This is a genomic window from Type-D symbiont of Plautia stali (assembly GCF_001485335.1).
GTDB classification, from domain to species: domain Bacteria; phylum Pseudomonadota; class Gammaproteobacteria; order Enterobacterales; family Enterobacteriaceae; genus Pantoea; species Pantoea vagans_C.
Map to the genome: position 1 here is coordinate 1 of NZ_BBOC01000033.1, position 53,398 is coordinate 53,398.

Annotated in this window: 57 protein-coding genes and 1 pseudogene; 21 read left to right on the forward strand and 37 right to left on the reverse strand. The window is 54.3% G+C overall.

Features of this window, described 5'->3' with window-relative positions; all coding sequences use genetic code 11:
• The 7 genes from PSSD_RS12195 to PSSD_RS12220 all read left to right on the forward strand — a co-directional run.
• On the forward strand, positions 1-568 hold a 568-nt coding region (locus PSSD_RS12195), incomplete at its 5' end, for a PLP-dependent transferase (protein WP_201023813.1).
• A 21-nt stretch (positions 569-589) separates the two neighbouring features.
• Complete coding sequence (locus tag PSSD_RS12200; protein WP_039337423.1) at positions 590-1,861, forward strand: ABC transporter substrate-binding protein; 1,272 nt, start codon at positions 590-592, stop codon at positions 1,859-1,861.
• 21 nt (positions 1,862-1,882) lie between these two features.
• Positions 1,883-2,293, forward strand: a complete 411-nt coding sequence (locus PSSD_RS28120) for an ABC transporter permease family protein (protein ID WP_235589223.1) — start codon at positions 1,883-1,885, stop codon at positions 2,291-2,293.
• A gap of 11 nt (positions 2,294-2,304) precedes the next feature.
• Positions 2,305-2,808, forward strand: coding sequence for a carbohydrate ABC transporter permease (locus tag PSSD_RS28125; protein ID WP_235589228.1), 504 nt, complete (start codon positions 2,305-2,307; stop codon positions 2,806-2,808).
• A gap of 9 nt (positions 2,809-2,817) precedes the next feature.
• Positions 2,818-3,642: a carbohydrate ABC transporter permease gene (locus PSSD_RS12210; RefSeq protein ID WP_058972412.1), complete on the forward strand. Its 825-nt coding sequence runs from the start codon at positions 2,818-2,820 to the stop codon at positions 3,640-3,642.
• Between the two features lie 3 nt (positions 3,643-3,645).
• Positions 3,646-4,713 (forward strand): ABC transporter ATP-binding protein, encoded by a 1,068-nt coding sequence (locus PSSD_RS12215; protein WP_058972413.1) that lies wholly within the window; start codon positions 3,646-3,648, stop codon positions 4,711-4,713.
• 119 nt (positions 4,714-4,832) lie between these two features.
• Entirely contained in the window at positions 4,833-5,216 is a 384-nt protein-coding gene (locus PSSD_RS12220) for a RidA family protein (RefSeq protein WP_039337496.1), read from the forward strand.
• 128 nt (positions 5,217-5,344) lie between these two features.
• On the opposite strand, the gene PSSD_RS12225 is transcribed toward PSSD_RS12220, so the two are convergent.
• From PSSD_RS12225 to PSSD_RS12275, 11 genes are all read right to left on the reverse strand, one after another.
• The gene (locus PSSD_RS12225; RefSeq protein WP_064511456.1) at positions 5,345-5,854 is read right to left on the reverse strand and encodes a flavin reductase family protein; all 510 of its coding nucleotides are present in this window, start codon (positions 5,852-5,854) and stop codon (positions 5,345-5,347) included.
• The gene (locus PSSD_RS12230) at positions 5,851-6,873 is read right to left on the reverse strand and encodes an aldo/keto reductase (RefSeq protein ID WP_058972415.1); all 1,023 of its coding nucleotides are present in this window, start codon (positions 6,871-6,873) and stop codon (positions 5,851-5,853) included. The genes PSSD_RS12225 and PSSD_RS12230 overlap by 4 nt, the downstream gene beginning before the upstream one ends.
• Positions 6,874-6,906: 33 nt before the next feature.
• Positions 6,907-7,308, reverse strand: coding sequence for a RidA family protein (locus PSSD_RS12235; RefSeq protein ID WP_058972416.1), 402 nt, complete (start codon positions 7,306-7,308; stop codon positions 6,907-6,909).
• Positions 7,309-7,333: 25 nt separating this feature from the next.
• The gene (locus PSSD_RS12240; protein ID WP_039335557.1) at positions 7,334-8,275 is read right to left on the reverse strand and encodes an ABC transporter permease; all 942 of its coding nucleotides are present in this window, start codon (positions 8,273-8,275) and stop codon (positions 7,334-7,336) included.
• The gene (locus PSSD_RS12245; RefSeq protein WP_058972417.1) at positions 8,257-9,354 is read right to left on the reverse strand and encodes an ABC transporter permease; all 1,098 of its coding nucleotides are present in this window, start codon (positions 9,352-9,354) and stop codon (positions 8,257-8,259) included. The genes PSSD_RS12240 and PSSD_RS12245 overlap by 19 nt, the downstream gene beginning before the upstream one ends.
• On the reverse strand, positions 9,347-10,855 hold the full coding sequence (locus tag PSSD_RS12250) for an ABC transporter ATP-binding protein (RefSeq protein ID WP_058972418.1): 1,509 nt from the start codon (positions 10,853-10,855) through the stop codon (positions 9,347-9,349). Before PSSD_RS12250 ends, PSSD_RS12245 begins: the two co-directional genes overlap by 8 nt.
• A 3-nt stretch (positions 10,856-10,858) precedes the next feature.
• Complete coding sequence (locus PSSD_RS12255) at positions 10,859-11,821, reverse strand: BMP family protein (RefSeq protein ID WP_058972419.1); 963 nt, start codon at positions 11,819-11,821, stop codon at positions 10,859-10,861.
• 58 nt (positions 11,822-11,879) lie between these two features.
• Positions 11,880-13,004, reverse strand: a complete 1,125-nt coding sequence (locus PSSD_RS12260) for an LLM class flavin-dependent oxidoreductase (protein WP_039335561.1) — start codon at positions 13,002-13,004, stop codon at positions 11,880-11,882.
• Between the two features lie 16 nt (positions 13,005-13,020).
• Positions 13,021-13,827 carry an alpha/beta fold hydrolase gene (locus PSSD_RS12265; protein ID WP_058972420.1) on the reverse strand — a complete coding sequence of 269 codons (807 nt, stop codon included), beginning with the start codon at positions 13,825-13,827 and terminating at the stop codon, positions 13,021-13,023.
• Positions 13,828-14,054: 227 nt separating this feature from the next.
• Positions 14,055-14,942 carry a LysR family transcriptional regulator gene (locus PSSD_RS12270; protein ID WP_058972421.1) on the reverse strand — a complete coding sequence of 296 codons (888 nt, stop codon included), beginning with the start codon at positions 14,940-14,942 and terminating at the stop codon, positions 14,055-14,057.
• 73 nt (positions 14,943-15,015) lie between these two features.
• Complete coding sequence (locus tag PSSD_RS12275) at positions 15,016-15,417, reverse strand: Lrp/AsnC family transcriptional regulator (protein ID WP_235589229.1); 402 nt, start codon at positions 15,415-15,417, stop codon at positions 15,016-15,018.
• A 224-nt stretch (positions 15,418-15,641) separates the two neighbouring features.
• On the opposite strand from PSSD_RS12275, the gene PSSD_RS12280 reads away from it, so the two are divergent.
• Positions 15,642-16,064, forward strand: a complete 423-nt coding sequence (locus PSSD_RS12280; RefSeq protein WP_058972422.1) for a DUF2000 domain-containing protein — start codon at positions 15,642-15,644, stop codon at positions 16,062-16,064.
• Here the strand turns inward: PSSD_RS12280 and PSSD_RS12285 are convergent.
• Entirely contained in the window at positions 16,061-16,963 is a 903-nt protein-coding gene (locus PSSD_RS12285) for an AraC family transcriptional regulator (RefSeq protein ID WP_058972423.1), read from the reverse strand. The genes PSSD_RS12280 and PSSD_RS12285 overlap by 4 nt on opposite strands.
• 99 nt (positions 16,964-17,062) lie before the next feature.
• Here PSSD_RS12285 and PSSD_RS12290 point away from each other — a divergent pair, with 99 nt between their 5' ends.
• Both PSSD_RS12290 and PSSD_RS12295 read left to right on the forward strand, forming a co-directional pair.
• Positions 17,063-17,809 carry an SDR family oxidoreductase gene (locus tag PSSD_RS12290; RefSeq protein ID WP_058972424.1) on the forward strand — a complete coding sequence of 249 codons (747 nt, stop codon included), beginning with the start codon at positions 17,063-17,065 and terminating at the stop codon, positions 17,807-17,809.
• Positions 17,810-17,938: 129 nt separating this feature from the next.
• Positions 17,939-18,400 carry a GNAT family N-acetyltransferase gene (locus PSSD_RS12295; protein ID WP_058972425.1) on the forward strand — a complete coding sequence of 154 codons (462 nt, stop codon included), beginning with the start codon at positions 17,939-17,941 and terminating at the stop codon, positions 18,398-18,400.
• Here PSSD_RS12295 and PSSD_RS12300 read toward each other — a convergent pair.
• The 3 genes from PSSD_RS12300 to PSSD_RS12310 all read right to left on the reverse strand — a co-directional run bounded on the left by PSSD_RS12300 (position 18,397) and on the right by PSSD_RS12310 (position 21,014).
• Positions 18,397-18,819, reverse strand: a complete 423-nt coding sequence (locus PSSD_RS12300) for a nucleotide triphosphate diphosphatase NUDT15 (RefSeq protein WP_058972426.1) — start codon at positions 18,817-18,819, stop codon at positions 18,397-18,399. The two genes, PSSD_RS12295 and PSSD_RS12300, sit on opposite strands and share 4 nt — an antisense overlap.
• 444 nt (positions 18,820-19,263) lie before the next feature.
• Positions 19,264-19,770 (reverse strand): DUF1543 domain-containing protein, encoded by a 507-nt coding sequence (locus PSSD_RS12305; protein WP_058972427.1) that lies wholly within the window; start codon positions 19,768-19,770, stop codon positions 19,264-19,266.
• 92 nt (positions 19,771-19,862) lie between these two features.
• Positions 19,863-21,014, reverse strand: coding sequence for an MFS transporter (locus tag PSSD_RS12310; RefSeq protein WP_235589224.1), 1,152 nt, complete (start codon positions 21,012-21,014; stop codon positions 19,863-19,865).
• 122 nt (positions 21,015-21,136) lie between these two features.
• Between PSSD_RS12310 and PSSD_RS12315 the strand changes: the two genes are divergently transcribed.
• Positions 21,137-21,631 carry a MarR family transcriptional regulator gene (locus PSSD_RS12315; RefSeq protein WP_058972428.1) on the forward strand — a complete coding sequence of 165 codons (495 nt, stop codon included), beginning with the start codon at positions 21,137-21,139 and terminating at the stop codon, positions 21,629-21,631.
• A gap of 91 nt (positions 21,632-21,722) precedes the next feature.
• Positions 21,723-22,262 carry a cytochrome b561 gene (gene cybB, locus PSSD_RS12320; RefSeq protein ID WP_058972429.1) on the forward strand — a complete coding sequence of 180 codons (540 nt, stop codon included), beginning with the start codon at positions 21,723-21,725 and terminating at the stop codon, positions 22,260-22,262.
• Here the strand turns inward: cybB and PSSD_RS12325 are convergent.
• Positions 22,259-23,104 carry a helix-turn-helix domain-containing protein gene (locus PSSD_RS12325; protein ID WP_058972430.1) on the reverse strand — a complete coding sequence of 282 codons (846 nt, stop codon included), beginning with the start codon at positions 23,102-23,104 and terminating at the stop codon, positions 22,259-22,261. The genes cybB and PSSD_RS12325 overlap by 4 nt on opposite strands.
• Before the next feature lie 106 nt (positions 23,105-23,210).
• Between PSSD_RS12325 and PSSD_RS12330 the strand changes: the two genes are divergently transcribed.
• The gene (locus PSSD_RS12330) at positions 23,211-24,209 is read left to right on the forward strand and encodes a class I SAM-dependent methyltransferase (RefSeq protein WP_058972431.1); all 999 of its coding nucleotides are present in this window, start codon (positions 23,211-23,213) and stop codon (positions 24,207-24,209) included.
• Here the strand turns inward: PSSD_RS12330 and PSSD_RS12335 are convergent.
• From PSSD_RS12335 to PSSD_RS12370, 8 genes are all read right to left on the reverse strand, one after another.
• Positions 24,193-24,546, reverse strand: coding sequence for an MmcQ/YjbR family DNA-binding protein (locus tag PSSD_RS12335; RefSeq protein ID WP_058972432.1), 354 nt, complete (start codon positions 24,544-24,546; stop codon positions 24,193-24,195). The genes PSSD_RS12330 and PSSD_RS12335 overlap by 17 nt on opposite strands.
• 75 nt (positions 24,547-24,621) lie before the next feature.
• Complete coding sequence (locus PSSD_RS12340) at positions 24,622-26,559, reverse strand: methyl-accepting chemotaxis protein (protein WP_058972433.1); 1,938 nt, start codon at positions 26,557-26,559, stop codon at positions 24,622-24,624.
• A gap of 214 nt (positions 26,560-26,773) precedes the next feature.
• Entirely contained in the window at positions 26,774-27,241 is a 468-nt protein-coding gene (locus tag PSSD_RS12345; protein WP_058972434.1) for a GlcG/HbpS family heme-binding protein, read from the reverse strand.
• A 210-nt stretch (positions 27,242-27,451) separates the two neighbouring features.
• Complete coding sequence (locus PSSD_RS12350; RefSeq protein WP_235589225.1) at positions 27,452-28,849, reverse strand: cytochrome c; 1,398 nt, start codon at positions 28,847-28,849, stop codon at positions 27,452-27,454.
• On the reverse strand, positions 28,849-30,441 hold the full coding sequence (locus tag PSSD_RS12355) for a GMC family oxidoreductase (RefSeq protein WP_058972435.1): 1,593 nt from the start codon (positions 30,439-30,441) through the stop codon (positions 28,849-28,851). Before PSSD_RS12355 ends, PSSD_RS12350 begins: the two co-directional genes overlap by 1 nt.
• 21 nt (positions 30,442-30,462) lie before the next feature.
• Positions 30,463-31,119 (reverse strand): sugar dehydrogenase complex small subunit, encoded by a 657-nt coding sequence (locus PSSD_RS12360; protein WP_039333883.1) that lies wholly within the window; start codon positions 31,117-31,119, stop codon positions 30,463-30,465.
• 2 nt (positions 31,120-31,121) lie between these two features.
• A complete protein-coding gene (locus tag PSSD_RS12365; protein ID WP_058972436.1) occupies positions 31,122-31,598 on the reverse strand; it encodes a GlcG/HbpS family heme-binding protein in 477 nt (158 codons plus the stop codon).
• A 41-nt stretch (positions 31,599-31,639) separates the two neighbouring features.
• Entirely contained in the window at positions 31,640-32,038 is a 399-nt protein-coding gene (locus PSSD_RS12370; protein ID WP_039333887.1) for a DoxX family protein, read from the reverse strand.
• 489 nt (positions 32,039-32,527) lie between these two features.
• Here PSSD_RS12370 and PSSD_RS12375 point away from each other — a divergent pair, with 489 nt between their 5' ends.
• The 5 genes from PSSD_RS12375 (at position 32,528) to PSSD_RS12395 (ending at position 38,069) form a co-directional block, all read left to right on the forward strand.
• The gene (locus PSSD_RS12375; protein ID WP_058972437.1) at positions 32,528-33,505 is read left to right on the forward strand and encodes a hydroxyacid dehydrogenase; all 978 of its coding nucleotides are present in this window, start codon (positions 32,528-32,530) and stop codon (positions 33,503-33,505) included.
• Positions 33,506-33,508: 3 nt separating this feature from the next.
• Positions 33,509-34,201 carry an RraA family protein gene (locus PSSD_RS12380; protein ID WP_058972438.1) on the forward strand — a complete coding sequence of 231 codons (693 nt, stop codon included), beginning with the start codon at positions 33,509-33,511 and terminating at the stop codon, positions 34,199-34,201.
• Positions 34,202-34,314: 113 nt separating this feature from the next.
• On the forward strand, positions 34,315-35,775 hold the full coding sequence (locus tag PSSD_RS12385) for an MFS transporter (protein ID WP_058972439.1): 1,461 nt from the start codon (positions 34,315-34,317) through the stop codon (positions 35,773-35,775).
• Between the two features lie 257 nt (positions 35,776-36,032).
• Positions 36,033-37,010, forward strand: a complete 978-nt coding sequence (locus tag PSSD_RS12390) for a DUF1852 domain-containing protein (protein WP_058972451.1) — start codon at positions 36,033-36,035, stop codon at positions 37,008-37,010.
• Between the two features lie 27 nt (positions 37,011-37,037).
• Positions 37,038-38,069, forward strand: a complete 1,032-nt coding sequence (locus tag PSSD_RS12395) for a methionine synthase (protein WP_039333895.1) — start codon at positions 37,038-37,040, stop codon at positions 38,067-38,069.
• Positions 38,070-38,143: 74 nt separating this feature from the next.
• Here PSSD_RS12395 and PSSD_RS12400 read toward each other — a convergent pair whose 3' ends face one another.
• The gene (locus tag PSSD_RS12400; protein ID WP_082672309.1) at positions 38,144-40,603 is read right to left on the reverse strand and encodes a membrane-bound PQQ-dependent dehydrogenase, glucose/quinate/shikimate family; all 2,460 of its coding nucleotides are present in this window, start codon (positions 40,601-40,603) and stop codon (positions 38,144-38,146) included.
• Positions 40,604-41,290: 687 nt separating this feature from the next.
• Between PSSD_RS12400 and PSSD_RS12405 the strand changes: the two genes are divergently transcribed.
• On the forward strand, positions 41,291-42,397 hold the full coding sequence (locus PSSD_RS12405; RefSeq protein WP_058972440.1) for a Fic family protein: 1,107 nt from the start codon (positions 41,291-41,293) through the stop codon (positions 42,395-42,397).
• 35 nt (positions 42,398-42,432) lie between these two features.
• Here PSSD_RS12405 and PSSD_RS12410 read toward each other — a convergent pair whose 3' ends face one another.
• The 3 genes from PSSD_RS12410 to PSSD_RS12420 form a co-directional block, all read right to left on the reverse strand.
• Positions 42,433-42,777, reverse strand: coding sequence for a YebG family protein (locus PSSD_RS12410; RefSeq protein ID WP_039333898.1), 345 nt, complete (start codon positions 42,775-42,777; stop codon positions 42,433-42,435).
• A gap of 74 nt (positions 42,778-42,851) precedes the next feature.
• Positions 42,852-43,646: an SIR2 family protein gene (locus PSSD_RS12415; RefSeq protein WP_034829783.1), complete on the reverse strand. Its 795-nt coding sequence runs from the start codon at positions 43,644-43,646 to the stop codon at positions 42,852-42,854.
• Positions 43,643-44,203, reverse strand: coding sequence for a non-canonical purine NTP pyrophosphatase (locus tag PSSD_RS12420; protein ID WP_039333903.1), 561 nt, complete (start codon positions 44,201-44,203; stop codon positions 43,643-43,645). Before PSSD_RS12420 ends, PSSD_RS12415 begins: the two co-directional genes overlap by 4 nt.
• Positions 44,204-44,557: 354 nt before the next feature.
• Between PSSD_RS12420 and PSSD_RS28130 the strand changes: the two genes are divergently transcribed.
• Positions 44,558-45,238, forward strand: coding sequence for a hypothetical protein (locus tag PSSD_RS28130; RefSeq protein WP_235589226.1), 681 nt, complete (start codon positions 44,558-44,560; stop codon positions 45,236-45,238).
• 9 nt (positions 45,239-45,247) lie between these two features.
• Entirely contained in the window at positions 45,248-45,889 is a 642-nt protein-coding gene (locus PSSD_RS28135) for an EAL domain-containing protein (RefSeq protein WP_235589227.1), read from the forward strand.
• A 43-nt stretch (positions 45,890-45,932) separates the two neighbouring features.
• Here the strand turns inward: PSSD_RS28135 and PSSD_RS12430 are convergent, their stop codons facing one another.
• The 9 genes and pseudogenes from PSSD_RS12430 to PSSD_RS12470 all read right to left on the reverse strand — a co-directional run.
• On the reverse strand, positions 45,933-46,223 hold the full coding sequence (locus tag PSSD_RS12430) for a hypothetical protein (protein ID WP_058972441.1): 291 nt from the start codon (positions 46,221-46,223) through the stop codon (positions 45,933-45,935).
• A 224-nt stretch (positions 46,224-46,447) separates the two neighbouring features.
• Positions 46,448-47,353: an ABC transporter substrate-binding protein gene (locus tag PSSD_RS12435; RefSeq protein ID WP_058972442.1), complete on the reverse strand. Its 906-nt coding sequence runs from the start codon at positions 47,351-47,353 to the stop codon at positions 46,448-46,450.
• Positions 47,353-48,147 carry an amino acid ABC transporter ATP-binding protein gene (locus tag PSSD_RS12440; RefSeq protein WP_058972443.1) on the reverse strand — a complete coding sequence of 265 codons (795 nt, stop codon included), beginning with the start codon at positions 48,145-48,147 and terminating at the stop codon, positions 47,353-47,355. Before PSSD_RS12440 ends, PSSD_RS12435 begins: the two co-directional genes overlap by 1 nt.
• The gene (locus tag PSSD_RS12445) at positions 48,131-49,057 is read right to left on the reverse strand and encodes an amino acid ABC transporter permease (RefSeq protein WP_058972444.1); all 927 of its coding nucleotides are present in this window, start codon (positions 49,055-49,057) and stop codon (positions 48,131-48,133) included. Before PSSD_RS12445 ends, PSSD_RS12440 begins: the two co-directional genes overlap by 17 nt.
• Before the next feature lie 9 nt (positions 49,058-49,066).
• Positions 49,067-49,579: a GNAT family N-acetyltransferase gene (locus PSSD_RS12450; protein WP_058972445.1), complete on the reverse strand. Its 513-nt coding sequence runs from the start codon at positions 49,577-49,579 to the stop codon at positions 49,067-49,069.
• A gap of 9 nt (positions 49,580-49,588) precedes the next feature.
• Positions 49,589-50,494 (reverse strand): ABC transporter substrate-binding protein, encoded by a 906-nt coding sequence (locus PSSD_RS12455; RefSeq protein ID WP_058972446.1) that lies wholly within the window; start codon positions 50,492-50,494, stop codon positions 49,589-49,591.
• A 45-nt stretch (positions 50,495-50,539) separates the two neighbouring features.
• On the reverse strand, positions 50,540-51,853 hold the full coding sequence (locus tag PSSD_RS12460) for an LLM class flavin-dependent oxidoreductase (protein WP_058972447.1): 1,314 nt from the start codon (positions 51,851-51,853) through the stop codon (positions 50,540-50,542).
• Between the two features lie 78 nt (positions 51,854-51,931).
• Positions 51,932-53,080 carry an amidohydrolase gene (locus PSSD_RS12465; protein ID WP_058972448.1) on the reverse strand — a complete coding sequence of 383 codons (1,149 nt, stop codon included), beginning with the start codon at positions 53,078-53,080 and terminating at the stop codon, positions 51,932-51,934.
• 13 nt (positions 53,081-53,093) lie between these two features.
• Positions 53,094-53,398 (reverse strand): annotated as a pseudogene (locus PSSD_RS12470) (alkane 1-monooxygenase); the annotation flags it as partial.

Below are 53,398 nucleotides of genomic sequence, written 5' to 3' on the forward strand. Positions count from 1 at the left end.
GGTGCACTCCGCATCGAAATACATCAGCGGCCACAGCGATGTGGTAGCGGGTTTGGTGATCGCCAGCCAGCAGCACATCAACAACATCGCCCGTCACATCAGCCCATTCCTGGGAGGAAAACTCTCTGCCCATGAAGCCTCGCTGCTGATGCGCGGTCTGCGCACGCTGCCCATACGCATGAAACACCACCATCAAAGCGGTATGGCGCTGGCCGAGCAGTTACACGCCCATCCGCAAGTCACGGCGGTGTGTCATCCGGGACTCCAGCCACAGCCCTGGTCCACGCTGCGCGGGTACAGCGGCTTGTTTGCTTTCGAAGTCACTGAGCAGATCGATATCCCGGCCTTTTGCAACGCCCTCCAGCTGTTCCATATGGGCGTCAGCTGGGGTGGATTTGAAAGTCTGGTGATGCCAGCCATCTCAGTCATCAACCAGGCCAGTGAATTCAACTCTGCTGTCGATTTTGGCGTCTCTCCACGTTTGATCCGCATCTCGATTGGATTAGAAGAGACCGACGACCTGTGGGCCGACCTGCAACAGGCCCTTGCTACCGCCACGCGTGCGTAAACACCTCCAGGAGAATCTGCAATGACAACCCGTTTCGCTTTAAAAGCACTGGTTTTAGCCGTTGGATTGGGTTCAGCGTTCAGCAGTATGGCTGCAAAACTCACCGTGGTTGAGGTGATCACCAGCCCGCCGCGCACTGAACTGCTGCAGAAAATGCTGGATGAATACAAAACAGAACATCCTGGAACCGAGATTGAGTTGATATCGCTGCCGTGGGGTCAGGCATTCGAAAAACTGGGCACCATGCTGCAAAGCGGGCAAGTGCCCGATGTAGTGGAAATGCCTGACACCTGGCAAGGGCTCTACGCCAGCAACAATATGCTGGTGGATCTCGAACCTCGGCTTAAAAGCTGGGATGGCACGGCGCAGTTAACCGACAAAACCCTGGCGATGGCGCGTGCCGCCAACGGTAAAGCCACCATGGTGCCTTACGGCTTCTATCTGCGTGCCCTGTTCTGGAATAAAAAACTGTTCCAGCAGGCCGGTTTAAGCGAGCCGCCGAAAACCATGGACGAGTTCGCCAGCGATGCCAAGCGCATCAGCCAACTTGGTAACGGTATCAGCGGCTACTGTATGCGCGGCGGTGTCGGTGGCACTAATGCCTGGATGATGTTTATGGCGGCCATGAATGGCTCACCGGACTTCTTCGACAAAGCAGGCAACAGCACCCTGACCCAACCCGGCGCACTCAAGGGCGCGCAGTTGCTGGTGGACATGTATAAGCAAGGTGGCGCACCGAAAGACAGCGTGAACTGGGGCTTTAACGAGATCGTTTCCGGCTTCTATTCCGGTAAATGCGCGATGCTGGATCAGGACCCTGACGCATTAATTGCGATCAAAAACAGCATGGCCGCTGATGATTTTGCTGTCGCGCCGATGCCGGTCGGGCCTTCGGGTAAAGCCTTCCCCACCATTGGCTACACCGGCTGGGCGATGTTTAAACAGGGCAAACAACAAGATCTCGCCTGGCCGCTGATCACCTTCCTGAGTAACAAAACCAATAACCTGGCGTGGGCGAAATTCGTCGGCACATTACCAATCTACAAAGGCGCCGAACAGGACCCGTTCTACCAGACACCGCAGTTTGCTGGCTGGTTCAAGGAACTAAACGATCCCAACTATGTGCCACTGACCATGCCGACCCACCTGAAGGGCTGGGGTTATTTCAACTCCGTGATCGTCAAGGAGAGCAGCCAGGAAACCTTGTTAGGTGAAAACGACACGGAAGACATGGTGAAAGACTGGGCAAAATACCTCACTAAAGAGCAGAAAAGCTGGCTCGCCACGCAATAATTTAACGCAGCGCGGAGAACAATGATGATGCTTGAAACTTCACTGCCCGCCAGCTCTCCGCGCCCGCGCTATGCGCGCTGGCTGCGGCTGGCTGAACCCTGGTTTTATCTCTCACCAGGCTTACTGCTGATCGCCCTGTTTATCTTTGTTCCGATGGCGATCGGTATCTCATATGCGTTCCAGAGCATGAACCTGCTCAATCCGATGGATTCCGGTTGGGTCGGCTGGGACAACTTTGCTGAGATGTTTGATGACCGGCACTTCTTTAAGGCGCTTGGGCACACGCTTAACTGGACGCTCAGTTCCCTACTGCTGCAATTCCTTTTCGGCCTCGCCCTGGCCTTGCTGCTCAATCGCGAATTTCGTTTTCGTCGCTGGGTACAGGCGCTGGTGTTTTACCCTGGGCAGTACCCGCCTTCCTCTCGGGTCTGACGTGGTCATGGCTGCTCAACCCGGTGGTGGGTCCGCTGCCACAATGGCTGAGTGACCTGGGATTGCTCAGTGAGCCTTATAACATTCTCTCCGATCCCCAACTGGCCATGTGGGGGCCGATCATCGCTAACGTGTGGTTTGGCATCCCGTTCTTTGCCATCACGCTGCTGGCGGCGTTGCAATCCATCCCGAAAGACCTGTATGAAGCCGCCTCGATAGACGGTGCCAGCGGCTGGCAGCAGTTCTGCCGCGTCACACTGCCGTTCCTGGCGCCAATGATCGCCATCACCGTGATGTTGCGTACCATCTGGATTGCGAATTTCGCCGATCTGATTGTAGTGATGACCGACGGCGGCCCCGCAGGATCGACCTCGATTCTCTCCAGCTACATCTTTACCACCGCCTACCGCAAACTTGACTTTGGTTATGCCTCGGCGATGGCGGTATTCCTGTTGCTGCTGATGACCTGTTACGCGCTGGTATTGCTGCGTATCCGCCATCAACTGCTGAAATAAGGAGAGCCTATGAAATTGTTACCGCTGATCGGACATCGCTTCAGTATCGCGTTGTACTTACTGTTCGCGCTGTTTCCATTGTACTGGATCATCAAAATCTCGGTGACCCCGGATCAGCTGCTGTTTAGCCAGGGCGTCACGTTGTGGCCGAAAGGCTTTACGCTCGGTCATTTCCAGAAAGTGCTGACTGACAGTGATTTCCCGACGTTTTTCAGTAACAGCCTGATCGTCTCTTTTAGCACCGCATTGCTTACCACCTTGATTGCCACCGGCGCAGGCTACGCGTTCTCACGTTTTCAATTTCGCGGCAAAGTGGTAATGGCGGCACTGTTGCTGTTTACCCAAATGTTCCCGCTGGTCATGATCATCGCCCCCATTTATCGCGTGATGGCCCCGCTGGGGCTCACCAACAGTCTGTTGGGCCTGATCCTGATCTACACCGCGTTCAACGTGCCGTTTGCCACCTTTTTGATGCAGTCATTTTTTGATGCTATCCCCAAAGACCTCGAAGAGTCGGCGATGCTGGAGGGCTGTACTCGTTTTCAGGCGCTGTATCGCGTTTTAGTGCCGCTCACACTGCCGGGCATGGCCGCTACGCTGGGGTTTGTCTTTACCGCGGCATGGAGCGAGTTGCTGTTCTCGCTAATGCTAATCAACAAAAACGAAGTGATGACCTTCCCGGTGGGACTGCTCAGCTTCGTCTCTAAGTTTGCCGTTTCCTGGGGCGAGATGATGGCAGCAGCGGTGATGGCACTGATTCCCGCCTGTCTGTTCTTTGCCTTTATTCAACGTTATCTGGTTCAGGGTCTCACCGCTGGCGCGGTTAAGGGGTAATACATGGCAGAAATTACACTGGCGCAGATCGACAAACGCTACGGCAATGTTGAAGTGCTGCGCGATATCAACCTGACCATCAACGACGGCGAGTTCGTGGTGCTGGTAGGGCCGTCCGGCTGTGGCAAATCGACGCTGCTGCGTACCATCGCCGGATTAGAATTGGCGAGTGGCGGCGATATCCGCATCGGCAAACAGCTGATGAACGATGTTGCGCCCAAGGATCGTGATATCTCGATGGTGTTTCAGAGCTATGCGCTCTATCCGCACCTCACCGTGGCGCGCAATATGGGCTTCAGCCTGGAGATTCAAAAGCGTCCACGCGCAGAGATAGAAGAGAAAGTGAAACGCGCAGCGGATATTCTGAATTTGACGCATCTACTGGATCGTCGACCAAAAGAGCTGTCTGGCGGGCAGCGTCAGCGTGTGGCGATGGGCCGTGCCATTGTGCGTCAGCCGCAGGTGTTTCTGTTTGATGAGCCCCTTTCCAACCTGGATGCTCAGTTGCGCGGCAAGATGCGCGTGGAGATTAAACGTCTGCACCAGCAAATGAACAACACCATCGTGTATGTCACACACGACCAGGTCGAAGCAATGACATTGGCCGACCGCATCGTGGTGCTTAATCATGGTGTGATTCAGCAGGTGGGTACACCGTTAGAACTCTACGACACGCCGACCAATAAGTTTGTCGCCAGCTTTATCGGATCGCCCTCTATGAACTTTATCAACGGCGTGGTCAGTCGCGATGGGGTGCGCATCAGTGACAACACCTGTCTGCCTGCTAATCCCGCATGGGCCGTTCAGCAGGATGGCCGTGAAGTGATTTACGGTATCCGCCCTGAAAACATCGCTCTGGCTGCAGCGGACGCGGCTCACGCCTTATCGCTTGAAGTGTCGCTGGTCGAACCCACCGGCTTATCTGAGTTGATTCATGGCACGATCCACGGCCATGACGTGATGCTGTTTACCACCCAGCGTTCCGGTGCTGCACCCGGCGATATTATCCCGGTGGAAATGGATTATTCACGCGCCATGCTGTTTGACGCCGCGTCGCAAAAGCGTTTGTAGTTCTTGCGCGTTGCGATGTGCGCAACACGGTGTTGCCGGGTTACGTTTACCTGTTGTGCCCGGCAGATGGTAGTTTTGATGCTATGGCATTTCGCCACAGTGACAGATAAAGGAACCCTATGAGCATCATCAACCCCGCCGGTTTAAAAGCGCGTAGCTATTACAATCACGTGAAAATTCGGCCTGGCACGCCGGTGTTTCCTACCGGCCAGGTCGCCTGGGATGCCGAAGGTAATGTGGTGGGCATCGGTGATATGCAGCAGCAGGTTGAGCAGGTTTACGCCAATATTGATCTGCTCCTGGAGGGGTTAGGCGCGCAACGTGACTGGATTGTGCGCACCACGACTTACGTCACTGATTTAGCGCTGGTGCCACACATCCATCCAGTGCGGCAACGTTTTTTTGCCGGACTGGAATTGCCCGCCAGTACGCTGTTTCAGATTTCAGCACTGGCCGAACCGGAACTGTTGCTGGAGATTGATGTGGTGATTATGGTTCCGTAACACTGATGGGGGCTTTAATCCTGGTGCGCATCAATGCGCACCCTAAAAAACCGCGCCGATCGTCGCAGGGTTGCCATTTATGGCGACCAACAGCGTTGAAGGGGCGGCCATCACGCCGCCCGCTGCCGCTACAATTCACTCAGCTGATGAAACCCGCGATCGAGATACACCAACGGACGTGCATCGGCATTAGGATGCATTACGCCCGTCACTTCACCGAGGAAAATCGCGTGGGTATGCCAGTCAACGATGTTGGCCACGCGGCACGAAAACGCCACCAGCGCGTCGGCTGCCATCGGTGAACCTTGCGCATCATCCTGCCATTGCCCGGAGGCAAAACGTTCATCACGACGTGCCGAGTTGCTGAAAACATCGACCAGTTCTAGCGCTTCTGCCGCCAATACGTTGACGCAAAAATGGCCACTCTTCGCAATCATCTCAAACATCGAAGCGCTGCGATTGACGCATACCAACAGTGTTGGCGGTTCCGCACTGACAGAGGTCACTGCCGTGGCAATCATTCCGCCAGGCAGCTGATTGAAGCGTGTAGTAATCAGGCAAACGCCAGCGGCGAGCTGGCGCATTCCGCCACGATAAGCATCGGCAACAGAGGGTAAAACCAGAGCGTCTGTCATCATGCCCCCTCGCTAAAGGAACGAGCAATCCGCCCTTCAATCGGATGATGAGGATCAACCGGTCCGAGGGTAGAGCTTTTGCCGGGTGAGACTAAGCGATCGCAAAACACCTCATCATCCTCTGTCCAGGGACACTCCAGCGCAGCAAGGCCATCTTGCCACTGCTCGAAAGTGCGCGGCCCTACTAACGTGCTGGTCACGAGATGATTGCGCATCACCCATTGCTGCGCGAAATGCGCTGGTTTACGTCCGGTACGTTCGGCATAGGCTGCCAGCTCACTCGCCACCTGCAAGGATTCCGGTCGCCATTCGGCTTCCATCATGCGGGGGTCGGCGCGTCCCGCGCGGCTGTTGCTATCCGGAGCGGCGCCAACCGCGTACTTCCCGGTCAGAATGCCGCGTGCTAACGGGCTGTAGCAGACGGCGCCTGCGCCGAAATACGCGGCGGACGGCAACACTTCCACCTCGGCTTCGCGGTTCACCAGGTTATACAGTGGCTGGGTGGCAACCGGCCCGCAGATGCCCGCTTCCCGTGCCAAATGCACGGTCTCCGCTAAGCGCCAGGCTTTGAAATTGGACACCGCAAAGTATCCGATCTTACCCTCTCGAATCAGGTCAGCGAAGGCTAAGACCATCTCTTCCAGCGGTGCGGCGAAATCGGCTTTGTGCATATAGAGCACGTCGATGTAATCGGTGCCGAGCCGTGCTAATGAGCCATGTACCGCTTCACGGATCCATTTGCGCGACATGCCGCGTTGATTCGGCCCATCACCCATTGGGTTGCCGACTTTGGTCGCCAGCACCCAACTGTCACGATCGGTGGCGATCGCCCGGCCGACCACGCGCTCAGATTCACCCTTGTTGTACATATCGGCGGTATCGATAAAGTTGACGCCACTGGCGCGGGCGTCCGCAATGATGCGCTGTGAAGTGGCTTCATCCGTGGCCCCACCAAACATCATGGTGCCAAGGCAGATTTCAGAGACCTTCAGCCCACTGCGCCCGAGATAACGGTATTGCATGCAAACATCCTCAGTGCGATTAAAGTCAGCTATTTATTGCGGGATCACGGCGGTAGTGGCGATCTCCACCAGGAACTCTGGGCGTACCATCTCCAGCTTCACGCAGAAACGCGCTGGCAAAATGGTCGGGAAATAGCTCACGTAGATTTCGTTGAATTTGTGGTAATCGTCGAGGTCGCGCAGGAAAATTTGATTCATCACCACGTGATCCATACTGCTGCCAGCTGACTCCAGCACCACTTTGATGCTGTCGAGCACGCGACGGGTTTGCACTTCAATGTCGCCAATACCCACAAGGCTGCCATCCACCGGATCGGTAGAAAGCATCCCGGCGACGTAAACATGGTTGCCGGCTTTTACGCCCCAGTTGAGGTGGTTAAGCCCTGTGGCGGTTTTCCCGATAATCCAGCCTTCCGGATTGATTGCCTGATTCATCTTCTTCTCCTGATTATTGAAATGATTAACTTCTGGAACCGCGTAAGAAAGGCCGCCCGAGATCAGCAGGCGCTGCGCCTGCTTTACCCATCATCACCCAGGCAATCAGCGCCACGGCAAACGGCATCGCCATTAACAGTGATGGCGCGATATTCACGCCGATGTACTGCCCCTGGAACTGCAAGGCTTCGAGCAGGCCAAGTACAATCGCCACCAGCAGCACGCGCAGCGGCATCCAGCGCGCAAAGATCGTGATTGCAATCGCCAGATAGCCACGCCCGGCCGTCATGTTGTCAACGAAGGTGCCACCCGAAGCCACGATGCACAGATAGGCTCCGCCTAATCCGGCCATCACGCCGGTGAACAAGGTGGCGCTAAAGCGGATACTTAGCACGGAGTGACCGGCTGCATCGGCGGCCATGGCGTTCTCACCCACAGCACGGATCAATAAACCCGCGCGGGTGAAGCGCAACAGCGCCCAGAGCGCCACCGCGACCAGTACCGCGATGTAGAACACCGGGCTTTGAGAAAACAGTGCACGACCCACCACCGGTAAATCTGACAGCCCCGGCAACTTCATCATGGAAACAGCCCGCATCGATCCCGCTGGTGGCGCGCCACTCAGCCACAGCTGACGCATCAACGAAGTCACGCCAATGGCAAACAGGTTAAAACCAATGCCCATGACTATTTGATTGGCGCGCGCCAGTACCGTGCCCAGTGCCAGCAGCAGTGCAGCCAGGCAGCCCCCTGCCATGCCGGTCAGCAGCGCGATAATCGGTGAACCGCTGAACATTAATCCCAGTGCGGAAGACGCAGCCCCGAACAACATCAAGCCTTCCAGTCCGATGGTAAAAACCCCTGCGCGCTCAGAAATAGTTTCGCCCAACGCCGCCAGTAACACCGGGACGCAGAGACGTAATCCCCCCGCCAGAAACAGCGCCAGGGTTACAGTGTTGAATTCCATACCGGCCTCCCTTTCACCAGCATCACGCCGCTCAATACCGCCAGAATCAAAATCGGCATGCCGCCCAGCACATCAGCCAGTGCTGCCGGAATCGAGAAGGTGCTCTGCAATGCCAGCGCTGCGCTATTGATTGCGCCAAAATAGAACGAGACGATCACTGCGCCGAACGGCTGTAGCCCAGCCAAAAACGACACCGCCAGTCCTTCGAATCCCAGCCCGGATGAGAAGCCGTCAATCAGTCGATACTGCACGCCAAGCACTTCAAAGGTCCCAGCCAACCCACTGACCGCGCCGGAAATCGCCATGCTGGTCAGCACGGTTTTCGTCGCCGATTGGCCCTGCAACCGGACAAAACGGGGGCTTTGTCCGCTGGCACGTAACCGAAGACCAAACGCGGTGTGGTTCAGCATCACCCATACGGCCAAGGCAATCAGCAGTGCCAGAAACACCCCAGCGTGCAGACGCGTGCCCTCAATCACCTGCTGGAACACGCCATCCGTGGGGATCTGCGCAGACATATTGAAATTGGAGCCCACTGGACGCATCGGCCCTTGCACCAGATATTTCAGCGTGTAGATGGCGATAAAGTTCATCATTAGCGTCACGATGATTTCATCTACGCCGCGCCACACTTTCAGTAAGGCTGGGATGGCGCCCCATATTGCCCCGCATAGCGCACCACTCAGAATGGCCAGCGGCAACAGCAAAGGACCGGCATCGCCAAAAGCCAAAAACGGCAACATGGCACCGATAGCTCCCATTTGCAGCTGCCCCTCACCGCCGAGATTGAACATCCCGCCACGGATGGCAATTAAAGCCCCGAGCGCCACTAACAGACGCGGCGTCATAAATACCAGCGTATCGGAGAGCGCACGCACCGAACCTAATGCGCCCTCAAAGGCGGTGCTGATCGCGGCTTGCAGCGGCACGCCAAGCGCGGCGATCAGCGCCAGGCCGAGGATCAGCGATCCTATAAAGGCGGTGAGCGTGACCCACAGCGAACGTGATGCGCTGAGCTGGATTAGCCAGCGACGCAAGCCCGCGCGGGTTTCCGTCAGTGCGGCCATAGATTCAGACATGTACTCCTCCTGCAGCCTTTACTGGCTCGCTGCGACCAGAAGTCATCAGCGTGCCAATCCGTTCAATGTTCATCGCCTCGCCGGTGACTTCACCGGTAATGCGCCCCCCGTTCATCACCACAATGCGATCGGACACACGAATCAGTTCTTCGATATTGGAAGAGATGATCAAAACTGTGGTACCTGCGTCCGCAGCCTCTGCCAGTCGCATCAGCACGGCTTCAGCCGCTGCGATATCCAGCCCGCGCGTCGGCTGATACACCACGATGATCGAGGCCGACTGCGCCATGGCTCGTGCCACCACAATTTTCTGTTGATTACCGCCTGACAATGAACGCGCCGGACTGGCGTGAGAGTGGGTGCGAATATCGGATTGGTCGATCATCTCGTTGGCACGAACGGCAATCGCCGCGTGATTGAGCAAACCAAAACGGCGATAAGCACCCTGCATAATGTCGGGATAAAGCAGGTTATGTGACACCGGCAGATCCAGTGATAGACCTTCGTGATGACGGTCCTGCGGTACCAGTGCCAACGTGATTTGAGCATGGCTGCGTTGGACCTCACCGCTCTCTGGTTGCTGCTCTCCCGCCAGCACGGCAAACAACTCGCTCTGCCCATTGCCTTCAACGCCCGCGACGCCAATCACTTCGCCTGCATTTAGCGTCAGGTTGATATCCTGCAAGCCGGGAGAGCCGTTGCCTGGCCGCTGATGGACTGACAACAACTGCAGTTGCGCTTCGCCCGCCGCACGCTGTGCCCCGAGCCGCGTGCCGCTGCTGACTGCACGGCCAACAATCATCTCGACTAATTGCGCTGCTGAACTGTCTGCTGTCATCCCACTACCGCTGTTTTTACCCCGGCGTAAGATGGTGTAACGGTCGGCATTGGCCAGTACCTCATCCACGTTATGGGTGACCACTGCAACGGCAGTCCCCTTATCACTGATGCGGCGCAGCGTGACGTAGAGATCGCGGATCTCCGAGGGTGTGAGAATGGTGGACGGCTCATCCAGCAGCAGCACTCGGGTGTCGTTTACCAGCGCCTTGAGGATCTCGACCCTTTGCTGCAATGCCAGCGGCAAATGACCGACGATGGCAGTGGGATCCAGTTCAACGCCGTAACGCTGCATAAAGGCACGAATATCAGCGTGACGGCGTAACTTTTTCCGCTGTTCACCGCGCGCTACCAGCGCCAGGTTTTCGGCGACGGTAAAAGGTGCCACCAGTTTGAAATGCTGATGCACCATCCCGATACCGTTGGCGATAGCATCGGCGGGCCGACGATGGAGCACTTGTCGCCCGCCCATCAGCACGCCGCCTTCGCTCGGTTCGTGCACGCCATACAGAATGTTCATTAAAGTGGATTTACCCGCCCCGTTCTCACCCAGCAACGCGTGAATTTCTCCGGGATAGAGTGACAGCGACACTTTTTCCAGCGCCACGAAACCGTTGGCATAACGCTTCGAGACATGGTCGAGTTCAATGAGCGGGTCAGTCATCGGTTACTCCTCAATCTTGACCTTGCCAGACTTGAGGTCAGCAATGACCTGGAACACTTTGTCCTGCACCGATTTATCAACATGGGCAAACGGCGTCGACAGCGTCCAACCTTGCGTAGACAGATTTTCGGTGATGATGCGATTGCCTAACTGGTGATCGGCATAGTGCTTGCCGATGTCCGCGTAGGATTTATCAAAGTTCATCACCGTTGAGGTCATGATGGAGTTCGGGAAGGATTTGGATTGATCGGTATAAGAACCGATGGTCAGCACGCCCTCTTCATCCGCGGCCTGTTGAATGCCCGCATCGGCGGTATCAGCAGACGGGATAACAAAATCAGCACCGCGCGCAATCGCCCCGGTGGCAATCTCTTTGGCGCGCGCCACATCGGTAAAGGAGCCGACATAAGCGGAATCAACCTGCACTTTCGGGTTCACATAGGCCGCGCCTTTCTTAATAAACTGCACGGTACGCTCAGCGGAAGGAATCGGCTCACCGCTGATCACCGCGATATGACCGGATTTACTGGCGCTGGCCGCCAGTGCGCCAAGTACGAACCCGTATTCGTCCCAGTCCACAGACCATGCAGAGTAGTTCGGCAAGTTAGCGGTAGAGCCTTCATAGGAGTAGAGCACGAACTGGGTATTTGGGAATGATGGTGCCACTTCTTTAATCGCGGCCGAATAGCCGGAAGAGTGGGCAATAATCAGTTTCACGCCATCAGAAGCGAGTTGGCGCAGCACCGAAGGCGCAGCTTCATAGGTGGTGTGCTCCAGATAACTTGGTGCAAAACCCTCTTTGTTTGCCATGGACTTGAAAGCCGCATAGCCCGCCATATCCCATGAGCCCTGCGTCACCGTTTGGGTGAATAACGCCGCCACACGCGGTTTGCTTTCGTCTGCCTGAACAGTGTTGCTGGCGAATACCGCCGCCACCGCTAACGCTACCATCATCTTTATTTTCATCGTTCGACTCCCGGCAAAGTAATTAAGGTTGATTGCAGAAGCGCTTTTAATAGCGCCCTTAGGATGCGTTTAATGATTTTTGATATGCCCGCGCGTGGGTGTTCACGCCGTGATGCTCCAGCACTTCCAGCACCTCAGTGCCGACGATGCGCAGGTCATCGATAAAGTCCGGCACAATCACGGTGACGCCATCCAGTTGCGCACCTTTAACGATCGCCGCCAGCTTGTTGCCGATGGTTTCAGCCGATCCCACCAGCGCCGCGCGCGTCATGGAATTGCGCTGCTCACCCTGTGAAACAAAGCGTTGCGCCATGGTGTTTTGTTTAAAGCTCTTATCACCGGAGTATTCGCGGGTCTGATTGTCCAGCGCGATGGTGTCAACGCCTGCGTCATACAACGCCACACGCTCACGCGCTTCGGCATCGGTAGCGCCCGGCACGATGGTGAATAAGCCGTAGGTTTTGAAATCGGGTTTACCCTGTTGCATCGCCAACTCTTTGGCGCGCAGCCCGGTTTTAATGAAGTCATCATGATCTGAACCGAGCATAAAGCTGCCGGTGCAGTGCTCCATGGTGAACAGGAAGCCGCGATCCGAGGCTCCCGCACAGATGATGGGTGGAGCAGACTTAGGTTTCGGATTCGACATGCAATCCGTGAGCTGATAGTGCTTGCCCTGATGATCAACCCGATCTTCACTCCACAAGCGTTTCAGCACCGTCAACCACTCGGCGGCCAGCTCGTAGCGTTCTGCGTGATCGAGATCCATCCACAATCCCATCTGGCCCTGATCGGTAGGATTCGAACCGGAAACAATGTTGAGGCCAAAACGCCCGTTGGAGATCTGATCCAGCACCGCGGTCATTTTTGCCACCACCGCCGGGTGAAACACCATGGTGTGCACCGTGCCCCAGACGCCAATCCGGCTGGTGGCTTCGGCCAGGCCCGCCATGGTAGTCAGGCTTTCTAACGTAACATCCCAGTGACGTGATGGACCGCCGTAGCCGCGCCATTTCGCCATCGATAACGCAAAATCGAATCCGAGCTGTTCCGCCAGAATCGTCACCTGTTTGTTGTAGTCATAGGTTGCTGGCAACTGAGGGCTGGTCGTGGAGGTGATCCAGCCGCCATTACCTACCGGCAAAAACACACCGAACTCGACATTGCGATTTTCACAACTGCTCATCAAGACGCTCCTTAATTCATGACGCTGACGCGTAAATGCCCGCGATAAACTCGCGTGTGATTTGGTTAAACAGATCGGTTTCGGTCTCTGAAAAGCTGTGGCCACCGTGCGGCACGATTTTCAGTTCGGCGTGCGGGATATTTTCCGCCAGCAAGCGCGACTGATAAGGCGGCGTCAGGATGTCGTCCTGCGCGCACAACACCAGTGTGGGCGTTTGAATTTCGGCCAGTGCCGCAGTGGCATCGTGCGCCATAATGGCGTCAATGCGGCTCAGTACTACTTCGCGAGCCGGGAAGCGCGTGGCCGAAGCCAGCAAGGCTGGCGACAGCGTAGCGGCATGGTTTTTAATGTGCTCTGGCGGATACAGGAACAGCGCACTGCCGTGCACATACTCTTCTATTGTGCTGCCGAGCAGCAGCGCACGGCGCATGCGGAAGCACCAGTTAAAATGCATATCGGATTTCGCCCAACTGGCGTATTGCACCATGCCTGCGAGCAAGTCCGGATGACGCGCTGCCAGCAACTGGCCAATTGCACCACCGGTTGAATGCCCAATCAGCACCGGGCGCGCTAACTTCAGTTCCGCTATCAGCGCCGCTAAATCTTCCACCAGGGTAGCAATGCTGTAAGGTCCGGCTGGATGGTCTGAACTGCCTGCGCCGCGTTGATCGTAAGTCACCACGGTATAGTCCTGTTTAAAAGCCTTGACCTGTGGTTGCCAGTACGCGGCCGTGCCTCCTAATCCGGAGACAAAAATAATTGCCGGACCCGTTCCTTCAATTTCGTAATGCGTTCGAATTCCGTTAGTCATTATGTCCGGCATGGCTTTCCCCTTGTTGGCGTAAACTTTTCAGGTTCTGATTGAAATTCTTCGATGGGCAATTGATACCATGCACATTGCCACCTGCTGTAATATCGAATGCAGCACACCGTGTTGCCGCTTTTAGAACACCTGAAACGCGTGAAATAACCCGGTAAATTTCCTCACTTTTTATTTCACCAATAAGGGAAAGTTATTATGAAAGAGGTGGTTAAGGCAGCTAAATATGGTTAGTTAAATTCCCGGCAAACATACTTAAGGAACTGATGCGCGGCAAAAGAGAGGGTGCGATCGCGATGGACGCATATTTCAATGTTGGCCGATTCCATCGCGTCATTATCAATCGGGATAGCACGCAACATATTCTGCTCAATCTCTCGCGCGGCAATCTGTTTGGGCCCGATGGTCAATGTGCGCCCCGCTATCGCCATGGCTTTGGTGAGTTCCAGGTTGTTGGTATTGACGATAGATTGCGGATGCAGATGCAAACTGCGCGTGACCCGGTCAAAGGTTTGCCGCATGCCAAAACTGGAAACCGGCAAGGCGATGGGATAAAAGCAGATATCTTCCAACGTGAGAGACGCGTGTTGGGCCAACGGATGTTGCGGCGAGACCAGGCACTGAATTGGTGCAGGACAGCGCTTAATCACTTCTATTCCAGGGCGGTCGCCCATATTGAACACAATGCCAATATCAATCTCGTCACGAATAATCGCTTCGATAGTGCGGTCTGACGATTCGCTATTTATTGAGAACTGTATCGCCGGGTAGTGTTCATTAAAATCGGTCATGATGCGCGGCAAAATCGCCTGTACCACCGCTTCAATCACCCATATTTTCACTTCCCCTTCACGCAGCCCTTTTAAATTCTTAATGGATTCATGGATGCGGTCGAGATCACGACACATCTTGCGCGTAAAGCGCTCCAGCATCATACCGGCGGGCGTCAAACGAATGCCGGTATTGGTTCGCTCAAGCAACATCACGCCCAGCGTGTGTTCCAGCAAGGCTATCTGCCGACTGATCGCTGAAGGCGCAACGTGCATTCGGTCTGCTGCACGCCGGATCGAGCCGGTAGCGGCCACTTCATTGAAGTATTTGTAGGTATTGAGGTTCACGGACATCTCCAGCAAAGGACGGCATTATTGCTGGAGAGGATGCAAGAGTTATTCCATTCGTTGGGGGGATGGTTTACAACGGCAACCCCGTCATCCCTTTCACTTCTTTCAACACAAACATACTCTGCATCTCTTTAATACCCGGCAGGCGGCGAATCACTGACATAGCAAATTCCGCGTAAGCATCCATATCCGCAGAAACCACCTGTAATAAGAAATCGGCATCACCACCGATGCTGTAGCAAGAAACCACCTTGTCGAGCGCCGTGACTTCTGCTTCAAACTTCCGCGCTTCGGCTTCACTGTGGCTGTCGATGGTGACTCGCACAAAGACCATCACATTCAGGCCAATCTTGCGACGATTGAGGACAGCACGATACCCCTGGATAACCTGATCCTCCTCCAGCTTACGGACTTTACGCCAGGTGGGCGATGCAGAGAGACCAATGGTATCGGCGAGTTGTTGATTGGTGATACGCGCATCCTACTGCAGGAGTTCGAGAATGTTGATATCAGTCTTGCTGAGGCTCATAGAAGGATAATCCTTCCCTGTAATGGATGATTATGGAACGGTTTATCCTTAATTGCCGATTTTTGCAATGGATTACGCAAGCACTTTTCTCTTCGGCTGAAGCATAATTTTTATCAGCTGAAACGAGCAGCCCCCAAGAAGAACTCAACGTCTCAAGGAGTGAACACATGCAATTCGATGCAAACCATCACCGCTGTACCATTGTTATCGACAACCAACTGCCTGCCGGGCTGGCGATGAATGCTGCCAGCGTGATTGGTATTAGTTTTGGCAAGTTAATCGATAATTTGGTCGGGCCAGACCAGCAAAGCGGCGACGGATTGAATTATCCCGGCGTGATATACGCGCCTCTACCAGTGTTGCTGGCCGAGGGAAACACCTTGCGCGAGCTACAAAAAACCAGTAGCGCGGATGTTGAAATCTTTGCCATGCCCTTCAGCGCACTGGCTCAATCCTGCAAAACCTATGATGAGTACGGCGAGCGTATTGCCAGCGCTCGCAGTGAAAATATTGAACTGGTGGCCATCGGTCTGATTGGGCCGAAGAAGAAAATTACCCGCCTGACGGGCAATCTAAAACTCTACCGTTAAACTGACTGTGCAGCAGCAAACCCTGCGGGGGGTTGGCCCACGTAACGGGTAAACGCCACGCTAAAGGCACTGGCCGAACGATATCCCACGCGTTCAGCCACCTCTGCCACGGCCATATTTTTACCGCGCAGCAAGTTTTTGGCCAACGCCATTCGCCAGGTGAGCAGATACATCATTGGCGCGACGCCCACCGCTTCCCGAAAGCGCACAAAGAAAGCAGAGCGTGATAGCGCAGCGGCTTTCGCCAGTTGGGCAACCGTCCAGGCATGCGCCGGATTGGCGTGCATTTCGCGGATAGCCGATGCCAGGCGTTCATCCGCTAAGCCACGCATCACGCCGGGGCAGGCGTTGCAGAGTGGCATCGATCGCAGCGCCTCTATCAGCAGCAGTTCCAGCAAGCGCTCTAACACCACATGCCGTGCAGGGCGCTGGGCGCGGCACTCATCCATCACCAGTTCTACCAAAGTGGCGAGACGTGATTCACCGCGAATATGCATAAACTGAGGCAATAACGAGACGATCAACCCCGCATCGGGCGCAGCAAACTGGCAATAGCCAATCAGCGTTTGCACTTCTGCTGGCTGGTGCCGATCGCCGATCCAGAACTCCCCTGGACCGAGCATCTCTGGCAACGTTTCTGGTGCATCGATGTCCGGCGGTTCGGCGCTGGTCATGCAAAATTCCCACGCGGCGGGGACCAAAACAAAATCGCCCTGCTCCAGCGCTATCGGATCGTGCCCTTTCATCTTTAACTGACTGCGGCCTTCCAGCACCAGACAGTAGAACGGCTGTCCGGTTTCACTGCGCTGCACCCGCCAGCGACCATTAGCGCGTGCACGTTTTGAAAAGGCCGCTTGCGGTTGCAGCAGCGACACCATCTCCGCTAAAGGATCAATCATTATGGACTCCGGCGAATGAATAATGGACTTTGCGTTGTAGTGAGTCCATATCGCTGACTCTATAGTGAGCATCTACCCAATGCAATGCAGGAGTGAAAGATGAAAACGATTCTAATCACCGGCTGTTCTTCTGGCTTTGGTCACGCGACGGCACTCTATTTTCTGGAGCGCGGCTGGAAGGTGATCGCGACCATGCGCAATCCGCGGCCTGAACTTTTCCCTGACTCCGATCATCTGCGCCTGTTGCCGCTAGATGTCAGTAACGCAGACAGCATCAAGCACGCCATTGACGAGGCGGGTGATATCGATGTGCTGGTGAATAATGCAGGGATTGGCGTGCTGAGCGCGCTGGAAGGCACGCCAATGTCAACAGTACGCGAGGTGTTTGAGACTAACACGCTCGGCACTATTGCCATGACGCAGGCTGTGCTGCCGCAGTTTCGCGCAAAACGTGGCGGCACGGTGGTCAATGTGACATCGACGGTGACGCTGAAATCACTGCCGCTGCTGGCGGTGTATACCGGCAGTAAGGCTGCCGTGAATGCGTTTACCGAGTCGCTGGCGCTGGAGTTACAGCCCTTCAACGTCAATGTTCGCCTGGTTTTGCCGGGCCTCGCCCCCACCACCGATTTCGGTAAAAACGCCATGTCACGAATGGAGGAGACTTTCCTCGAAGCCTATCAACCAATGCTGGAGGGCATCATGGCAGGGATGCATCAACCCCAGCCCACCACCAAAGCCGAAGATGTTGCCGAGGCGGTGTGGCGCGCAGCCACCGATCCACACGCGCCAATGCGTATTCCGGCTGGCGAAGATGCGGTGGCCGTTGCGAATGAAGTCAGGTAGTTGCTGTTGTCGCGGCGGCCCTCGGGCCGCCCGTCACCTTTCCCTTGAATACATCCAAACTGAGGGTATTAGCAATCTTAAAAACGAACCGCTATGTTATTCCCCTCTTAGGGAAATGGAGGTTCACTGATGCAAATTAGCCTGCTGACCAACCAAATGGCGTTGCTGAATGACGTGACACAGATGTTGCATCGTGAATGGTGCGATCTTGCTAATTGGTGTGATGTTGCTGTGATTGAACAGCGATTACGGCAGCGCAATGCCGTTAATGCCCAAACCCTCACCTTGGTTGCCACCAGCACTGAAGGTGAACTGATGGCCACCGCCAGTATCATCCATTACGAATTAGATGATCACGCCGAGCGTGAGTTTTGGTTGGGCGAGGTGATAACGGCGCGAGACCATCGCGGCAAAGGACTCGCGAGTGCCTTAGTCACACGACTCATTGCCGAAGCACGCGCAAGATCGATCCCCTCACTCTGGTTGTATACGCCGGACCAACAGGCACTTTATCGCCGCTTTGGCTGGCAGGATGTGGAGCAGCGGGAAATCTCAGGGGAAACGGTGACCATTATGGCCCTCGCGCTTTAAGACGCTTGTGCCAGTTGTTGCAGAGCCGCTAACCCATCACGCGCAATCCAGGTTCGCAGTGGCGCGAATAGCGGTTGCGGAAGATTTTCCGGGGCAAACCACTGCCAGCCTTCACATTTCTCCGGCTCGCGAGTTTGTGGTTCGCCTTGTGGGTCTTGCGCCACCAGCAGCAGCGTAATGTAGTGCTTATTGACCTCGGGAAAGACATCGCTGACAAACGCGCCGTTGTTTAACTCACCCAAGACTAAACCTGTCTCTTCCAGTACTTCCCGTCGCGCACAATCCTCCGGCGATTCACCAAACTCCAGATGCCCGCCGGGGGCTGACCAGTCTCCCGATCCGTGGCTGCCTTTGCGACGCCCCAGCAGTAATTTACCCTCACGGAAAATCAACACACCCACTCCTACCTGTGGTGACATTACGGCTCCTGATTTTTACTGGTTAAAGTTGAAAATAGGTATTTTAAAGAAGTGCGCATAAATGCGCACCCTACAAGAACCGTGCTTCATCGCTGTTGGGTCATCATGAACGGCGCAGTAGAAGCATCATGGCCTCAGCCATTTTTTGCCCTTTTGACAACACTCACTGAAGGTGATGAGCAGGCTGGTGCCACACCGGGGCAGGCATCCGCAGCGCTGAGCTGAGCGAGTATGCCAGGAGAGCCCGCAGGACGCGGGCGAAAGGTGGCGCTGGAACATGGATGTTCCATCGGCACCGGTCCGTAAGGCAGACGAGTAAAGTGAAGGCACCGCGACAGCGGCGCGAGGACCGCCAGCCCCGGTGTGGCTCCAGACTGCGTTATCGTCAGTCACTTGAATCACAAGCTTTACGCCATTTATGGCGCCTAAAGACAGCACACCAAATCACTCAATGCCAATCGGCTGATAGCCCTGCCACTCAGGGCGGAAAGATTCGCCATTGGCGTCTGGGGTTAAATGGATATACATATCCCCCACTTTTTCCAGCAACAGACAATCATCCACATCCTTCAGATTGTCTTTGTGCTGATGATCCGCACCCGGCAGCAGGTTGGCTAAACCTTTGGCTTTGGCTTCTTTAACATCCTTTGCCACAAACAGATCAAAGGCATGCAACTCCGCCAACGTGGAAGGATGGTACGCACCGGCATTGACGAAGAACAGCTTTTCGCTGCCCGTGGCGGGTGTATCAGACAACGACACACGATAACCATCCGCCCAAGTTACACGGGCATAGCCATCAACATGGATTTTATCGGCATCGCCAAACCAGGCATCTCGTAGCGCGGGCCAGGCATCTTCTGGCTGTTCAGCGGCAACAAACTGAATGTCATGCACTTCAATATTAGATTTCCCGGCATTGCCGCCAACGTAAAAGATAAACAGATTCACGTAATCATTTCCTTTTGATGAACAAAGATAAGGTGAAAGCAGCGTTATAAAACATGATATACAGCGAAACAACCGTTTCCTGCCGCAATTAATTATGCCATCTGCGGTTTGAACCGCCGCGCCATCATCATCAATATCACAATCCCTACACCCATCATTGCCCATGCGCTGTCTAACGAAGCCACGCGATCACGGACGATACCGGCAATCAGTGGCATCAACGCGGCCAGTAAATATCCCCCACCTTGCACGAAGGATAACAACGCGCCTGCTTCTTCTGGCGAATGTGCATGATCCAGAGTGACGATTAAGGAAAGCGGAAATAACGCACCAATCCCCAATCCCAGCAACAGCGTCGGCATCCAGGCATTAGCACCGCCAAGCCACATCAGGCTAAGCAACCCGAGTAAAATCGATGTGAGCACCAGCATAAGCGGGCCACGACGATCGCGGAAACGATGGATCAACGCCGTCAACACAAATCCCGCGACCACTTCTGTCAAGGTCAGCGCCCCCAGCACATAGCCACTTTGCTGCGGCAGCCAGCCATATTGCATGTAAAACGGTGGCAACCAGGCTAACACCAGCGTATAGGCACCGGTTCCGATGCCAAAGAACACCATCAGCAGCCAGGCTCGACCGGATAATGCCACTTTAAGACGCGGTGGTGAAAGGGATGGCGCGCCAGGACGTAAGGTCATCAACCATAACAGCAGCGCAATCACCGCGGGTATCACCGGAATCGCCAATGTCATGCCCAAGCCACGTGCGTCGGCCAAGGGTGCAGCCGTGGCGGCAGCCAGCGCCGCACCAGCCATAATCCCGGTGGTGAAAAGCGCCATTAACGTGCCGGCGTTCGCCGCAAAATGGCGCTTAATCAACGCGGGCATCAAGGCTTGAATCAAGCCAATACCGACACCTGCCACCACGGCACTGACGATCAATACCCACGCGGATGGCGCCACACCGCGCGCCAGACAGGCCAATGCCAAAAGCACTAAACCTGCTGCAATGCCCCTGACTTCGCCCAACGCGCGCAGCAGCATTGGCCCAGCCAGCGCCGCCAGTCCCATCATGATTACCGGTAAAGTGGTGAGTAAACTCAGCAGCGTGGCGTTAAGCTGCGCGTCGCGTTGCAATAACGGAAACAGCGGCCCCATTGCCGCCATAATCGGGCGTAAATTCAGTGCGATAATAAAAACCAGTACGGCAAACATGCCGATTGCAGGTAAGGTACGATTCACTTGGCATCTCCTTGTGCGTCAAAGTATCTTAACGTTAAGATACTTTTCAGCCGCGCGAAAGTGGGATGCGCACAAAGCAACAAATCATCAATGTAGAAATGCCACATCAGAAAGGGAGAAAAATGGCCGATCACGTAGACTTTGTAACGGAACAGTGGGCCAAGGCGATGCCTGAACTGGACGCCTCTTCTATGGCGGTATTTGGCCGCATGCTGCGCATCATGAAGCACCTCGCTATAGCACGAGCGGAAGCGCTGGCCCCGTTTGATTTCCATGACGGCGAATTTGATGTGCTGGCCACGCTGCGTCGCGCGGGGGCACCCTATTGCCTTTCTCCTACGCAGTTGTACAAATCGCTGCTGGTCACCTCGGGGGCGATGACAAATCGTCTCAACCGCCTGGCCGAGGCTGGATCCATCGAACGCGTAGCCGATCCCGATGATAAGCGCAGCATGTTGGTCACGTTGACGGAGGCAGGGCGCGAAAAGATTGAACAGGCATTGCTGGTGCATACCCAGACGCAAAATGCACTCCTCGCAACGCTGGATGGCACACAGCAACAACAGTTGAAGCTGTTACTCAGTCAGTTACTGCAAGCAACAGAACACCAACCGTAAGCATTGCTACGAGGGATGTGTCAAAATATGAATTAATTCAGCGCGCTTTCCGCTATGTTACGTCGTATGCAACGCATTTTATGGATAATACATGAGCACTAAATACGCCCCCTCGCAGATTTTTCTCCACTGGCTAACCTTCGTGCTGGTGGCCACTGCTTATTGCACCATGGAGTTTCGCGGTCTGGCGACGCGTGGTTCATGGCAAGGATTTGCCATGATCATCGGTCATTTCAGCGCGGGCAGTTGTGTGCTGGTACTGATGCTCTCGCGCGTCATGCTGCGTTTCCGTCATCGTAGCCCGGCGATTGTGCCCAAACCGCCACACTGGCAAACCGGCCTGGCGCATCTGATGCATCTGGCGATCTACCTGTTCTTTATTGTGCTGCCTATCCTCGGGATTTTGTCTCGCTTCTATATGGGTCGCACTTGGTGGATTTTCGGCATTCCAATGCCGGTGAGCAGCGATCCCGATCCGGATTTTGCTGACAGCATTGCAGACTGGCATGAGACGTTAGCGCCCTATGGTTACTGGTTGATCGGCATTCACGCCCTCGCCGCTCTGGCTCACCATTACCTGTTTAAAGACAACACGCTGCTGCGCATGATGCCCTCGCGCCGTTCGCGTTAATCCTGCCTTCTCCGCCCGGTAACCGCGCTTGCCGGGCGGCCAAAATAACGCTGAAACGCCACGCTAAAATTGCGTGGATACTGATAGCCCACCTGCCATGCCGCCTGTGCCACCTGATATCCCTGCTCCAGTAACTGGTGTGCATGCTCCATTCGCATCTGCAAAAGCAGCGCACCCGGCGTACAGCAAAAGTGATGCTGGAAGCCAGATTTCAGCTGGTATTCACTTAACCCCACAGCCAGCGCTAATGTGGCGAGTGAGAAGTTTTCGGCCAGATGGTCGCGCATCCAGTCCCGCGCTTGCTCGACCTTCTCCATCTGCTGTGGGTGCCGTTTTTGCATAAGCGTCTCGGGCTGAAGCTGATGACGGTGCAGAGCCAGCAAGGTTAACGCCTGAATCTCCAATAGCAGCGGATCATCATGCAGATGTCTGAGCTGTGCCGCAGTTGCTTGCCCGAAGCGGCTAAACAGATGACGCTGCAGACAGGGCCGTAACATAGGTTCCGCATTTGATTCGCCAAAATAGTGTCGGACACTGGCGGCGTTAAGGATCAAGCGTAATTGCTGCACCCGTTCACCCGCACGATACAGGCGCTCTCCCACGCTGCGTTGAAAGCTGGTGACGGTCAGGTGCCCGGCATTAAATGCGATTTCACGCCCGTTGCTTTCACGAAAACGCGATGCGCCTTGCACACCAAAAGTCAGCACCAGTTGCGGCTGATCGCTGCATGCCTGTGACGACTCATGCAAAGGCTGTAATGGCCAGTAGTCCGACTGCACCAGGCGCATGCCTTGTGCCAGATCGAATTGGCGCACGTGCAGTTTTCCGGGTTGTTGCATCATTTCTCCGTTTCGCAGAGTTAATCCACCGCCTCGCAGACAAATGAGAATAAATTGCATTCGCATGAAAGGCTAGTCTGGTGTTCTCACTCTCTGCACAGGACCTTTTATGCATTCACCTCTGCCAACACTGGACGCGCTGCTGGCGCAACATGCACTGAATGGTGCAATCGCGCTGGCATTCGAAAGCCAACTGTTCGATTTCCTGGCGCTACCGGCAACAGCCCTCGAGGTCGCGCAGCATCATGACTGGCAGCCACAGCAGGCTAACCATCTCTTACGCTTACTCTGGAGCCTGGAATTGCTCACGCTGGAAGGCGATTGCTTTGTACTCGCGCCCGGTGCTCATCTGTTTCTGTGCAGCGGCGGTTCGCGCTTCATCGGTGATGCGTGGCGCTATCGCCATCAGGTATTGCAGCAATTTGCCCTGCGGCTACCTCAGTTGCTCACCCAACCGGCAACGGGCTGGCAAGATCCGCTGCAAATAGATACCGCCTGGGCCGATGCAGCACTGCATCAAATTGCTCAGGAACAGCGTGCACTCAGCGCAGAGACCGCCTGCGCTATCGCCGATAGACTGGCGGACTTTCAGCGTCCAGCGCTGTTATTGGATATGGGCGGTGGGCCGGGTTTGATCAGTATTGCTTTAGCAGAGCGATTTCCCCAGCTTTCCGCCATCGTGTTTGACTTGCCACAGACCGCCACCGTGGCACAGCGGAATATCGAGAGAGCGGGACTGACCCACCGCTGTTGTGCTGTGGCGCAATTTCCGCCGCAGCGTCAGGTCGACATCATCTGGAGTTCATCGTTTCTCTATTTCATGGAGGATCGTCAGGCGATGCTGAGTGAGTGGTTTGCGCGGTTAAAACCCGGAGGGTTACTGATCAGTGCTCACGCCGAGGTACCAGATAACCCCGCTGAGGCCCGACAGATCCTGCCTTTCTTCACGCCATTGATGATGCGAGGTTACAGTGTAACCAATGAGGGTGCTTTGGCTATCGCGTTACAGCAAGCGGGGTTTGAGATTGAGGAGACGCAGCGCATGCTGCCGTTCCCGATGTCACCGCTGAACGTGATTCTGGCGCGACGACCTAAAACGTCAAGCTGAAGCTCTCATCCAGTAATGAAAGGATTTCACTGTCCGGCAGGCCATTCTCGAGCGTCAGGCTGATCCAGTGCTCTTTGTTCATATGATAAGCCGGATAGACGCCGTGCTGCTGGCGCAGTGAACCGGTGAGTTCAGGGCGGGTTTTGATATTCATCACATCGACCACGGTTCCCTCGGCTAAACCGAGTTTGTGGCTCTCCAGCGGAAACACCAGTGCAAACCATTTGCGGTGACGCGGATGGCGCAGCACCGCATATGCGCTGTGTTTCTTCCACGGGTAATCGGGTTCGATCTGGTAGGTTTGGCTGATGTGCTTGAACAGATTCTGGCGGTTCATTGCGGCTCCTTTGGAAGCACATTAATGGTAGCGGCGCGATTTATCGCGCCGCTACACAATGAACGCCTCGTCAATTTAACTCAACTGAAAACGTCCCACCGTAAGCGCCAATTGTGCCGCCTGATCCTCCAGTGAACTGGCGGCAGCCGACATCTCTTGCACCAGTGCGGCGTTTTGCTGCGTGGTGCCGTCCATCTCGTTCACCGCGATAGTCACCTGGCTGATGCCGCGCGCCTGCTCATCGGAAGCCACCACAATCTCACCGATGATGGTCCGCACCGAGTTTACCGCTTGCGTCATTTCCTGCATGGTTTTACCTGCATCCTGCACCAATTGCACACCGCTGCCGACACGCTGGCTGGACTCCTCGATCAGCGCCGCAATCTCTTTCACTGCGTTGGCACTGCGCTGTGCCAGGTTACGCACTTCAGAGGCCACCACCGCGAAGCCGCGACCTTGTTCACCAGCACGTGCCGCTTCGACTGCGGCATTAAGCGCCAGAATATTCGTCTGGAACGCGATACTGTTGATGATGGCGGTGATGTCGCCAATTTTCTTCGCACTGTCGTCAATCTGCGCCATGGTCTGCACCACTTCCCCCACCAGCGTTTCACCCCGGCTGGCAATCTGCGTGGCATTTTCCGTCAGTTCCGTGGCCTGATGTGCATTACTGGCGTTATGTTTCACTGTGGCGGTGATCTGCTCCATGCTGGCAGCGGTTTGCTCCAGTGCTGCCGCCTGCTCTTCGGTGCGAGATGCCAGGTTGAGGTTGCCGCTGGCGATCTCCCCGGCACCTTGTCGCACCGATGAACTGGCATCCTGAATCTGTCCAACAATCTCGCGTAACTGGTTCTGCATGGTGTGCAGCGCAAAGAATAAGCTGCTGCTATCACGCGCTTTCAGGGTGATGAGATTGTCGAGCTTACCGTCCGCCACCGCTAACGCGATGGTTGCCGCTTCCAGCGGCTCGCCACCAATCGGTTTGAGCACCTTGCGGTTAAACAACACGCCCAGCAGTACACACACCACCAGAATACTGATGATCATCAGAATTACAGCGTTGATTAGCTGGCGATGCGCGGCTGCCATTACATGACTCACCGGGGCCACCACGCCGAGATACCACTTCTGATCGCTGTTGCCGATGACAATCGGTTGCCAGGTCACCAGCGCATCCTCACCGAGGATATTGTCGTGCTGCTCATACGCCGAAGCGCTAAAACTGTGGGTATCGCCTTTCCACGCTTTGCTGGTCTGATTCTTATCCGGGTAAGAGACCACATTCCCTGCGCTGGAGAGCAACATGGCATAACCCACGCCCTCCCAGGGTTTGATCTTGTTGACTTTTTCTTGCAGCGAGGCCAGTGAGATGTCTGACGTCACGACACCCCATAATTTGCCTTTGCTGATGATGGGTGCTGCGACGGATGTCAGTAAGGTAGGAATACCATTGTAGGCATAGCTGTAGGGTTCAATCAGCGTATCCTTTTGACTCTTCTGTGGCAGCAGATAGTAGTCACCCTGACCCGGCGTAAAGATCGAGGTGAGCGGATGCATATTGAATTTGCCTGACTGATCGCGGTCGACAAAGTAAGCGTAACGCCCTTTGGGTGCCGCATTCGGTTGCGTGGCGAATTCGGCATCACGCCCGTCGAATGCGTTCTCTTCGAAGATAACGGATACGGAAAGATAATCAGGATTGTCGCGTAACGCAGACTCCATCACCTTGTCCGCGACCTTACGATCCTGGATGCCCGCTTCGGGTAGTGCGATCAGGCTATGTCCGAGGTTATGCGCCACATCGCGCGCATAGCTCAACTCCTGCTGGATTTGCAGTGCCTGGGTTTGAGCAATCTGTTGTAAATAGTTTTCCGCCAGCGATTTCTGCTCATTGCTGGACTGCCAGCTAAGTACGCCGATGGTGACAGCAAAGCCAAGGGTAATCGTGATGGCGCCCGTCAGCAGCATTTGCGTGCGGGTGCTCATAGTTTTCTTTGATGCGTGTTTGGCCATTATGGCGCTCCTGGGGTTGACACTTTTTCGGTTAAAAAGAACCACTCCCTGTGCGCGTACATCCCTCAGAAGAGACTATCGGCGGATGGTGGAAGAACTTGATGGGGGATGGGCATTCAATACAGCGCGATAACTCGCGCCGCTATGCTTTGGTTGGGGCGCGCCTTGGCACGCCCGCAGTCGGCGACGGGCGGCGTCGGGCGCAATATGGAGACTATTTAAAACTGTCGCTCGCCGCTTTGGCGATGGCGATTTCATTCGGGTTGGCAGAACCACTCACGCCGACTGCGCCAATGGTGTTGTTCTGCCACACCACCGGTGAGCCACCGCCCAACGGGATCACGCCAGGTAAAGTCGCAATAGCCGGCTCTTTGCCGTTGGCACGATCCATATATTTGTCCGTAGGAGTGCGATACAGCGCCGCCGCACGGCCTTTGAGGATCGAGGAATCGATGCAGCCCACCGGCGCATTGTCCATCCGGTTAAATGCCAGCAGCTGACCCGACTGATCCAATACCGCAATGCAGACATTCGCATTGAGTGCACGCGCTTTTTCCTGTGCGCTGGCGATCAGTTTCTGGGCATCACCCTGCGAAAGAATGGTTTGGGTCAAGGTGGCGTGTGCCGCCGCAGAACCCAGCAGAGCGGTAGTCAACAGAGCCAGAGATAAGGCCTTTTTCATGTCACTTCTCCATAAACAACGGTGTCACTAAAAACGGGCAGCACGACGGTGGATATCGCTTACCTGGGCGCTACCGGTCGCCATAAATGGCGCCCCTACAAAGTCATCGCCCATTGACAAAGTCATTGCGCTTTTTTTATAGGGTGCGCATTGATGCGCACCGGCATATCACTCAAGTCCTCAACAATCCTCCGCTGCGCTCCCCAACGATTATTTCCTTCGGCGCAGCACCATGATTAACGCCAAAATGATCACCAGCAGCGCCACAACACCGCCGGCAATGCTTAACAGATGCGCATAGCGCACCAGCCAGCTGCCGCTTTCCCCTTTCAAGGTTTGGTCAACATCAGCGGCAGTCACGGCATGTTGCGAATTACCAAAGTTGGTTGAGACGTAATCCGCGACTTTGGCCAGTTCGGCCTGTGAGAATTGAGTGCGAAACTCTGGCATAAAGGCATGATCGCCCACGGTTTTACGATCCACACCCTCTGCAATGGTCATGATTAGATTGGCCGGATCGTCCGACAACACGGCCGACGAACCCACCAGTGACGGATAAAAGTGCTGCGCATCGTGCGTGCCGCGCCCGTCACTGGCATGGCAGGTTGCGCAGGCACCGTTATAGAGCTGCGCACCACTCATCCCCTCACCCGAAACATAATCGGTGATGCTCTCTTTCATGCCGGTTTCAATGGCGGAAAGTGGCGTCGGCTGAGGAGCCACAGCGGGTGCTTTACGATCTGCACCGCCAATCGGCGTGACCTGTTTCAGGTAATGCGCCATAGCGGCAAGATCGCTCTGCTGCATTTTCGAGAACGAGTTCTGTACCGCTGTCCCCATCTCCCCGGCAGCAATCGCTTTACCGTGCAGCGCACCGGTGCGCAGATAGGTGACAATTTCATCTTCACTCCAGTCCCCAATACCGGCCTGCGCATCCGGCGTGATATTTGGTGCAGTCCAACTGCCGACTTTGCCACCGGATAAGAAGCGATCGCCCTGTTCAGCCATCATGCCGTTGCGCGGCGTATGGCAGGTGGAACAGTGCGCGAGGGTGCGTACCAGATATTCGCCGCGTTCGGTACTGCCCGCGGCCGCATCACTCCCCGGTACGGCGCGGCTATCGAGGAACATCAGATTCCACACCGCCATCACCGGACGGAAAGAGAACGGGAACGGCAGGTCGGTTTCCGGCGCGGGATGATCGTCGGCTGGTACGCCCAGCATCAGATAGGAGTAAAGCGCGTGAATATCCTCATCGGATAAGCCCGCAAACGCGGTATAAGGCATCGCCGGATAAAGGTAGTGATTGCCCGGCGCTTTACCTTTGCGCATCACATCGGTGAAGTCGGCAAGGCTGTAATTGCCGATGCCTGCCGTTTTCGATGGCGTGATGTTTGAGCCGTAAATCATGCCCATTGGCGACTGAATGGCGTAGCCGCCTGAGAAGGGTTGACCACTGTGCGGATCGCGATGGCAGGCAGAACAGTCGCCAGCCGTAGCCAGATACTCTCCTCGCTTGACCAAATCGGGCGAGGCATCCTGCGCCTGCGCGAATCCGGCGACCAAAAGACTAGCCGCAGCGAGATGCCTGATCTGTTTACGCATCATCAGATCTCCCTCGCAATGGTGTCAGCCATGCGCAACGCCAGCGCAATACCGGTGAGCGTCGGGTTGACGGTGGCGGATGTCGGCATCACGCCAGTGGTGGCGAGGAACAGGTTGGGATGATCCCAACTGCGACAGTGTTCATCCACCACCGAATCACGGGGGTTATCGCCCATGATGGTGGTGCCCATAATGTGGTATTGATTGCGCCATCCGGTTGGGGCTTCGATCACTTCACCGTTAAAGGCTTGCAGGAAGTTGGCGAAATCTTTGTAGGCCTGCGGGCGCATGCCGCGTACGTAGTCATCAAGGTGATAATTCACGTTGAGCATCGGCAAACCGATCGAATCTTTACGGTCGTAGTTGGGTGTCACCCGGTTGGTGGGGCTGGGCAGCGTTTCACTCATGGTACTGATATTCATGATGCGTGATGCCCGGTCGCGGATGGCATCATCCAGCGCCTGGCCCATCATGCCCTGCTTGAGCAGCGGCACGGTGACATCGACATTCGGCACCAGATTACGCAGCGAATAACGTATAGCAGAGTGCTGCGCGCGGCTGGCCTCATCGCGACGATTTGCAATGGTACCGTGCTGCACCGATCCGCGTCCGGTCCACAGCGGTTCATCCGCGAGGAAGGTCAGGCTTAAGCCTGTATGATCCATCAGGTTGCGGCCGACCTGGTCTGAACTGTTGGCGACATCGTTCATCAGCAGCAGTTTCGGGGTTTCCAGCCCGTGTGCGGCAATGATGAAGGTTTTCGCTGTGAGTCGCGTGTCTTTGCCGTCAGGCTGGCGATAGTGCAGCGCGACAATTTTGTTACTGGCGCCCTTCTCCAGTTTCCACGCCACACACTCGGTGCGCAGTTGCACGCCCAGCGCGACGGCTTTATCGACGTGCATATCCCCTGAGTACATGGCGCCAATCGGACAAATCGGCTCACAGTTATTGTTGCCGGCACAAGCTGGACGGCCATCATAAGGACGTGAGACGCGCGCATGAGGTTCGTGGATCACCTGATAACCCATCGGCCCCAGCTTTGACTGCATGCGCTGCACCATGTACGGCTTGGCTTCCGGCGGCAGCGGGTACGCTGCGGAGCGCGGCGGATAGTGACCGCGCCCTTGTCCGCTCTGGTCTTCATTCGCGGTGCCTACCACACCAATTTCACGCTCGGCTTTGACGTACCACGGCTCCAGCTCACCGTATTCAAATGGCCAGTCTCGGCCCACGCCGTAGACACTCTTCAGCTTGAAATCGTTGGGCAGCAGGCGCCAGCAGGCCGATGCCCAGTGGCGGGTACTGCCCCCTGCTACGCGCAAGTAGCTGGTGACATACTGGAAATCATCGTCACCTTTAGCGTCGATATAGCCATCGGTATAAGAGTTCGGCGCCCATGGCAGATTAGGATAAGGTGTGCACCAGTTACGTTTACTGGCACCGTTGCGGTAATTTTCCACCACTTTCCAGCGTGGAATGTAAGGCCCTGCTTCCAGCATAATCACCGATTTGCCTGCTTTCGCCAGTTGATAAGCGGCGTTGGCGCCCAGCGCACCGGAGCCGACGATGACCACGTCGGCATCAAATTCACTCATGATATACCTGCTCGATTCTTGTTATGTGTTGTTGTGCTGCGCCAGCATCGCCTCGGCTTCCACGAGGGTTTTGGCTTTGCCTTGCACCATCAGTAACCAGGGGGCTTCAGGCGGTTTAATCGCGTTGGCGGCGAGAGGCGAAAGATCGCCCCATTCGCGGATCTGCGCTGACATCGGTGGCGCGGTCACACCAGCCGGCACCTCAGCCCAGTAGTCACCGCCCGCTCTGGCGTAGCTTGGCCGAATGGTATGGTCGCGGGTGGGTTCGTACATCAGCGCGGACAGGAAAGTAACGAAATGGGCGTCATCCACCGCTTTGGTAGTGGAGGGATGCCCGGTATAACCGAGATACCACGGCGAAATGATGGTTAACGCGGTTTTGACGTCGGCATCATCCAACTGCGTGACGATCTGCTCACGGTCTTCACTGCGCAGTGCGTTGAGCCGGGTCATTAACCGCGCGAGCTGCGCGGGGAACTCAGCGTCCTGTTGGCACAACAGCGTCCACAAGCGTTCGGTGATACCGACGTCGAGGCCACGGCGTCCAGTCAGTAATTCACTGGCGCGCAGCAACAGTGATTGTGAGGCGTCAGCCGGTGCGGCCAGCAACGGCTGCAACGGGATCGACACAATCACGGGCGTTGCCATCATCAGCTGTAAAAAGCGTCTTCTTTCCATGGCTAACCTGCTTTCAACGCCGACAGCGCGCCTTGCGCGGCTTCTGCATCCACGTTGCCATCTGGCGTGCTGACACCAATCGCACCGACCACCACACCATCAATTTTCACCGGTTCGCCACCTGGCAACGGCACCACCGCAGGGTTGCCTAACAAGCCGATGTTTCCGGCGGCTATTTTCTGCTGGAAGCTGGCGGTAGGTGCACCAAAGGCGGCTGCCGAGTGGGCTTTCTTCGGTGCCAGCTCGCTGTTGGCGAGCGTCGCGCCATCCAAACGCTCATAGGCAATCAACTGGCCGAAAGGATCGACCACGGCAATCGCGCCGCCAATGTGATGACGGTCAATAATTTGCTCCGCCTTAGCCACCAGTTGCTGCGCCTGATGATGGGTCAACACAGCAATCTGGTTAACCGGTTCGGCGGCCAGTGCTGAGGCACAGAATATTCCGCCGCACAGCAGCACTGTCGGAAGTTTTTTCATCGATGTTGTCCTAAAAAAATGAAGGTGTTAGAGGGAGATGCTCAGTGGCGCGCGAGGCGTTGCTGAATAAGATGATCGAGGCTCCATTTACCGCCACCGTGCAGGCACAGCATCAGGAATCCCGCCGCGCAGGAGATGTTTTTCAACCACACCATCAGGTGCGCATGGCTGTAGCCCTGATAAAACAGGAACCCCGCCACCACTGAAAACACCGCCATAAATATCGCGGTAAAGCGTGTGAGAAAGCCGAGTGCAATCGCCAGCCCACCGCCTACTTCCAACAGGATGACCAACGGCAGGAAGAAACCGGGTACGCCGTTATCCGCCATGGTTTGCAGGTTGTCAGCGTAATGGGTGATTTTGTCGAGACCCGACGTAAAGAACAGACCGACCGCCATAACGCGACCCAGTACGGCGAGCAGATCTTTGGACTGATACATGATGTAACCGTTCTATTATGTAGTTGTTAATGAACCAAACGGTACACTCTGTGACTTTAGTTACATTTATCATTTCGTGCGGCTAAAAATCGCTCACCGCTCGGCCTGCTCAACATTACATCGCCTTCTGCTCAAAACAGCGTCGATAAAATATCTGGCGGATATCAGGGTGTTGAGGATGTTATTTGAAGTGGATCACACTATAGCTCTGGGTTTTTAACGGCACTAATGCGGCCTAAAACTCCTAAGGCTTCAAGGTTTTCGCCCTGTTTGTGAGTAAAAATCCTAAAGAGTAGGGACTGGCATGATCCTCCTCGATTTCGATCATGACGTTAACAAATATCCAACATAAAACGGTGCTTAGTCGGTCAGCCCGGATGCGCGAATTTTGCACACTGATTCCTTTAGGGAATGAATTAATAACCTTCGCAGAATATTTTTTATCGATTGTCGATGCCAGGATGACGTAAACCCTATTGGAGAATCGACATGAGTTATCGCTTTCTCGTGACCACCACGAGCCTTGGCCAGGGAGGCCGTCAGCTTCTCGCTGAGGCAGGTTGCACGGTGGATTATCTTGCTGACGCCAACGACATTGCGGAGGTCGAACATCGCATGAGCACCGTGGCGTACGATGCTGTGATTTCGCGCACTGTGGTGCTGAATGCCAAGGCCATTAACGCCTGCCCTACGCTGAAAATCATCTGCAAGCATGGCGTGGGCGTGACCAATATCGACGTTGCCGCAGCCACGGAGCGTGGCATTCCGGTGTTAACCACGCCAGCCACCAATGCTCAATCGGTTGCGGAACTGACACTGGCACTGATGCTGAATTGCGCGCGCCGCCTGCCCTTTTTCCAGCAGGAACTCACCGCCGGACGCTGGACGCGCAGCGGCGATGGCGAGGAGCTGCAAGGCAAAACCCTGGGTCTGGTGGGCTTTGGCGAAATTGGCCGCCGAGTGGCGCGTTTCGCCCGCGTGATTGGAATGAAGGTCGCATTTTTCGACCCTGCTACCCCCGCCGATGCGGACTTAGAAGGTGCACAGCGCTGCGCGACGTTGGACGCGCTGCTGCCACTGGCAGATGTACTCAGTCTGCACTGTCCGGTGACACCGAAAACGCGTCTGATGATTAACGCGCAAAGTCTGGCGCAGCTGCCAGCGCACGCCACGCTGATCAATACCGCGCGGGGTGAACTGATTGACGAAGAGGCACTGATTGCCGCGCTGCAAAGCGGGCAGTTACGCGCTGCCGCACTGGATACGGTAACCCAAGAGCCGCTGGCGGCAGATCATCCTTTCCGCGCACTCGGCAACCTGATCATCACCCCGCATATCGGCGGTTCCACCCCACAGGCGCTGGATGCCGTGGCACAGAGCGCCGCACGCCAATGTCTGGCTTTTCTCGATAACCAACAGATCAACCTCTCAGCCTGTGTCAATCCACAGGCGCTTAACCGGAGTTAACACATGACGATTCATAAAGACTGGCCCATTGGCTATTTCATCGGTGATCGTGGCGCACAGATTGATGCGGGCGTGATTGATGCCTTCCGCGCACTGCCGGTGCCAAATATTGGTGATTCGATGGGGCGAAGTGTCGGTGCCATTGGATTGCAGGCGTATCACAACGATGCAAACCTGGTGCTGTGCGGGCCAGCCATCACCGTAAAGGTTCGTCCAGGCGATAACCTGATGATTCACAAAGCCATTGAGATGGCACAGCCCGGCGATGTGATCGTGGTTGATGGATCGGGCGATCTGACCCAGGCATTGATTGGGGGTCTGATGCGGACCTCCGCCGTGACCAAAAAGATTGCCGGTTTCGTGATTGATGGTGCCGTGCGCGATCTGAATGAGTGGGCCGAAGGCGGCATTGCCTGCTGGGCGCGTGGCAATACCTTACGCGGTCCTTCGAAAGAAGGCCCTGGTGAAGTGAATACCACCGTACATTGCGCGGGGTTAGTGGTGTCGCCAGGAGATTTGATCGTGGCTGATGCCGACGGCGTGATAGCCATCCGACAAGATGAGCTGAGTGTCCTGCTGCCACGAGTACAACAACACGCCCAGCGTGAAGAGAAGATCCGCGCCAGCAATATCGCCGGTAACAACGATCCCGAACGGTTCAACGCGATCCTGCGTGCGAAGGGCTGCCCGGTTTAATGATTTCGTCTGCGCACTCTGGATCAGGGTCGCGCGATATGTCGGGTCGCCAGAACATGGCGTCCCTTATAAACCTGCATAAAAAATAATATAAAACAACGGAGTACCCTACCGTGCTTAAGAAAATTTCACTGAGCGAGTCGATACCGCCTCCGATGACCTGGCGCGAGAATTTCACACCTGAAGAGGGAAAAGCCTTTGGCGCGCAACTCTCTGCGCGGCTGGAGCGCTTGCCCGCCGCCCGTCCCCTGTGGCTGATCATCTTCGCCCTGGCGCTGGGTGGCTGGTTTGAGGTCTACGATGTGTTTCTGACCGCTTATATCGGTCCCGGCATGGTGCGTGAAGGTATTTTTTCCCACGGCAGCCATAACTTTTTTGATCCTACCAGCCTGGGTGCCTTCGTCGCGGCGATGTTTCTCGGTGTGTTCCTTGGTACGTTGCTTATCGCCAATTTGGCTGACCGTATCGGACGTAAGAAGGTGTTTATCATTGCGCTGCTCATTTATGCGGTGGCCAGTGGCATCATGGCTTTTCAGCATCACCCTTTTGCCGTGGTGTTTTGGCGCATTATTTCCGGTATCGGCGTCGGTGCTGAACTGGTGACGATTGACGCCTACGTCTCGGAATTTATTCCTGCACGTCTGCGCGGGCGTTCTTATGCCTTTGTGCAAGCGATTCAGTACACCTCCATTCCTACTATCGCCTTCCTTTCGTGGCAGTTAGTGCCGCAAGAGATACTGGGTTTGAGTGGCTGGCGTTGGGTGGTGCTGTTTGGCTGTATCGGTGCGATCCTGGTGTGGATTATTCGTATGGGCTTGCCAGAAAGCCCGCGCTGGCTGGTTGAACAAGGTCGTTATAAAGAAGCTGAGGATGTGGTGCGCAGACTGGAAGCGCGTGTGGCAAAATCGACCGGTTCTGCCCTACCCGCAGTGGATCTGCAGCAGTGCATCCCAACTGAAGCTAAGCCTGCGTTGAAGAATGAGATGTGGCGCCCGCCGTATCGTCGACGCACCATCATGCTGCTGGTGTTTAATTTCTTTCAATCAATTGGTTATTACGGTTTTGCCAGTTGGATCCCGACCTTACTGGCAGCAAAAGGGGTGACCTTTACTCACAGCCTGCTCTATTCGTTTCTGATTGCGTTTGCCAGCCCGCTGGGACCGCTGGTGGCGATGACATTTGCTGACCGCATTGAACGTAAGTGGCTGGTGAGTGGTTCTGCGCTGGCGATTGCCATCGTCGGTACTATTTTCTCCTGGCAGTCACAACCGGTGATGCTGGTGACATTGGGGCTGTTGCTGTCGCTGGCCAGTACCTGTATGACCTTCTCATATCGTGCCTATCAGGCTGAACTGTTCCCGACACGTTTTCGCGCCAAAGCGATTGGCCTGGTCTATTCCGTTAGCCGCATCAGCGGCATGCTGTCTGGCTTTACCATTGCCTGGGTGTTGAGTGAAATGGGTGTGAGTTCAGTCTTCGCCGTGATTTCTGGCGCGATGGCGATAGTGGTGTTTACCATTGGGGTTTATGGCCCTCGCACCCTGAATCGCCGACTTGAAGAGGTGAATCCTTAAGCGGGCGGCCAAATGGCCGCCCCTACGATCCTCTCCCCGCAATATATTGAACACCTTTCAGGCAACATGAGAGATCATGAAGATGCTTCATGTTCAGTGAAATTAAATCACTTTTCCTCACCTCAAGACTCTGGCATAAATGATGCCATGTGAAAGCTTCTAGACGTCTAAACGTCTAGTGAATACAAAAACCTTTCAGCCTTGCTAACCCAGGAATGAAATCAGGTTTTCTGTCAGAACTTAGGGTGCCAGAACAAATGAACGCAGACTTTATCTTTACCGTGAAAAAAACCACTTTCGATGAGAACTACAACCCTTCCGAAAGCACGCGTATTACCACTAACTTTGCGAACCTGGCGAGAGGCCAGCATCGTCAAGAGAACCTGCGTAACGCGTTAAAGATGATGGATAATCGCTTCAACTCACTGGCATCCTGGGATAACCCAAAAAGCGATCGTTATTCTGTTGAACTCGATATCATTTCAGTGGAACTGGACATTGAGGGAAATGGCACTACGTTCCCCGTGATTGAAATCCTGAAAACTCATATCGTTGATAAAAAAACCGATCAGCGCATTGAAGGGATTGTTGGCAATAACTTCTCCTCGTACGTGCGCGATTATGATTTCAGTGTATTACTGGCTGATCACAACAAGCGCAACGCTGGATTTAGCACGCCTGAAAACTTTGGCGATCTGCATGGGAATATCTTTAAAAGTTTCGTTAATTCGGACAAGTACAAAGAGCACTTCAGCAAGGCACCGGTTATCTGCCTCAGCGTTTCCAGTAAGAATGTGTATACCCGTACCGGCAATCAGCACCCGGTGTTGGGCATTGAATACCAGCAAGATGAATATTCATTGACCGACCAGTACTTCCATAAAATGGGATTACACGCGCGCTATTTCATGCCCGCCAACAGCGTTGCGCCTTTAGCCTTCTACTTCTCTGGTGATTTGCTGCGGGATTACAGCGATCTGGAGCTGATCAGCACCATCAGTACCATGGAAACGTTCCAGAAAATTTATCGCCCGGAGATTTACAACGCGAACTCTCCAGCGGGTCAATGCTTCCAGCCAAGCCTGAACCACCAAGATCATTCATTAACACGCATCGTTTACGATCGCGAAGAGCGTAGCCTGTTGGCGACTGAGCAGGGTAAGTTTACCGAAGAGAACTTCATCAAACCTTACCAAAACATCCTTGAGCAATGGTCTGCTAATTACGCGCTTTGATTAACCGAAAATACAAGGTCTTCACTTATGAAAACATTATTACCGACGTCCACTGCTGGCAGTTTGCCGAAGCCCTCTTGGCTGGCACAACCTGAGACCCTGTGGTCGCCGTGGAAATTACAAGGCCAGGAACTGGTTGACGGTAAAAAAGATGCGCTGCGTTTAATTCTGGACGATCAATTACAGGCAGGGATTGATATTGTCAGTGATGGCGAACAAACACGTCAGCACTTTGTCACCACTTTTATTGAACATCTCAATGGCGTGGATTTTCAGAAGCGCGAGATCGTCAGAATTCGTAACCGCTATGATGCCAGCGTACCTACCGTCATTAGCGCGGTAGAACGTATGAAGCCGGTCTTCATCGAAGATGCCAAATTCCTGCGTCAGCAAACCAAGCAACCGATTAAGTGGGCGCTGCCAGGTCCGATGACCATGATCGACACGCTTTATGATAACCACTACAAAAGCCGTGAGAAGCTGGCCTGGGAATTTGCCAAAATTCTTAACCAGGAAGCCAAAGAGTTAGAGGCTGTGGGCATCGACATTATTCAGTTCGATGAGCCAGCATTTAACGTGTTCTTCGATGAAGTGAATGACTGGGGTATCGCGGCTTTAGAGCGCGCCGTTGAAGGGCTTAAATGCGAAACTGCCGTTCACATTTGCTATGGCTACGGCATCAAAGCCAATACTGACTGGAAAAAGACGCTGGGTACCGAGTGGCGCCAGTACGAAGAAGTGTTCCCTAAACTGCAAAAATCGTCTATCGATATCGTTTCACTTGAGTGTCAGAACTCTCGCGTGCCAATGGATCTGATTGAATTGATCCGGGGTAAAAAAGTGATGGTCGGCGCGATTGACGTGGCAACCAACGACATCGAGACACCTGAACAAGTGGCTGATACCCTGCGTAAAGCCCTGCAGTTTGTCGATGCCGACAAGCTCTATCCTTCGACTAACTGCGGTATGACACCTCTGTCGCGCGAAGTGGCTCGCGGCAAATTGAATGCTTTAAGCGCGGGCGCAGCGATTGTGCGCAATGAACTGCTGAGCAAATAATTTGCCCCTGTTGTCGAATTGAAACGCCTAATAACCGGTACAGGATGGTATATCCCATACCGGTTTTTTATGCCTTATTGCTGTTGGGGTAAGGCATAGGCCAACACGTAATCCCCCACCGGGGTTTCCATAAAGTGATGACCCGCCGCGACGATCACTAAATATTCACGTCCATTTTGCGTGTAGATCATTGGATTAGCCTGCCCACCCGCCGGGAGTTCCGTGCTCCATACCTGCTTGCCGGTTCGCAGATCAATGGCGCGAATCAGATCGTCTGTCGCTGCAGCAACAAAGACCAATCCGCTGGCTGTCACGACCGATCCCCCATTGTTTGGCGTTCCGATATTAATAGGTAACCCAGTTGGCAGTCCAAACGGACCGTTGCGACGTGCGGTGCCCAGTGGGCGATCCCAAATCGTGCGGCCATCACGCAGATCGATAGCACGAATTCCGCCATACGGTGGCTCCTTACACAACATCCCGGTGTAAGGTAAACGCCAGCCTGCATTCACGTTAACAGCATAAGGTACGCCAATTTGCGGGTCGCCCGCGCCCTCCGCATGGCCGGTGTCGTGAGGGTTATAAGGAATTTCATCGCGTGGCTTCCAGCCCAGGGCATCGGCTTTCGCACGCGGAACCAGAATGTTGTAGTTCGGCATATCGTTATAGTTCGCAATGATAATGCCGCGTGTCGGATCCACCGCAACGCTGCCCCAGTCCGACCCACCGTTATAGCCAGGGTACTCAATTGAATGACGGTCGGCTTCAGGAGGCGTGTACTGGCCTTTATAACTGGCCTTCTGGAACTGAATTCGGCATACCAGCTGATCCACCGGCGTCAGGCCCCACATATCTTGCGGCGTCAGATCTGGCTTGCTGAGATGGTGGAACAGTGAGTAAGGTTGCGTGGGCGAGCGCTGCTCGGGTTCAACCCCACCACCTGGCACCGGACGTTCCTCAACACCAAACAGCGATTTACCGGTACGACGGTCCAGTACGTAAATCTCCCCCTGTTTGGTCGGCATGATAATGGCTGGCGTTTTGCCGCCATTCTTATCAGGATAATCCACCAGCGTGGGTTGTGAACCGGGATCGTAGTCCCAGACGTCTTTATGCGCCGTCTGGAAGGTCCACGCTGGCAGCCCGGTATCAATGTTGAGTGCGGTCAACGAAACGGAATACTTGTTCTCCGCGGGTGTGCGAGTACCGCTCCAGTAGTCGCCGGATGAGTTACCCACGGGCAGATAAACCAGCCCCAATTTGTCGTCACCGGTAAAGGAGGTCCAGACATCTGGCGAACCGCGCTTATAAGCATTTGGTCCTTTCTTCGGGGTTGCGGTGTCTGGCGCGGCGGCATCCCACGCCCATTTCAACGCGCCGGTACGCACATCATAGGCTTTGATCACACCCGGAGGACCAAAAGCTCTCTGACCATCTATGGTCTGATGCCCTACCACCAGCGTATCGCGGATCACCACCGGTGCAGAGTTGATGGCGACATAACCGTCATAGGTTTCACCCATGTCCTCAGCCAGATTTACCGTGCCTTGATGACCAAAGCTGCGACATACCTCACCTGTTTTGGCATTCAGCTCAATGATGCGTGCATCCAACGTACCGAGAATGATGCGTTGCTGGCAGTCACTGTTATCCCCTTCTGGCATCGCCGCCACTTGACCTGTGGTCGCGTGGCTGTTGGTTTGACTGTCATACCAGGTCAAACCGCGACAAGCGGCAGTGTAAGGGATCGACTTGTCGCTGACCTTCGGATCAAAATGCCACTTCTCTTTCCCGGTTGCCGCATCCAGCGCAAATACCATGTTGCGCGCGGTGCAAGTATATAAAGTATCGCCAACCTTAATTGGCGTGTTCTCCCCACCCCAACGCGCCTTGGGCAGGTCGCCAGTACGGAATTGCCAGGCAAGTTTCAGGTCTTTGACGTTATCGGGCGTAATCTGATTCGCATTAGCAAAACGTTGCGATGCCAGCGATCCGCCGTAGGTATACCAGTCGCCATTATCCGGCGTAGAGGCTTTCCCGTTGCCGGTGTCGGCCAGATAGTTCGCTGAGCCTGCTGCTGGGACATTGGTCGCAGGTGTCTCATTCAGTGGCGCAAACGGCAACGCAGCAGCCACAATAAATGCCACGATTAACAAACCTGCCAATACACGTGATGCACCCCGACTGACCCGTGGTGCCAGATTAGGCAGTTGGAAGGCAAACCAGATGCCGAGAATAAGCATCAGAGCGAAACGTGGTACCCAACGCCAATAATCGAGACCAGATTCCTGGATGGTCCAGATTAAGGTGCCGATAAACACCAGCGCGAACCACGTCGCGCCGCTAGTTCTTCTCATAAAGATCAGCACAGCGGATATCACCAGCCCTATTCCCGCCAGCACGTAATACCAGTTTCCGCCTAATGCTGCCAGCCAGCCGCCTCCCACAGCCAGCGTGATGCCTAACAGCAGCAGGATCAGAGCAAATAATCTATTCCAGAACGAGAGTCTGGTTATTCGGTTTGCGATGTTCAAAATAAATTTCCTTTGCCAAAAGAATTGCAGGATTGAATATTTTTTAAACTTCGCCGTAAATTTTAGGATCTCTGAGTTATTTCACCGCGATTTATGGCCAGGATGAGAAACAATCGGCACTTTTTATCCGCTTATTATCCTTACTGTTTCCGCCATAAATTATTTTCCCTGCCTCGATCAATTTCTGACACATCATTTCCACCACAACAAACGCTGTTTTTGATCTGGCGCAAGATCGCCGATTCGCTCTGCTGTCAATTTATCCCTTACAGAGCGCACAGCGCCAAATAAGAAGAGGATACGAATATGACAGGCAAATTAGGCTTAACAGGATTGCTGTTGGTATGGCTGGTGTACGTGGCATGGATGGTCAGTTACTACTCCGGTACATTTTCACTGTTCACTCATTGATGACAGCGGTAATCCCGGCCATGCCGGGGTTACTTGCCCAGTCCCGACCTGATTCTAACCTCACAATTCCCCCGTATTGCTCCCCAATCAAAGGCCAATTTCAGCCTGAAATCGCCACATTTCGCCTTGCCTGTGCCTAACAGAATCTGGCTTTTGAGCCGATTAAGCACTATTATTCAACTCATATTATGAGCCGAATAAATTTTCAATCAGCTCACACTGTGAGCCAAATACATCGATTATTCAGCTCATCTCGTCAAAGCATTGAGGTTAAACATGTGGATATGGCAACAGCCAGACTGGCCGCAGTTTCACTGGCAGGATGAAAAATTACTGCCACGTTTACGCTCGCTGCAACAGCAGCGTGGTGTACTGCTGGGGCGCGCAAGCGTGGCTGATAATAACGATCAGCAGACGCTGGATACGTTACTTAACAATATCCTCGCTTCCTCCGCGATTGAAGATGAGCGCGTCAACGCGCAATCGGTGCGATCTTCCCTCGCCCGTCGGCTGGGCGTGACGCTTGAACAACCCTACCCGGTTTCTGAGCGCTCGGAAGGACTGGCCACCATGATGATGGATGCCATCTCCCAACGTGATACGCCATTGACGTTGGAAAGACTATGCCAGTGGCATCACTGGCTATTTCCTGCCAGTGAATGGTCCCTCAAACGTTTCATTGTCGGTGCGTTGCGCGGGGAGGAGCCGATGCAGGTGGTGTCGGGGCGCATAGACCGCCCTACCGTGCATTTTGAAGCGCCGCCCCGGGCTGGCTTAGAAGCGCAACTTGAAGCTTTTATCGCTTGGTTTAATCACAGTCGTGATGATGTGATGCTCGACCCCCTGCTACGAGCGGCTCTTTGCCACTTGTGGTTTGTAACGCTCCATCCCTTTGATGACGGGAATGGCCGTATCACGCGCGCGTTGACAGACCTGGCACTGGCGCAGGCAGACAGCCAAAGTATTCGCCTGTATGCCATGTCTGCGTCGATCCTGACACGACGCGCCGATTATTATCGGATTCTGCAGGAAACCCAGCGCGGTGAACTGGATATCACCGAATGGCTTATGTGGTTTCTGGATGTGCTGCAAGACAGTCTGGATCAGGCGTTAGCGATTGTGACGCGCACGCAAATCAAAGCCCGCTTCTGGCTAATCCACAATGCGGCTCAACTGAATGCGGAGCAAACGCGCGTGCTCAATCGATTACTCGACGGCGGCGAACAGGGATTCACGGAAGGTATCAGCGCCAGTCAGTATCAGAAGGTGGCGAAGGTGAGTAAAGCCACGGCGACACGTCATTTGGTAGAGTTGTTGGAAAAAGGCTGTCTGGAGAAATTACCGGGCGGTGGGCGCAGTACGCGCTATCAAATTAAGCATTAACCGTGAAGGGCGACCCATGGATCGCCCTTCACGCATCAAGCCGCTTTAACCGCGCGTACTTTCTTTTCTGGCGCACTCACTTCTGCATCAGCAGAGGCTTCCGTTTCGCTCTCTGCGCTCTCAACAGCTTCTTCCTTCACCGCATCCGGTAACTTGCTGGTGCGAAGGATATGCTGCACCGCGTCTTTCTGTTCTGCCAGTAACATGCCCAATGCTTCGGCCTGCGCTTCATCCAGCTCAGGCTGATGCTGTTGCAGCCAGTCGGTGAAGGCGTCAGCCATATCGAGCATTTTATCCCAGGCATCCGCGTCTTTTTTATTGGCAAACGTCATCTTTTCTTCACCCTTTCTGACAACAACATATTTGGTTTCGACTGCCATGATGCACCTCGGTTAACTGTATTTATATACAGTATATTCTAAGCAAACTTTTTTGAGCAATCACTTTCTGCTCATTAAGCCAGTAATTCTTCCAGGAACGTTGCCAGCGCTTTGCGCGGATCGTCCTCTTCTGACACGATCATTTCGATGCCCCACTGTCCCAACACCTCTTTTGCCACCGGGTTATTACGATTGGTGAACAGATAGGATTTAGGACGCGCGGTTGCGAGGCCCGTTCGCCCCCACATTTTTGTCAGCCGGTAGAATAACAGACGAATATTAAAATCGCTGATGCTGTATCCCACAAACAACACGGAGTTGCCCATCACATCATGGGTCAGTTTGATATCCAGCGGCGAATCGAAATAGAGGCGTTCAAAGTAGCTGCTTTCATCTAAAACGATAGAGGTATCATCGTCAAAATCGCCATGAAGTTTAATGATATGGCGCTTGTCTTCTGTCAATGAAACCAAATCCGCCGCGTTGGCGACCTTGCTGTAGGGCACGTTATGCGCCTCGTGTGCCATTTCCAACCAGCGATCGTAGTTGGTGGTGTAGATGCGCGAAAAGTTGCCCTGAGTGATCATGGTATGGATTTCAGAACTCCGCACATCAATGTCCGGGCGGTGCCATTCACGATCCATCCAACTGCGTAAGGGACCCAGCGATCCTTTGCGCTGCTTGTAATATTCCGCCAATGACAGATGTGTGCCGTAGGTGTTGAAGATTTTGGGATCGTAACCCAGCTCTTTCGCGAGATGCGCAATCAGCTCATGCCATTCCGGCAAGCCAAGATTGCGTGAGATACCCGCCCCCGCGAACAGGATCAGTTTTCCTGCATCGTAGGCACGTTTGAGTTCCGGTTTCATGCCAGTCCCCGTGATGTTTTTAGAAAGGTGGCGAAGCGGTCCAGCGCTAAGCGCCGCATTGAGATCTCGTTTTTCAGTTCACCCATTTCAGCAAAAGTCTGGGAGTGACCTTCAGGAATAAACACGCAATCCCACTGAAATTCTTGAGGTCCAGCGGGTGCCGGTGCAATGGTGCCACGCAGTTGACCTTCAAACTGATACATTTTGCGCCCATCGCAGTAGCCGAGCACCGTCTTTGCTGTCACGTTGGGGCTATCTAAACCGCTCACCAGTTTAGTAAAGCGCTCCGCATGCAAACGGCTCCAGAAAATGCGCGTCAGGCCGGCAGGTAAACCGTTTAGCCCATCGAGATATAAACCGGTGTGTTCAACAAACAGCGGACGACCAATAATAGAAAAGGCTTTAGTGAGTTTGTCACGCACCAACTCCACCTCATTTTCAGTCTGAATCTCTTCAATGCGGCGGGCGATGGGGATCACCTCCACGCCCACTGGCTCCAGGATGGTACGGACTTCGGCCAGCTTGAGTTCATTCGCAGAAAGGAATCGAATTTTCATTGCAACCCGTCGATTTTGAGGTATTCAGGCCTCATTCTAACGCGAGGCATTGTCAGTGGGTAGGAACAATCTTCCTGTGGGTAAACTGGACGATACTCCTTGCATGCTTCTGGCAGACGCTGACCAGGAGAAAATTATTGACTGTCACCGCCATCTTATATCGGCTTATCATCTATCATTGACAGACTGTTCTGGACTATCTCAAATTACCATCAAGCCGGATTCTGTGTAAATAACATGAAAACAGTTATGACAGCCGTCTCGCTTTTCCTTAATATACCCTGCTGAAAATATTAAATAATTATGACACCAATGAGATAACTCATGATCTCTTATTTCAGTTCAAGATATTCTATGATCCGCAATCTTCCTTTCATATTGAAAGGAGACAGTCTGGAAAAGAAACTTCGCTTAACCTTATTAATCGCCGGGATTTCCAGCATTTTTGCTGGGCTGTTTATGATATATTTTAACTACAGCCGTGGCCATAATGATGTGGCATTATTGTATTGTGTAAGCAGCGCGTTAGGCGTTTATATCACCTGTGCGGCCTTTTGCAGTCGGTTGAAACATCACCTCTACATCATTGTTCATGCTCTTTTGGTGAGTATTACCCTGTTGCTATTAGTCGATAATTATCATACAGCGGGTAAACATACCGAATACAATTACCTGCTGGCTTTAACCATTGGTTCTTCGCTCGTGTTGCGCCAACAGTCTGGCTATCTTAGCAAGGCATTCCCGCTTATTTGCCTGGCAGTGTATCTCCTGTTCATCGTGACTGGGCTCACCTGGCAGAATGGTGGATTTCAATTAAATATCCCTGAAGAGTATGGATTTTATATTGTCAATTGCAGTGTCCCGATCGTGGCATTGTTATTAACGGTATTTACCTCAAGAGGTAATTATTCGGAAACCGACCTGATTAAGCGTGAACTGTCAAATGCTATCATCAACAACCAACTGGAACTCTACTATCAACCTCAAGTAGATGTGGATAAGAAACTGATTGGCTTTGAAGCCCTGTTACGCTAGAAACATCCGGTGAAAGGTTTTATTTCCCCGGAGGTTTTTATCCCGGTAGCGGAGAAAAGCGGGCTGATTATTGAGATCGGTAAATGGGTGATGGAACGCACCCTGCAACAGATGTCGGATTGGGACCGCATGTTCAATCTGACCAACCTGAAATTTTCGATCAATATCAGTCCCTTGCAATTAATGCATCGGGATTTTACTCAGGATACGCTGCTGACGCTTTCGCATTATAAAATCAGTCCCGAAAGACTAAAGTTTGAAATCACTGAGACCACCTTTATCTATGATCAAAAGCGCATCGGAGACGTCATCGCGCACTTTAGCCAACTGGGTATTAAGTGGGCGATTGATGATTTTGGCGTGGGCTACTCGTCTCTCAAATCGATCAGTGATTTTGCTATTGATGATATAAAAATTGACAAGTCATTGATAATGCAGATTTTCAAAAATGAATCTGCCGCTATTGTGGTACTCAAAACTATCGAATTATCGCGCGATATGGGGCTGAACGTGTTAGCCGAGGGCATTGAGAGCGAAGAGTATTTCGAATATCTGCGTGACAAAGGCTGTCACCTGTTCCAGGGCTATCACTTTGCTCGCCCTCTTCCGGCGGGAGAGGCGGCACTGTGGATACGGAGAGCATCAAGTTAACGCTGAACTGTACTGTGCAGGCGGCATCACTGCCGCCTGAAGATCAAAATATCGCTTTCGCGATGGCTAATGCGAGTCCCATGGTGATCATTTGCATCGAGACCATCCATTTCGTTTGTGAGGTGATCGCCTGGTACAGATCGCTTCTGATAGCCAGAACATCGGCTTTTGTCGCGTAGTTTTGTTTTATTGAGGCGATATCGGCTTTGATTTCCCGAACTTCTGAACGCACCTCGGCGAGATCCTGCTTTGTTGCATGGTTAGATTTGATAACAGCGACATCCGTAGCTAAATCAGAAAATAAATTCTCTAGCTTTTTAACTCTCGATTCCATTTCAATTCCCCAATGTGTAAATGATTAACCAGTCTGTCTTGCTGGCATTAATATTCAACGCATTCAATCAGAGAAACAATACCGTTGCTCGTAAGAGAGAAAGAAATAAATGAGATAATTCACTCGCATTTACTAAAACAAGACCTCAATCAATAACCAATGAAAACAAAAAACTCACAACAATTAAATTGTGAGTTTTCTCGCAACCAATAACTGAGTCGACATTATTGATACACAATACCTGGCGGGTTTACCTGAGAAGCCTCCACTGCCTCCTCCTGCTCGCCCCAGCGCGCTAAAACCTGTTTATACTGCCCGCTGGCTATTGCACCATTGATCGCCTGCTGCAACGCGACATCCAGACCATTGCCTTTTTTGGTGGTGACAGCCACCCAGGCGCGGAACGGCCCGTGGCCAACGATTTTGGTTTGCCCGCGTGAAGCGACTTTCCATGCCGCCATTGCTTGCGGCCCAAAAGAGGCATCTGCCCGTCCGGAAAGCAGCGCCAGCGTCGCGGACGCATCATCATTCAGGTAAATCGGTTGAACCGGCGCCAGACCCTGCGCCCGGTTTTTGGCATCCCAACTCAGTAATATTTTCTCCTGATTGGTGCCCGATCCCACAATAATACGTTTCCCTGCCACATCTTCGCGCCCTTTGATGGCGGTAATCGCACTGTCGGCTTTCACCGCGAAGGCGTGGTTGTCCGCGCGATAGGTAGCGAAATCGAATTTCTGCTTCCGCTCCTCTGTCACCGCAATATTAAACATCGCCACGTCATAGCGCCCCGCCGTGATACCCAACGGCCAGTCTTCCCATGCAGCGGGCACCAGCTTTAACTTCAAGCCCAGGCTGTCCGCCAGCAAGCGGGCAAAGTCCGGGTCACTGCCGATGAGCGTTTTGTTATCCGAAGCCCACAAGCCAATCGGCGGCGAGTTCGAAGCCGAGGTCGCCACCGTCAAATATCCGGGATTCACAAAGTGAAAGCCGGGCGGGATTTTGGCGATGGCTTGCGGATTCGCCGCAATATTGATTGGCGTTTCATTATTTTTCGCATCCAGCTTTTCAGCGGCAAACAGCGGGGCGCTGAATAACCACGCCGCCAGCGCTGACACAATCACTCGTTCCATTACAGCACCCGTGCCAGAAAACGTTTAGTGCGCTCATGGCGCGGTTGACTCAGAACCTGATGGCTGCTGCCCTGCTCGACAATACGGCCATCCACCATAAACACCACGTGGTCCGCCACCTCACGCGCAAAGCCAATCTCGTGCGTGACAATCACTAAGGTCGTGCCGGATCGCGCCAGCTTTTTAATCACGTCCAGCACTTCCCCCACCAGCTCGGGATCGAGCGCTGAGGTGGGTTCATCAAACAACATCACCCGAGGATTTAGCATTAACGCGCGTGCAATCGCGATGCGCTGCTGCTGTCCGCCAGAAAGATGACGCGGCCAGGCATCGGCTTTGTGGCGCAGTCCCACAATATCCAGCAGTTCGCCGGCGCGTTCGATTGCTTCACGACGCGATAGCTGACGATGGGCAATCGGTGCCTCAATCAGGTTTTCCAGTACCGTCAGATGCGGGAACAGATTGAAGTTCTGAAAGACATAACCGACGTTGATGCGTTGGCGCAAAATTGCCTTCTCTTTCAGCTCATAAAGTTTGTCGCCACGACGCTGATAGCCAATGTAATCCCCGTCGATTTGGATAAAACCTTCATCTACGCGCTCCAGATGATTAATGGTGCGTAGCAGCGTGGATTTGCCGGAACCTGAAGGGCCAAGGATCACCGTCACCGATCCGGGTTCCAGCTCCAGCGACACCTCATCCAGCGCTTTATGTTTGCCAAACGACTTACTCACGCCGGTAATGCTGATAGCACCGGTGCTGTGCAGATGACGATAATCAATGGCCTCGGACATGGGATAGCTCCTCATTCGCGGTAGAAGTGACAGGTCGATTGCGCCACTGACGCCAGCGCGAGGGTTGTGGCTCACGCGTCACGCTGCGTGCCAGCCAGCGTTCAACGCTGTGCTGCAGCAGTGACAACACGGTGGTGATGATCAGGTACCAGGCCGCGCCCACCATCAGCAAAGGAATCACCTGCTGGGTGCGGTTGTAGATCATCTGGATGGTATAAAACAGCTCCGGCATCGCCAGCACGTACACCATGGACGTGCCTTTCGCGAGGCTGATGATTTCATTAAACGTGGTGGGAATGATGGCGCGCAGCGCCTGCGGCAGAATGATGCGGAACGTGCGTCGCGAAGAGGATAACCCCAACGCCGAGGCCGCTTCAAACTGACCGTGATCGACCCCTAAAAAGCCACCACGAATAATCTCCGCACTGTAGGCGCTTTGCACCAGCGTCAGGCCAATCACGGCTGCCGGAAATTGCCCCAGCACGTTGATGGTCTGGAAATGGCCCCAGGAGATCGCCGTAAAAGGCACGCCCAGCGACAAGGTGTCATAGAGATAGGAGAAGTTATACAGAATGATCAGCACCACAATCAGCGGAAGCGAACGGAACAGCCAGATGTAGCCGAACGCCAGCGTGCTCAACAGCCAAGAAGATGAGAGCCGCGCCAACGCCAGTAAGCCGCCGAAAAACAGGCTCAGCACCGTACCAAAGAGCGTCAGCAGCAGGGTTTGTCCCAATCCATACAGGATCACCGGATCAAAGAACCAGCGGGCAAATACGCGCCACTCCCAACGCGGATTAAAGGCCACAGAATCAATCACGCTGGCCAGAATAAACAGGGCGACAATCGCCCCGATTACCCGTCCAGGATAGCGTGCAGGCACCACGGTCAAGCGTTGTTCTTTACTCATCTCAACCCCTTAGCTGGCCTGCGCCACGCTGTGCACATCAATGACTTTTAGAAAGCGCAGACGCCCGTCATGCGGCGGCTGACCGTAGATTTCCATATCTTCGAGTAGCGCAAACTGCGGCTGATAGCCATGGCCGATGTAGAGCTGCACGGCTTCCGGCTGACGAAAACCGGTGGTCAGAAATACGCGCTGATAACCGGCGCGCAAGGCGCGCCGCTCCAGCTCTTGCAGAATCAGCAACGCTAAGCCCTGACGGCGAAGATCGCTGCGCGTCCAGATACGTTTGAGTTCCGCCGTCACCTCGTCATAGGGCTTGAACGCCCCCATCGCGATAATCTCGCCATCGCGCTCCAGTACGATAAACAGCCCGCGCGGCGGCAAATACCATTCGCTGAGTTCGACCTCATTGGCGCTCTTAAAGAAGTCGCCATAGCGCGCCGCATACTCGCCGAACAAACCGGTGATAATCGGTTGCAGTTCTGCGGCTTCGGGGTGCACTTCGCGGAAGAATTGCTGACTCATGCTGCCTCCTTAATCGCCCAGACCGGCAGGGTTGATTTCAGAGTGATCCAGACGCTCCACGCCTTCACCCCAGCGATTCAGCACCTTGTCGTAATCGCCGTTTTTGATCACACCGTTCAGCGCGGTGTTGATCGGTTCCGCCAGGCCGCTGCCCTTCTTCACCGTGACCGCGATATGCGCCGCTTTTGGCCAGCCGCCATCGACGCTACCCACCAAGCGGGTCTGATGCGTCAGTGCCGCTTTCCAGGCACCAATCACATTCGGACCGAAGTAGGCATCGGCACGGCCCGACTGTAACGCCAGCGTTTGTGCAGCATCATCCTTGGTGTAAACCGGTGTGAAAGGTTTCAAGCCTTTGGCCTGGTTCTCTTTGTCCCACGCCAGCAGGATCGCTTCCTGGTTAGTGCCTGAACCCACAATAATGCGCAATCCGGCAATATCTTCCGCTTTGCTGAGCGATTTGATGGGGCTGCTGGATTTGACGTAGAAACCGAGAGAGTCTTTGCGATAGGTCGCAAAGTCAAAACGCTCTTTGCGCTCTTTGGTGACGGTAACGTTGCTGATAGCAGCATCATATTTGCCCGATGCTACGCCCAGCGGCCAGTCTTCCCATGAGGTCGGCACCACGTTGAGCTTCAGGCCCAGGCTGTCCGCCACTAACCGGGCAATATCCACCTCACTGCCCAGCAAGGTTTTGTTGTCGTCGCTAAACACTGTCAATGGCGGTGAGTTTTGTGCTGCGACGGCTACCGTAAACGAACCCGGCACCGCAAATTTATGTCCGGCCGGTATCTGCGCGACAGCCGCCGCATTTTTTGCCGTGTTCACCGGTGTTTTATTCGCTTCAAGACTGATTTGTTGACCATTCACCGCCACATCATCAGCGAATGCCGCACTGCTCAGGCCCAGTAACATCAGTGCGATAAGGTTTTTTTCTGCATAGTGTGTTTTCTCTTTAAATTATTGTTGTGTGAACTGATTAACCGGATCTTTCAGGCCAAAGCTGGCACGCAGCGTGGTGCCGGGATATTCGCTGCGGGTTAAGCCGCGTGCTTGCAGAATGGGGATCACGCGATCCACAAAGCGCTCGAAGGTATCCGGCGTGCCGCCCTGAATAATGAAGCCATCGGTGGCCTCGCTTTCGAACCACAACTGCAAGCCATCCGCCACCTCTTCGGGTGTGCCAAAGAACAGCGGGCGAGGTGTCGCCGCTTCCAGTGCGGCCTGGCGTAACGTGTGGCCATGCTCACGCGCTTTGCGTTTGATTTCGTCAGTGGTGCTGCGGAAGCTGTTCTGACCGATATCGCCGATATCCGGGAAAGGTGCATCGAGGGGGTATTGAGAGAAGTCGTGATGGTCAAAGAAGCGACCCAGGTAGTTCAGTGCATCCTTAATGGACACCAGCGCAGCAGTGGTTTGATACTGGCGTTCAACATCGTCTGCATCATCACCAACGATCACACCCACGCCCTGAAAGATATGCAGATCCTGCGGCTCGCGTCCGTTCGCCACCAACTGCTTTTTCACATCCTGATAAAAAGCCTGCGCCTCTTCGCGCGTGGGTTGATGGGTAAAGATGGCGTCCGCATGACGCGCAGCCAACTTTTTACCGTCTTCAGATGCACCTGCCTGGAACACGATCGGACGCCCCTGCGGTGTGCGTTCAATATTCAGTGGACCTTGCACCTGGAAGAAATCACCGTGGTGATTGAGCGTATGAAGCTTCTCCGGATCAAAGAACTGACCGCTCTCTTTATTACGCACAAACGCATCGCCCTCCCATGAATCCCAGAGCCCTTTCACCACCTGCAGATACTCATCAGCGATACGGTAGCGCAGCGCATGCTCGGGATGCTGCTGACGAGAAAAGTTCTTCGCCGATCCCTCCAGCGGTGAGGTCACCACGTTCCAGCCCGCGCGACCGCCGCTCAGGTGGTCAAGACTGGCGAACTGGCGCGCCACCGTGAAGGGTTCGCTGTAGGAGGTGGAGACCGTGCCCACCAACCCTAAATGTTCAGTTACACCCGCCAGTGCCGAAAGCAGCGTGAGCGGTTCGAATCGATTAAGGAAATGCGGGATCGATTTTTCATTGATGAACAAACCATCAGCGACAAACAGGAAGTCCAGTTTTCCGGCCTCGGCTTTACGTGCGATATGTTTGGCATAGTCAAAATTGATACTGGCGTTCGCTTGCGCGGCGGGATGGCGCCACGCTGACATATTGCCTGACGCACCATGCAGGATAGTGCCGAGTCGCAGTTGTCTTGCAGTCATAATGTTCTCTCTTTTCCATGGCACAGCCTGACGGCAACGTAACGTTGCCGTGCAGAACAAAGGTATTTGTGAAGGGGGTTAACTCAGAATGGCGTCACGACATCGTGCATTGAGATGCTGCAATGCCTGCTGAGCCAGTTGGCTGAAGTAGTGGGCTGCAGGTGCGATCAAGGCTTCGTCTGGATTAAATCCACCATGATGCAGGCCATATTCGCTGGCACTGCCAATGCTGACAAAGGCACCGGGGATCTGCTGTAAGTAGTAGGCAAAATCCTCACCACCCAGATGCAATTCGGCGGTTTGCACGCGGTATCCCACCTCTTGCGCAATCTGGCTGGCAAATTGCGCCCAGCGCACATCGTTCTCTAGCACCGGCGGTCCCGGATGCCAGCTGAAAGTGGCCTGAGCACCGTTGGCAGTTGCGATATTCTCAACAATTTGCCGTGCACGCTGCTCCAGTAAGGCGCGCACCTGTTTGTCATGGGTGCGCACCGTACCGCCAAACTCGGCTTCGGCTGGTACTTCGCTGCCGCCTTTGCCCGCTTCGATGCGTGTCACGCTGAGTACTAAACTGTCGAGGGTATTGAAGCTGCGGCTGGTCAATGATTGCAGCGCCTGGATGATCTGACTGGCGACCAGAATGCCGTCTCTCGCTGTGTCAGGTCGTGCGCCTTTAGCAGAAACATGCACCACAAACTTATCGGCATTGGCATAAAAGGCCCCGCCACGGGTTGCAAAGGTGCCGGTAGGTAAGCCGGGTTCGTTATGCATACCAAAGATGGCTTGCACATTGTGCAGCACACCAGCGTCGATCAATTTTCGCGCGCCGGTGGCGTTCTCTTCGGCCGGTTGGAATAGGATGCGCACGCGACCGGGCAGTTGATCTTCAATAGCCTTGAGTTGCAGCGCCGCACCGAGCATCACCGCACTGTGCACATCATGACCGCAGGCGTGCATCACGCCGGTATTGCGTGAGCGGAATGCCAGACCGGTGGCTTCGTGGATAGGTAAGGCATCAATATCGGCGCGCAGCGCAACCAGGGGTTCACCACGACCAACCTCCACCACCACACCGGTTTCCAGCGGGTAATCGAGAGGATGCAAGCCCGCTTCCTGTAACCAGCGACGCAGACGCGCAGTGGTTTCCACTTCATGACCCGAAAGCTCCGGCCAGCTGTGCAACTCGCGCCGCCAGTCAATCAGTTGTTGTTCGCTCACGTGGCTCATCATGACCTCCGAATTAGGCCGCAACTAAGCGATGGGTCGCCAGCAGTTCCAGTGATTTGACTCGCGCCTGCTGCTCGGCAATCGGTGTATCAATCACAAACTCTTCAATGCCGAAATGCTGGTGCAGCGCGTCCAGTTTGGCGTGAACCTGCGCCGCCGTACCTTTCAAAAGCGAAGGTGTGCGCGTCTCGATCACATAGTCGGTATAACCGCCCTGACGTACATAACGTTCCGCCTGCTCCACGCTCCCGACGTTGACGCTTGGGCCATCTTTTACGTTGACGTGATAAACACGCAGATTGTCGACTAACAGATCCG

Bases quoted from the DNA above. Each gene is read 5' to 3' on its own strand.
- PSSD_RS12200 (WP_039337423.1), top strand. From the start codon at position 590: ATGACAACCCGTTTCGCTTTAAAAGCACTGGTTTTAGCCGTTGGATTG.
- PSSD_RS28120 (WP_235589223.1), top strand. From the start codon at position 1,883: ATGATGATGCTTGAAACTTCACTGCCCGCCAGCTCTCCGCGCCCGCGC.
- PSSD_RS12210 (WP_058972412.1), top strand. From the start codon at position 2,818: ATGAAATTGTTACCGCTGATCGGACATCGCTTCAGTATCGCGTTGTAC.
- PSSD_RS12215 (WP_058972413.1), top strand. From the start codon at position 3,646: ATGGCAGAAATTACACTGGCGCAGATCGACAAACGCTACGGCAATGTT.
- PSSD_RS12220 (WP_039337496.1), top strand. From the start codon at position 4,833: ATGAGCATCATCAACCCCGCCGGTTTAAAAGCGCGTAGCTATTACAAT.
- PSSD_RS12225 (WP_064511456.1), bottom strand. From the start codon at position 5,854: ATGATGACAGACGCTCTGGTTTTACCCTCTGTTGCCGATGCTTATCGT.
- PSSD_RS12230 (WP_058972415.1), bottom strand. From the start codon at position 6,873: ATGCAATACCGTTATCTCGGGCGCAGTGGGCTGAAGGTCTCTGAAATC.
- PSSD_RS12235 (WP_058972416.1), bottom strand. From the start codon at position 7,308: ATGAATCAGGCAATCAATCCGGAAGGCTGGATTATCGGGAAAACCGCC.
- PSSD_RS12240 (WP_039335557.1), bottom strand. From the start codon at position 8,275: ATGGAATTCAACACTGTAACCCTGGCGCTGTTTCTGGCGGGGGGATTA.
- PSSD_RS12245 (WP_058972417.1), bottom strand. From the start codon at position 9,354: ATGTCTGAATCTATGGCCGCACTGACGGAAACCCGCGCGGGCTTGCGT.
- PSSD_RS12250 (WP_058972418.1), bottom strand. From the start codon at position 10,855: ATGACTGACCCGCTCATTGAACTCGACCATGTCTCGAAGCGTTATGCC.
- PSSD_RS12255 (WP_058972419.1), bottom strand. From the start codon at position 11,821: ATGAAAATAAAGATGATGGTAGCGTTAGCGGTGGCGGCGGTATTCGCC.
- PSSD_RS12260 (WP_039335561.1), bottom strand. From the start codon at position 13,004: ATGAGCAGTTGTGAAAATCGCAATGTCGAGTTCGGTGTGTTTTTGCCG.
- PSSD_RS12265 (WP_058972420.1), bottom strand. From the start codon at position 13,827: ATGCCGGACATAATGACTAACGGAATTCGAACGCATTACGAAATTGAA.
- PSSD_RS12280 (WP_058972422.1), top strand. From the start codon at position 15,642: ATGCAATTCGATGCAAACCATCACCGCTGTACCATTGTTATCGACAAC.
- PSSD_RS12285 (WP_058972423.1), bottom strand. From the start codon at position 16,963: ATGATTGATCCTTTAGCGGAGATGGTGTCGCTGCTGCAACCGCAAGCG.
- PSSD_RS12290 (WP_058972424.1), top strand. From the start codon at position 17,063: ATGAAAACGATTCTAATCACCGGCTGTTCTTCTGGCTTTGGTCACGCG.
- PSSD_RS12295 (WP_058972425.1), top strand. From the start codon at position 17,939: ATGCAAATTAGCCTGCTGACCAACCAAATGGCGTTGCTGAATGACGTG.
- PSSD_RS12300 (WP_058972426.1), bottom strand. From the start codon at position 18,819: ATGTCACCACAGGTAGGAGTGGGTGTGTTGATTTTCCGTGAGGGTAAA.
- PSSD_RS12315 (WP_058972428.1), top strand. From the start codon at position 21,137: ATGGCCGATCACGTAGACTTTGTAACGGAACAGTGGGCCAAGGCGATG.
- cybB (WP_058972429.1), top strand. From the start codon at position 21,723: ATGAGCACTAAATACGCCCCCTCGCAGATTTTTCTCCACTGGCTAACC.
- PSSD_RS12325 (WP_058972430.1), bottom strand. From the start codon at position 23,104: ATGATGCAACAACCCGGAAAACTGCACGTGCGCCAATTCGATCTGGCA.
- PSSD_RS12330 (WP_058972431.1), top strand. From the start codon at position 23,211: ATGCATTCACCTCTGCCAACACTGGACGCGCTGCTGGCGCAACATGCA.
- PSSD_RS12335 (WP_058972432.1), bottom strand. From the start codon at position 24,546: ATGAACCGCCAGAATCTGTTCAAGCACATCAGCCAAACCTACCAGATC.
- PSSD_RS12340 (WP_058972433.1), bottom strand. From the start codon at position 26,559: ATGGCCAAACACGCATCAAAGAAAACTATGAGCACCCGCACGCAAATG.
- PSSD_RS12345 (WP_058972434.1), bottom strand. From the start codon at position 27,241: ATGAAAAAGGCCTTATCTCTGGCTCTGTTGACTACCGCTCTGCTGGGT.
- PSSD_RS12350 (WP_235589225.1), bottom strand. From the start codon at position 28,849: ATGATGCGTAAACAGATCAGGCATCTCGCTGCGGCTAGTCTTTTGGTC.
- PSSD_RS12355 (WP_058972435.1), bottom strand. From the start codon at position 30,441: ATGAGTGAATTTGATGCCGACGTGGTCATCGTCGGCTCCGGTGCGCTG.
- PSSD_RS12360 (WP_039333883.1), bottom strand. From the start codon at position 31,119: ATGGAAAGAAGACGCTTTTTACAGCTGATGATGGCAACGCCCGTGATT.
- PSSD_RS12365 (WP_058972436.1), bottom strand. From the start codon at position 31,598: ATGAAAAAACTTCCGACAGTGCTGCTGTGCGGCGGAATATTCTGTGCC.
- PSSD_RS12370 (WP_039333887.1), bottom strand. From the start codon at position 32,038: ATGTATCAGTCCAAAGATCTGCTCGCCGTACTGGGTCGCGTTATGGCG.
- PSSD_RS12375 (WP_058972437.1), top strand. From the start codon at position 32,528: ATGAGTTATCGCTTTCTCGTGACCACCACGAGCCTTGGCCAGGGAGGC.
- PSSD_RS12380 (WP_058972438.1), top strand. From the start codon at position 33,509: ATGACGATTCATAAAGACTGGCCCATTGGCTATTTCATCGGTGATCGT.
- PSSD_RS12390 (WP_058972451.1), top strand. From the start codon at position 36,033: ATGAACGCAGACTTTATCTTTACCGTGAAAAAAACCACTTTCGATGAG.
- PSSD_RS12395 (WP_039333895.1), top strand. From the start codon at position 37,038: ATGAAAACATTATTACCGACGTCCACTGCTGGCAGTTTGCCGAAGCCC.
- PSSD_RS12405 (WP_058972440.1), top strand. From the start codon at position 41,291: ATGTGGATATGGCAACAGCCAGACTGGCCGCAGTTTCACTGGCAGGAT.
- PSSD_RS12410 (WP_039333898.1), bottom strand. From the start codon at position 42,777: ATGGCAGTCGAAACCAAATATGTTGTTGTCAGAAAGGGTGAAGAAAAG.
- PSSD_RS12415 (WP_034829783.1), bottom strand. From the start codon at position 43,646: ATGAAACCGGAACTCAAACGTGCCTACGATGCAGGAAAACTGATCCTG.
- PSSD_RS12420 (WP_039333903.1), bottom strand. From the start codon at position 44,203: ATGAAAATTCGATTCCTTTCTGCGAATGAACTCAAGCTGGCCGAAGTC.
- PSSD_RS28130 (WP_235589226.1), top strand. From the start codon at position 44,558: ATGATCCGCAATCTTCCTTTCATATTGAAAGGAGACAGTCTGGAAAAG.
- PSSD_RS12430 (WP_058972441.1), bottom strand. From the start codon at position 46,223: ATGGAATCGAGAGTTAAAAAGCTAGAGAATTTATTTTCTGATTTAGCT.
- PSSD_RS12435 (WP_058972442.1), bottom strand. From the start codon at position 47,353: ATGGAACGAGTGATTGTGTCAGCGCTGGCGGCGTGGTTATTCAGCGCC.
- PSSD_RS12440 (WP_058972443.1), bottom strand. From the start codon at position 48,147: ATGTCCGAGGCCATTGATTATCGTCATCTGCACAGCACCGGTGCTATC.
- PSSD_RS12445 (WP_058972444.1), bottom strand. From the start codon at position 49,057: ATGAGTAAAGAACAACGCTTGACCGTGGTGCCTGCACGCTATCCTGGA.
- PSSD_RS12450 (WP_058972445.1), bottom strand. From the start codon at position 49,579: ATGAGTCAGCAATTCTTCCGCGAAGTGCACCCCGAAGCCGCAGAACTG.
- PSSD_RS12455 (WP_058972446.1), bottom strand. From the start codon at position 50,494: ATGTTACTGGGCCTGAGCAGTGCGGCATTCGCTGATGATGTGGCGGTG.
- PSSD_RS12460 (WP_058972447.1), bottom strand. From the start codon at position 51,853: ATGACTGCAAGACAACTGCGACTCGGCACTATCCTGCATGGTGCGTCA.
- PSSD_RS12465 (WP_058972448.1), bottom strand. From the start codon at position 53,080: ATGAGCCACGTGAGCGAACAACAACTGATTGACTGGCGGCGCGAGTTG.